The following is a 57,671-nucleotide window of genomic DNA, read 5'->3' as shown; positions in this document are numbered from 1 at the left end:
CACTGGCTCGATGCCCATCAGCTGAAGCCGTTGGTCTTCGTGCCCTTTGAGCGCGATCCGGCCCTGCACCATGGGCGACACCGGCCAGCCTGCACGACGCAATTGAATGAACAGGTCCTGTGAGAACACCTTGCCGTCGGCCGCTTCGATGGAGGACTGCGGTTGGCCGCCAATCAACTGGCTGGCCTGCTGATAGCTTTCCCGTGCCTGACTGTTCAGCGCCTGCACGCCGGTCAGCAGTGCCGTCGCCAGCCACAGCCCGGTCAGCACGCTGAAGAACTGCACGGGGTGGCGTCGCCAGTGACTGAGCAGGGCGCGCAAGGTCCAGTAAAACACCCGCATGTCAGCGCTCGCCTTCGTTCGCCAGGCGGCCCAGATGCAGCACCTGTGTGCGCGCCAGTCGTGCCGCAACGCGCGGGCTGTGAGTGACCATCAGGAGGGTGGTTGCGCTGTCGTCGAGCAGGTCCAGCAACAATTGCAGCACTTCGCCACTGGTGGTTTCGTCGAGGTTTCCAGTGGGTTCGTCCGCCAATAGCAGACTCGGCCGGGAGGCAAGGGCGCGGCCAATGGCGACACGTTGCTGCTGGCCGCCGGACAACTGCTCGGGGTAACGGTCCAGCAGCGCATCCAGGCCCAGGCGCTCGACCAGCCGTGCCTGCCAAACCGGGTCGTAGCGCCCGGCCAGACGCGCCTGAAATGCCAGATTATCGGCAACCTTGAGGCTGCCGATCAGGTTGAATTGCTGGAACACCAGACCGATTTCCGTACGCCGCCAGTTTGCCAGCTGGCTTTCGTTCATCAGGTCCAGACGTTGCCCGGCGATTTCGATGGTGCCTGAGTCTGCATGATCAAGCCCGGCGACCAGGTGCAGCAGCGTGCTCTTGCCACTGCCCGATTCGCCCATCAACGCCAGGCTTTCACCTTGCGCCATTTGCAGATCGACACCCCGCAAAACTGCCAATGACCCCTGGGCCGTGGTGTAATTCTTGAATACGTCTCGCACTTGCAACATGAGGGGCTCGACTGGCTGTACTGACAATAAGGATAGCGGCTGAGCGAGTGTGCGTCGCTGAGTGACTTAGTACTGATTGCGCTGAGGGCATCGCGTTCCGCTTAACACTCGCGTAAGGCCGGGAATGTGACGCAGAGCCTTACGGGCTGCATGCTTATCGCTCTGCACTCATCGTTATACACAAGTCTTGCTGCAACCAACGGACTGTGGGAGGCGGCTTGCCGGCGATGCATTTTCCGAAGCAACACATCAGCGACTGAGCTGACGCCATCGCCGGCAAGCCGCCTCCCACGGGTACGCATTCAGTCAGAGACTTTATGCTCGCCCCGAATCAATCCGCGCAAGGCAAACCGGTTCGGGTGACAGGCTTCGGCGACGCTGCGAGGCAGTGGCAGCGGTTCGTTGTCGAGCCAGGCGGCGAGCAGCTCGGCGCATAACGGGGCGGTGATCAATCCGCGTGAGCCGTGGCCGCTATTGACGTAAAAACCGTCCAGCCAGGGACAGGCGACGTTCGGCACCTGACGCGCATCCTTACCCAGCGCGGCGAAGGCGTCGAGAAAAGCTTCCCGGTTCGCCAGCGGGCCGACGATGGGCAGGTAATCCGGGCTGGTGCAGCGAAACGCGGCGCGGCCTTGCAGGTGCTCGGGTGGCAAGTCTGCCGCTTCCAGACGCTCTACAAGATCGTGGGAAATCTCTTCCAGCATCTGCAGATTGCCCAGATGATCGGCCAGATTGGGCGTCAGATCGACGCTGTTGAAGTCAAAGCTCGCCCCCAGCGTATGCTCACCCAGCCGCGCGGGCGCGACGTAACCTTCGGCGCAGACCACCGTGCTCAATGCCGTGCTGGCCTCGGTCTCTGGCAGGCGAGTGATCTGCCCGCGAATGCGCTTGAGCGGCAGGTCGGCGCTTTGCGGAAACTGTTTGATGTCGGCGGCACCGGCCAGCACCACGACTGGCGCGCTGTCGATCAAGCGCTCGTTATCCCACGCCTGCCACTGCCCACCGACCTGACGCAGTTCCAGCGCCTCGTGATGAGCGATCAACCGAATGTTCGGGTGAGTGGCCTGCCTGTCGCAGAGGGCAGGCGGATGAACCCAGCCACCTTCCGGGTAAAACAGCCCGCCGCTGGCCAGCCGGATACCGCTGCGTGCTTGGGCCGCAGACTGGTCCAGCAGGTGCAGAAGCGATTCGGGAAAGGCCTCGGCCAGTTGTGCCTGACGTTTGCCTTCCTTGTCGTCGAAGGTCAGTTGCAGCACACCGCAACCGTCCCAGTTCACACCGCGCTGCAAGCGTTCGAGCAGGCGCCGGGTATGCCCGAACCCGCTGAGAATCAATTGGGACAACGCCGTGCCGTGCGCCGACAGCTTGAGGTACAGCACGCCCTGCGGATTGCCCGAGGCTTCCAGCGCGGGCGCGGCATGACGCTCCAGCAGGCTAACCTGCCAGCCTCTATTCGCCAGGCTCTCGGCCGTGGCGCAACCGGCCAGCCCGGCGCCGATCACCAATGCCTTGCGCTCATTGTGCAGCGCAGGCGGGCGGGCGAACCAGGGTTTGGCGGCGGGCACAGGGATGGCCTCTTCAGGCCACGCGATGAACGTACCGCGCAGCACTTCCCATTTATGACCGATCCCCGGCACGCGCTTCATCTTGAAACCCGCAGCATTCAGTGCGCGGCGTACCCAGCCGGTGCTGGTGAAGGTGCCGATGGTCGTCGCTGTCGTCGACAGTCGCGCCAGCTCGGCAAACAGCTCCGGTGTCCACATCTCGGGATTTTTCGCGGGCGCGAAACCATCGAGAAACCAGGCATCGATCTGGCCGTCCAGTTGCGGCAGCATGTCCAGCGCATCGCCGATCAGCAGAGTCAGCGTGATCCGGCCCTGATCGAACACCATGCGCTGAAAACCCTCATGCACGGCCACGTACTGATCAAGCAAAGGATCTGCGAACGCCGCCAGCTCCGGCCACAAGGCCAGCGCCCGTTGCAGGTCGTCACGGCTCAACGGGTATTTTTCGACGCTGACGAACTGCAGCCTTGTACCGGGGCGGGCGCATTCTTCGAACAACTGCCAGGCGCAGAGAAAATTGAGCCCGGTGCCGAAACCGGTTTCGCCGATGATCAGCCGTCCGTCTTCCGGCAATTCCGTAAAGCGTCGGCGCAGGTCGTTCTGCACCAGAAACACATGGCGCGTCTCTTCAAGACCGGATTCGGTGGAAAAGTACACATCGGAAAACGTACGCGAATGCGGATTGCCTTGTTCGTCCCAGTCGATCTGGGCGTGGCGGGTAATGGTCATGTTCGGCTCAGCGGTGGCAATGGCCGCATTTTAGCCGTGTGTGCGGATAAAAGCGGTATTGCTGTTGCACCGATTGACCCATGTGGGCATTCGGTGGTCACTATATGCATCTGGCCATCATCCCCGGCCCCGATCATGAAGGGAACAGTGCATGTTTGAATCCGCTGAAATCGGTCACGCCATCGACGACGAAACCTACGAGGCCGCCGTGCCAGCCTTGCGCGAAGCGTTGCTCGAAGCCCAGTACGATCTGCATGAGCAGGCCGGACGTCAGGTTATTGTGCTGATCAATGGCATCGAAGGTGCGGGCAAGGGCGAGACCGTCAAGCTGCTCAACGAGTGGATGGACCCGCGTTATATCGAAGTGCGCACCTTCGATCAGCAGACTGACGAAGAACTGGCCCATCCACCGGTCTGGCGCTACTGGCGGCAACTGCCCGCGAAGGGGCGCATGGGGATTTTCTTCGGCAACTGGTACAGCCAGATGCTGCAGGGGCGGGTGCACGGTCGTTTCAAGGATGCGGTGCTGGATCAGGCCATCAGCGGTGCCGAACGTCTGGAAAAGATGCTCTGCGATGAAGGTGCGGTGATCTTCAAGTTCTGGTTTCACCTGTCCAAGAAGCAGATGAAGTTGCGCCTCAAGACGCTGAAGGACGACCCGTTGCACAGTTGGCGCATCAGCCCGCTGGACTGGCAGCAGTCCCGGACCTACGACAAGTTCGTGCGCTTCGGTGAACGTGTGTTGCGCCGCACCAGCCGCGAATACGCGCCGTGGCATGTCATTGAAGGCGTGGACGCCAATTATCGCAGCCTCACCGTCGGGCGCTTGCTGCTCGAAGGCATGCAAGCGGCACTGAACAAGGTCGAACCTGAGGTCAAGTCGCAGAGCGCAGGACCGCAGGCGAGCCACGACGAAGAGCTGACCCTGCTGGACAGCCTCGACCTGAGCCGCAGTCTGGAAAAGGATGATTACAAGGAAGCGCTGATCACCGAGCAGGCGCGCCTGTCCGGCAACCTGCGCGACAAGCGGATGAAGCGTCATGCGCTGGTGGCGGTGTTCGAAGGCAACGATGCGGCCGGCAAGGGCGGGGCGATCCGTCGTGTTGCGGCGGCACTGGACCCGCGACAATACGCCATCGTGCCGATTGCCGCACCGACCCAGGACGAGCGCGCTCAGCCGTATCTGTGGCGATTCTGGCGACAGATTCCGGCACGCGGCAAGTTCACCATTTTCGACCGTTCCTGGTACGGGCGCGTGCTGGTGGAGCGGGTCGAAGGTTTCTGCAGTGAATCCGACTGGATGCGCGCCTATTCCGAAATCAACGACTTCGAAGAACAGCTCACTGATTTCGGCATCGTGGTCGTGAAGTTCTGGCTGGCGATTGATGAACAGACTCAACTGGAGCGCTTCGAGGAACGTGAGCAGATCCCGTTCAAGCGTTACAAGATCACCGAGGACGATTGGCGCAACCGCAAGAGGTGGCCGCAATACCGTCAGGCCGTCGGTGAAATGGTCGACCGCACCAGCACCGAAATCGCACCCTGGACGCTGGTCGAAGCCAACGACAAGCGCTGGGCGAGGGTCAAGGTGCTGCGCACCCTCAACGAAGCGCTAGAGGCTGCGTTCGCGAAAGACAAGAAAAAATAACAACAACCGGTGGGAGGCGGCTTGCCGACGATGAACGATGACGCAATTTTCCTGACATATCGCGTCCGCTGCATCGCCGGCAAGCCGCCTCCCACATAATCGCGTTTCTTCAGTGGCTTACAGGTTTCAGCAAGCGTTGCACGACTCACCGCTCACGCAACGCTTCGGCCCGGGCCTTGAGTACCGGCTTGAGCAGGTAATCCAGCACGCTTTTTTCCCCGGTGATGATGTCCACGGTGGCGATCATGCCGGGGATGATCAGCAGCGGCCTGCTGTCGCTGCCCAGGTGATTGCTGTCGGTGCGCACCTGTATCAGGTAGAAGCTGTTGTCCTTGTCGTCAGTGATGGTGTCGGCGCCGATCAGTTCCAGGCGCGCAGGCAGGCCGCCATAAAGGGTGTAGTCGTACGCGCTGAACTTGACCATGGCCTTCTGGCCAGGGTGCAGGAACGCGACGTCCTGTGGGCGCACTTTCGCTTCGATCAGCAGGTTGTCTTCCAGTGGCACGATTTCCAGCAGGTCGCTGCCGGGCTGAACCACGCCGCCGATGGTGTTGACCTTGAGGGTCTTGACGATGCCGCGCACCGGCGACACCACTGTCGTACGGCTCATTCGGTCGTCGATGGCGATACGGCTGGCGCTGATCCGGGCCAGGTCGTTGCGCTTTTCGTTGAGTTCGCGGGCAGCGTCAGCGCGAAACGCGAGTTCCGATTCCTGCACCCGGCTTTTGATCTCACTGATGGCCGCCTCGGCCCTCGGGATCGCCAGGGTGTTGGCGTTCATCGAGCCGCGAAGCTCCACCGCGTTACGCTTGAGGCGCAGGATTTCCACCGGTGAAACCGCGCCCGAGCTGACCAGTGGCGCCGACATGTCCAGCTCCTGCTGAACCAGCGCCAGGCTGCTGCGAAACTGCTCCTGTTTGGAACGGAACTCGGCCAGCTCCTGGGTCTTCTGACGCAATTGCTCGTTGAGCGTGCGTTGCTCGCTGGCCAGTCGCCGCTGCCGGGATTCATACAGCGCCTGCTCGTCGGCAGCCACTTGCGGGGCGCTGGACGTCACTTCAGCAGGCAACGTCAGCGAACGACCTTCGGCCTCGGCGGCCAGCCGCTCCACTTGCGCGGTCAGGGTCAGACGGTCAACTTCGCTTTCGCTGCGGCTGGACATGAATCGCGTGTCATCGAGGCGCAGCAGGGTGTCGCCTTTATCCACTACCTGGCCTTCACGCACGAATATATCGCTCACGATCCCGCCTTCCAGGTTCTGGATGACCTGCACCTTGCTCGACGGAATGGCCTTGCCTTCGCCGGTGGTGACTTCTTCCAGCACCGCGAATCCGGCCCAGAGCAAAGCGCCAAGCAACAGTGCGGCGGCAATCCACACTGTCAGGCTCATGGCGCGTGATGAGGGATCGGCCAGCGCGGCAGACCGATAGGGCAGGAACCTGTGCTCGACGTGACGGCTGCCGGACGTGGTCATGAACAATCCTCCTTCAAAACGGCGCCGGGCCGATCTGGCCCTTGCGCAGTGCTTCGATGACAGCGTCCTTCGGGCCGTCTGCAACCAGCTTGCCTTGGTCGAGCACCAGTATGCGGTCGACCAGGGTCAGCATCGACAGACGATGGGTGATCAACAGCAGGGTCTTGCCGGGAATCAGGCGATGCAGGTGTTGGCGCAGATGTTCTTCGCTGGCGTTGTCCATGTGGCTGGTAGGCTCGTCGAGCAACAGAATAGGCGGGTCCAGCAGCAGGGCGCGCGCCAGCAAAACGCTTTGTCGCTGCCCGCCGGAGAGCAACTGGCCGCGCTCGCCGACGGGCCGGTCGAAGCCTCGCGGATGACGCAGCGCCAGCTCATCGACGCCGGTGATGCGCGCCACTTCCAGCATGCGCGTGTCGCTCACCTGGCGAGCGCCCAGTAACAGGTTGTCGCGCAGACTGCCTGCCAGCAGCGGCAAATCATGGGCGACGTACCCGATCTGTTGGCGCAGTTCGCTGATATCCAACTGCTGCAGGTCCAGGTTGTCGAGCAGCACCTGACCTTCGTCCGGCGTGTGAAACCCCATCAGCAGACGAGCCAGTGTGCTTTTGCCCGAGCCGCTGCGGCCAATGATGCCGACGCGCTCTCCGGGTTCCAGTCTGAAACGAACCCCGTTCAGCGCCGTTGCACCCTTGGGTTCATAGGCAAAACGCAGGTTGCTGATGCTCACCGCGCCCTTGAGCGGGGGTGTTTGCAACGGGCGTTTTTCCTGCGCCTGTTCCTGAGGCAATGCCATCAACGCGTCGGTGCTTTTCATCGTCAGTTGCGCCTGCTGGTAGCGGGTGATCAGCCCCGCGACTTGCCCGAGCGGCGCCAGCACCCGGCTCCCCAACATGTAAGTCGCCACCAGCGCACCGACGCTCAGGTGCCCGCCGACGATGCTGTAGACCCCGGCGACGAGCGTGGCCATGCCGCAGAACTGCTGCACGAACAGTGTGCCGTTGCTGGCGATTGCGGCGAGGTGACGGGCGTGGCTGTCCAGTCGGGTCAGGGCACCGTGGGTGCTTTCCCACTGATGCTGACGTTCATTCTGGGCGTTGCAGGCCTTGAGCGTTTCCAGGCCGCCGAGGGTTTCGATCAGCAAGGCCTGACGCGCGGCACCCAGACTCAGGCTTTTCTGCACCGTGTCGCGCAGACGAATCTGAATCGCCCAGGCAAAGGCGACCGTCAGTGGAAAGGCCAGCAGTGGAATCAACACCAGCCAGCCGCCCAGCAGACCGATGACCGCCAGCATCAGGATCGCGAAGGGCAGGTCAATCAGGCTTGTCAGGGTCACGGCGGTCAGGAACTCGCGCAGTCCCTGAAAGTCATGAATGCTCTGGGCGAAGCCGCCGACCGTGGCCGGGCGCGCCTTGAGGTTCATGCCGACGATGCGCTCGAACAGCGTCGCGGAAAGGATCAGGTCCGTCTTGCTGCCCGCCTGATCCAGCAGCCGGGCGCGGATCAGGCGCAGTCCCATTTCGAACAGCGTGCCGATCAGCAGACCGATGGCCAGCACCCAAAGGGTCGCGGTGGCCTGATTGGGCACCACGCGGTCGTAGGTCTGCATGACGAACAGGGGGACCATCAGGCCGAGCACATTGATCAGCAGGCTGGCGAGAATCGCGTCGCCATACAGTCTTCGGGACAGTCTTGCGGTGTCGCGAAACCAGGAGGTCACTCTGGGCAGCAGAGGCGAGCGCAGTTGTTCCAGTTCATGGTGCGGGCTGGCGAACAGCGCCTGACCAGTGTAGCGCTGCGCCAGTTGTTCAGGCGCGACCCACTGCTCGCCGCCCTGGTTTTCCGAGGGCAGGATCAGCAATCGGCCTGATTCGTCACGACGCACCAGCACCGCGCAATGCTGGTCCTTCAGCAACAGCAGCACGGGCAGGTTCAGCGCGTCGATCTGTTCCAGATCGCGACGCAGCCAGCGCGCCTGCAGACCGGCGCGGGCAGCGGCTCGTGGCATTAGCGAAGGCTCCAGCCGCTGATTGCTCATCGGCAGGCCGGTACACAGGCTGGTGCGACTGTGGGCGCGGCCATGCAATCGGCAGAGCAGCACCAGGCCGTCGAGCAACGGGTCCTCGACCTCGGTGAACGATGCTTCATGCGTATCGGCGTCAGGGATTTTCAGACTGTTCAAGAGCATGCTCCCGTTCTCGGCTTATTTGAGTTCGGGCAGGCGGGCTTCGGTCTGCACCTCGTTCAGCGCCACTGCTTCGGCAGGCAGTACCACACGCTGTTTGCGCAGCAGCTCACCTTCGCTGGCCAGCACCCGGTACATGGCCAGCTCCTCGGTGTAACGCACTTCGGTGTAGCGACGGCTGGCGTTGTAAAGCTCGTTTTCGCTGTCCAGCAGATCCAGCAGGCTGCGCTGGCCCAGCCCGAACTGATCCTGATAAGCCGTGCGCACGCGGGTCGTCGATTCGACGTATTCACGGGCAATCGGTGTCTGCTGACGGGCGTTGCTCATGGCATTCCAGGCCAGCGACATGTTCTCGTTGAGCATGCGCAACGCGTTGTTGCGAATGTCCATTGCCTGACCGGTCTTGTGCGCGTTGGAGCGCATGCGCGCCTTGTCGCGGTTGCCGTTGAACAGGTTGTAATTCATCACCACGGCGGCGCGCCATTCGTTGTCGTGGCCGCGTTCGCCCTGCAAATTGTCGTTGGCCCCGACCGCCAGCTCCGCGTCGAAGCGCGGGTAGAAAGGGGCCTTGGCGATTTCGTACTGTTTTTCGGCCGCCTGGACATCGGCCTGCGCCGACTTCAGATAAGGGTTGTTGAGCAACATGCTTTGCTGCGCAGCACTCAGGCTCAGCGGTACTTCGCCCCTGATCGAGGGTGGCGATTCCAGTTCGTCCGGCAGGCGACCCACGGCGCTCTCGAAGTTGGCTTCAGCGTCCGCCAAGTCCACTTGAGCGGTGTGAAAGTTATTCTGCGCCAGGGCGCGACGTGCCAGCGACTGATCTCGGTCGGCCAGGCTGCCGACGCCTCGCTCGCTGCGCAGATTGATCTGGTCATTGATGCGCAAGTGGGCTTGCAGGTTGTTTTTCGCCAGCGTCAGCAGCTCGCGGCGCTTGAGCACTTCCAGGTACACCTCGACAGCGCGCAACGCCAGGCTCTGCGACGTCCCTTGTACGTAGTAGGCCCGCGAGTTGACCACCGCTTGTGTACGTCCGACTTCGTTCGGCGTGTTGAAACCGTCGAACAACAACTGGCGCAGGCGCAGTTCCGACTGGGTGTAGGTCAGCGCCTCGGTGTTATGCCCATAGAGCGCGCGCGTGCTCGGGCTGTCGTTCTTCTGTCTACCGTAGGCGGCGATGGCATCAACCACTGGCAGATAACCACCCTTGGCCACATTCAGCTCTTCGTCCGCTGACAGGCGTTCATGTTTGCCTGCCTGTACTTCAGGGTGATTGTCGAGCGTGCTTTGAATCGCTTCGGTCAGCGAAATGGCTTGCGCTTGCGCACAGGCCACTGCCAGGACAACAGCACTGTAAAGCGGAGTTAAATCGCGCATGGAGGACTTCTCCGTAAGATGGTTCCTGATCGCCAAAAAAGTGACGATTCGTGTGGTGTCAGCCGTATCAGGCGTGTAACAACACAGCTAAGAACAACTTTGAGAAAACCTCAGACGTTTTTTTCATAGGGGTTATGCCAAAAAAAACTTATGCGGTTTTTCCATTTCGAGCGATGGTTGTTCGCTCGAAAATAGATATTTCAAGCATTTATGGGCGTCAATAGAGGGTTGTCGTCGCACTGACGAAATATTGTCAGGCGTCTATGTGGACAGTTTTCAGCCCTGAGAGCCTCAAGCGCGAGGGATGTCGATATTTTGGCGATTATTATTTTTCAGCACCGAGGCGTTACACGCGTACCGAAGTCGAACGTGTTGCCAGGCAGTGACAGCGCTGATCATTACGACAGTGGAGAAGCCTATGGTGAGCGTCATCGGAACAGTGTGGAGAGTCTCGGGCGATGTGTTTGCAGTGGCGGGCAACGGTTCGAAGAGGCTACTGGTCGTCGGCGATAGGGTGTTCATCGGCGAACAGGTGCAGGCCGGGTCTGACGGGGGTGTCGCTATCCGGCTGGAGAACGGTCGAGAGCTGACCCTGGGTCGTGACAGTCGCGTGCTGCTTGATGCGGCCGTGCTCGACGATCAGGCGCCGCACGTCGAGACCCTAGACCCGCTGACCCCGACACTCGGCATCGTGACCGCCGATGATCACGGGTCTTCGAGTGAGTCTGAAGCCAATGCAGGCGGTGGAGGGCACACGGTCGTCATGCTCAGCGAAACCGGAGGCGAGGTTCTGCCGGTGGTCGGCTTTTACACCGAGGGGTTGGTGATGACACCGATCTTTCCTGAAGGGCGAGACGTCTTTGCACGTGGCGGTGGGGATGCCCCAGCCCTGCCTGATGACGTAATTGCACCTGCTCCTGAGCCGCCCTTCGTCGAGCCGCCGGTCACCGAGCCACCCGTTATAGAACAGCCTGTTACAGAGCCACCTGTTACAGAACCGCCTATCACTGAACCGCCTGTAATCGAACCCCCGTTGCCGCCCACAGAGCCGCCCATAGAGCCACCGGTCGAACCGCCCGTTGAGCCCCCGGTCGATCACTGCGTCAGCGTATCGGGCAGCGAACTGACGCTTCACGAAGCCAACCTATGCGGCGGCTCGGCGCCTGATCCGGCGGCGCTGACCCAGACCGGCAGCTTCATCGTCAGGGCGCCTGACGGTCTGCAGAGTCTGGTGGTCGGCGGCGTAGAGATCGTCAGGGCGGGCGTTGTCATGGACTTCTCCCAGCCTGTGCTGACTGCGCTGGGCAACAGCCTGAGCATCACGGGCTACGACCCGGTCAGTTACCAGGTCAGTTACAGCTATACCTTGCTCAACCCTCTGGCACATCCGGACGGCGAGGGTGCCAATACGCTGGGTGAGACCATTGAGGTAGTGGCCGTCGATCACGATGGAGACGTGGGCACTGGACAGCTGGACATCGTCATTGTCGATGACCAGCCGCTCGCCACCGACATTGCACTGACGGTAACGCCCGTGCCGCAAGACTCGAACCTGCTGCTGATCATCGACAACTCCGACAGCATGAAGGGCGCGAGCGGCGTCGATGGCCTGTCACGGCTGGACCTGGCCAAACAGGCAATCAACCAGTTGCTCGATCAGTACGCCGCCATGGGCGAGGTTCGGGTGCAGATTGTGACTTTCAACAGCCAGGCCGACCTGCCCGGTTCAGTCTGGGTCGACGTGGCGACTGCCCGGGACATCATCAATGCACTGGAGGCTGGCAACGGGACCAACTACGACGCAGCACTGGCGGCTGCACAGCATGGGTTTCTCAGCGCTGGCAGTCTGACGGGCGCGCAGAATCTGGCGTACTTTCTGTCGGACGGCAACCCTACGCTGTCCCCCGAACATTCCGAACCCAACCACCAGCCCGACCCGAGCCAGGGCGACGGCATCGATGCCGGGGAACAGGCGATCTGGACGGCCTTTCTCGATGCTCACGGCATCAAGTCGTTCGCCATCGGTATCGGCAACGACGTCAGCCAGACGTACCTGGACCCTATCGCACACGATGGACAGTCCGGCACCGACATGCGCTCGGTCATCGTTCTGGAGCCGCGTGAACTGAACGCCGTGCTCAGTGGCACGGTTCAGGGCAGCACAGAGGGCAGCCTGCTTGCGGGCGGCACATTCGGTGCCGACGGTGGCTTCGTCAAGGTACTGATGGTCGATGGGCTGGCCTACACCTATGACCGAAGCGGGCAGGGCAGTATGAGCGGTAGTGCGGGGCAGGCCCACTTCGACAGCGCCGTCCGCACGCTGACCCTGACCACCCAGGCGGGCGGCACCCTGGTGGTGAACATGGAGAGCGGTGCGTTCAGTTACACGCCGGGCAGTTCGCGGACGCCTGTTACGGAAAACATCGGTTACGTGCTCAGTGACCATGACGGGGATCTGGCGGGCGCAACGTTGTCGATTCATGTGCGGCCCTGCGCACCGACGTCAGCGCCCGAAGCCGTTGCCGATCACATCATTACCAACATCCTAGCCCCGAGCATCGACGTGCCCGCCGCTGCGTTGCTGGCCAACGATCATTCGCCCAGCGGTGATCCACTGAGCTCGACGCCCACCGTGTTCCACACGGGCTGGCGGGATGCCACTTCAGACTTCTCTTCGCCACGGCTGGCCACGATCCGGTTCTGCGGACAGGAAGATGTACTGGAAAACCGGATCAAGGACCTGCAGCGCTCCGACTTTCACGTCACTCATGCAGCGACGGCCACCGTACTGCTCAGCGGCTATCTGGGTGCCTGGCAGGGTGACACCTTCAATCATCAGGACCTGTACAGCGTTGAGCTGAAGGCGGGTGAAAAGCTGACGGTCGATACCCGGCAGCTTTCCGATCAGGTCGGACTGGCATGGCAGATGGACGATGGCGAATTCCACAGTCTGGCGGCGGACGGTTCGTTCACTGCCAGTGAGGACAGCGTCTATCGGCTGATTCTGATCCACCAGCCCGATCCGGGCGTGCCCAATGAGGGGATGGATTACCAATTGGGCCTGAGCATCGACTACAGTCAGGTTAATACCACCCCAGGTTATCAGGGCAGCTACTCCATCCAGGACGCGCATGGCGGTCAGGACGCTGCGGCGGTCAGCATTGATTACCAACATGGCCCTTTGTTGCTCGGCGCGGATGGCGACGACGTGCTGCTTGCAGCGGGAGGTCATGATTGCCTGAACGGCGGCAACGGCAACGATGTGCTGATCGGCGGGCCGGGCGACGACGTGCTGACAGGCGGTGAAGGGCAGGATCGGTTCATGTGGCTGGCGGGCGACACAGGCCATGATCGGGTGACTGATTTCAACGTCGGTATTGATAGCCTCGACCTGTCACATCTATTGCAGGGCATGGGTGCGAAGGCTGAAACACTGGAGGATTTCCTGCATGTCCGGGTCGACGGTGTCGGCACACAACCGGTTTCGACCCTTGAAGTGGGCATGGATGCGGGTCATCCGAGCCAGAGCATCGAGCTTGAAGGCGTCGACCTCGCCGCGCAATTCGGAGTCACCCCGGGAGCCGGTGGCTGGATTGCCGGAGGTGCAGACACTGCAACCATCATCAACGGCATGCTGGGGGATCATTCGTTGAAGGTGGATGTGGTTTAGCGACTGCCTATGGCAAACACCTGACTGTGGGGGCACTACGTTTTCGATATATTGCTGCCGCGCAGCAAACTTCGTGGGAGCGGACTTGTCCGCGAAAAGGGCTGCACATCCAACGAATATTTATCGGCTGAACCACAGTATTCGCGGACAAGTCCCCCACGTCCAGTGTTTGCTGCGTGACAGCGCGACGTTGAAGGCATGGTGGGTCTTCCACACAATCACCACAGGACTTCAATGCCTGCGCAATGTCTTCTGCCTGAGGATATAAACCGTCACCAGCACTGCACTGACCAGCATGAAGCCACGAGCCCACGGCAGGGGAACGAGGTAGCAGGACAGGCTGATGCTGGCCCACATCGTGCCAATCGCGTAGACCTTGCCCTTGAGAGGAATGCCGCGGCCTTCAAGGTAGTCCTTGATCCACGGGCCGAGCCGCTTGTGATTGACCAGCCAGTGATAGAAACGAGGGGAGCTGCGAGCGAAACACGCGGCAGCCAATAGCAGAAAAGGCGTTGTGGGCAGCACTGGAAGCACAATCCCGACAACGCCCAGCGCAACGCTCAGCCAGCCGATGGCCAGCAGAATATAGCGCACCGGCCGGTGACGGCTGGTGCGCGCTGACTCCTGCGCCATAGGCGCGGACTCAGTGGTGACGGGGTTTGAGAATTGCCGGTTTCTCGTCCGGAGCCTGGCACAGCAGGTACAGCGCCGTGAGGGCTTCCGGAATCTGCACGATCATGTCGTCCATCAGGTTGGCGTCCTGAGCGATATCGGAGAACTCCGGTTGCTCGTCGAACAGACCCGAACCGACCATGATCGGCAGCAGCATTTCGCTGACTTCGTCTTCGGCGCTTTCGAACCACGCATTTTCACGCAGGAACACGCCTTCCATGAAGCCGATGCACCAGCCGCGCAGATCCGAATCATCCGGGTCGTCGCCCAGATCCAGATCGCACGGCAGTTCGAACTCTTCGTCCGACGCCAGCTGGCGGGCGATATGGGCCTGCAATGCAATCAGAGTGGCTTCGATCTCTACCTGCTGAGCGTCGCTTGCGTAGTGTGGCGGCTCGGAGAACAGAGCATCGATCCACTCGCGCTCCGGCACTTGTTCGGAACAGATAGAAAGGGCGGTCAGGTAGCCATGAGCGGCCACGTAGTCCAGTGCTTCTTCGTGCAGTTCATCTGCATCGAGGAAGACTTGCAGGCGGGTTAGTTGCTCAGCGAAGGACATGGACGCACTACCTTGGAAATAAACGATGCTGAATTCTAGGCCCTGAGCGCCTGTGGCGCCAGCGCGGCGGCCCATTGCAGTTAATTTCGACCACTCATGTCCCAGTCATCCATTGCCTGTGAGCGCTCGGGTATACTCCCCCGTTTTGCAGTGCAGCAGGACAATCTGGGGTTTTTATGCTCGAACAGGCACAACGCGTACTTAAAGACATCTTCGGCTATGACAGCTTCCGTGGTCGCCAGGGTGCCATTATCGAACGTGTAGCCAACGGCGGCGATGCACTGGTGCTGATGCCGACCGGCGGCGGCAAGTCCCTGTGTTTCCAGGTTCCCGGCTTGTTGCGAGACGGCCTGTGTGTGGTGGTTTCGCCGCTTATCGCACTGATGGACGATCAGGTGGCGACCCTCGAAGAACTGGGTGTTTCTGCCGCTGCGCTCAACTCCACACTCAGTGCCGAACAGCAGCGCGACCTGGCCAACCGGATTCGTCAGGGCGAAGTCAAAATGCTTTACCTGGCACCGGAGCGCCTCGTTCAACCGCGCATGCTGTCCTTTCTGCAAAACCTCGATATCGCACTGTTCGCCATCGATGAAGCGCACTGTGTTTCTCAATGGGGACATGACTTCCGCCCGGAATACCTGCAACTGGGTCAACTGGCCGAACTGTTTCCCAATGTGCCGCGCATCGCCCTGACGGCCACCGCCGACAAGCGGACACGTGAAGAAATCGTCACGCGTCTGCACCTGCAGAATGCCGAACGGTTTCTGTCCAGTTTCGACCGCCCCAACATCTTCTATCGCATCGTGCCCAAGGAATCGCCACGCAAGCAATTGCTGGCGTTTCTGTCCGAGCGTCGCAGCGATGCAGGGATCGTCTATTGCCTGTCACGCAAGAAAGTCGACGAGGTCGCGGTGTTCCTCAGCGACAACGGCTACCCGGCGCTGCCGTATCACGCAGGGCTGCCTTCCGAAACCCGTGCCGCCAATCAGAAGCGCTTCCTTAATGAAGAAGGCCTGATTATGGTCGCGACCATCGCGTTCGGCATGGGAATCGACAAGCCCAACGTCCGTTTCGTCGCACACATGGACCTGCCCAAGTCGCTGGAAGCCTACTACCAGGAAACCGGCCGGGCAGGGCGTGACGGTCTGCCTGCGGATGCCTGGATGGCCTACGGTCTGCAGGACGTGCTGATGCTCAAGCAGATGCTGCAGAACTCCGAAGGTGATGAGCGACACAAGCGGCTCGAACACCACAAGCTCGATGCGATGCTGGCGCTGTGCGAAGAAACCCGCTGCCGTCGCCAGACGTTGCTCGCCTATTTCGATGAAGACATGCCCAACCCCTGCGGCCATTGCGACAACTGTGTCGATGGCGTGCAGACCTGGGACGCTACCGAGCCTGCGCGTCAGGCGCTTTCGGCCATTTATCGCACCGGCCAGCGCTATGGCGTGGGGCACCTGGTGGACGTCCTGCTCGGCAAGTCCAATGACAAGGTCGAAAGCTTCGGCCATCAGCACCTGTCGGTGTTCGGCATCGGCAAGGCACGCTCCGAGGGTGAATGGCGCTCGTTGTTCCGGCAACTGGTCGCGCGGGGTCTGGCGGACATCGATCTGGAAGGCTATGGCGGACTGCGTCTGAGTGACACCTGCCGTCCGCTGCTGCGCGGCGAAGTCACGCTGGAACTGCGTCGTGATCTCAAGCCGCAGACCACCGCCAAGAGCCATTCCGGCAGCCCGGCCAGTCAACTGGTGCGAGGCGAGGAGCGCGAGCAGTGGGAGGCCCTGCGCACGCTGCGCCGCAAGCTGGCCGAAGAGCACGCGGTACCGCCTTACGTCATCTTCCCGGATTCGACCCTGCTGGAAATGCTGCGCAGCAAACCCGGTTCTATGGCTGAAATGGCCAAGGTCGGTGGCGTCGGCGCGCGCAAGCTGGAGCGCTACGGCGAGGCGTTTCTGGAAGTGCTCAGCGGCAAGGCCGAAGCGCCACGGGTGGTCACCGACCTGCGTCATGAACTGATCAGTCTGGCGCACGCTGGCATGACACCGGCGCAGATTGCCGGCCAGTTGCAGTGCTCGGAAAAGAATGTCTACACCCTGCTGGCCGAAGCCATCGGCAAACAGCAATTGTCCGTCGAACAGGCACTGGATCTGCCCGAAGACTTGCTGGGCGAGATTCAGGATGCGTTCCTGGATGGGGAAGGTGAACTGCCTCCGGTTTCTTCAGTGATCGAACAATTCACTGGGCGTGTTCCCGAAGGTGTGCTGTATTGCGTGCGCGCCGCCCTGCAATCCGAATTCGAGATGTAGGAACCTGCGACGAGACGCCACGGTGGGGTGCTTGCCTGATTGCAAGGAGCATGCTTAGCTCGCTAATAGTTAGTTTTGATCACGAGTGCTCTATGCCATTGACTGATGAACATCGTTTCGGGATGCAACTCGCACAGATTTCCCGTGGCTGGCGGGCCGAACTGGATCGTCGTCTGGCCGGTATGGGCCTTTCTCAGGCTCGCTGGCTGGTGCTCCTGCACCTTGCCCGCTTCGGTGAGGCGCCCACCCAGCGTGAGCTGGCCCAGAGTGTTGGCGTCGAAGGGCCGACCCTTGCGCGATTGCTCGACAGCCTTGAAGGCCAGGGACTGGTGCAGCGTCAGGCAGTGCTTGAGGACCGTCGGGCCAAGAAAATCGTGCTGTGCGACACTGCTCTGCCATTGATCGAACAGATCGAAACCATTGCCAATGTTTTACGGATCGAACTCTTCGAGGGTGTGGATGACGAAGACCTGCGGGTGTGCGTACGCGTGCACTCGCGAATTCTGGCCAATCTCGAAAGATCCTGAGACGAGTCTGCGAGTTCTCCCCCATACTCTTGCCACGGATAGTGAAGTTCATCGGGATAGGTGAGAAGCCTGCTGTGGTTTCCATAAGGGTTAGCATGCTGAAGAGTTCTCAGGCGAGTACGGGTCGCACCGTCGGTCATGGTTTTTACGCGCGCCTGATGGCGGCGTCTGTCGTAGCGTCGACGCTGGTTTATTCGTCGCTGGCGTCCGCGTTGGGGCTGGGTGAAATAACCCTGCACTCGGCGCTCAATCAGCCGTTGAATGCCGAAATTGCGCTATTGGAAACCGATGGCCTGAGCTCTGACGATGTGGTGGCCAGGCTGGCCTCGCCGGAGGCATTCGCCAAGGCAGGCGTCGAGCGCGTGTTCTTCCTGAACGATCTGCGTTTCACCCCTGTTCTGAACGGTGGGCGCGGCGTGATCCGGGTGGTTTCGCACAAACCGGTCACTGAACCTTACTTGAGTTTTCTGGTGCAGCTGTCCCGCCCCAATGGCGATCTGCTGCACGAATACACCGTCCTGCTCGATCCTGCCACGTCGCCCGAAGGCGTCGCGGCAACCCGCAGTCGCAATACGCAGCGCACAGCACAGTCGGCGGCTCCCGAGTCGCGCATGCCGGTCGCGCCGCCTGCCGCTGTCAAAGGCAAACACTACAAGGTGGTCAGCGGCGATACCCTGAATGCCATTGCCGCCCGTGTTCAGGGCCAGGGCAGCAAGGTCTCGACCACCCAGATGGCCGATGGCATACGGCTGCTCAATCCTCAGGTATTCGCCCAAGGGGCAGGCCTCAAGCCTGGGCAGGACTTGTTACTGCCTGATTCGGCGGTGCTGCCCACAACCAGCCCTTCGGCAGCCAGTCCTGCAGCGCCATCCGTTCAACCTGCCGAAGTCCGGGAGGCGGCCGAGCAGATGGCGACGGCCGCCATCGAAACCCAGCAACTGACCAAAGCGCTTGAAGAACTCAAGGCGCAGACCGCCGATCTGCAGGACCAGCTGGTTGGCAAGGACAAGCAGATCACCGCGCTTCGAACCGATCTCGTGCAGGCTCAGTCCGGCGCCAGCAAGGTGTCGACACCGCCACCGGCGGTCGTGCCTGTTCAACAGCCTGTCGTGGCGTCGGCTCCCAGCGAACCGTTCCTCAGCATTCCAGTGCTGTTGGCCGGTCTGTTGATCATCCTGCTGCTCCTGGCATTTGCCTATAACAGAAGACGGCAGCAACGCACTCCGAGCGTGACCCCGGCCGTTACGCCTGACGAGCCGCTGATCAAACCTGCTCAGGCCGCGGTTCTCCCGGTCTTCGAAGTGCCTGCGGTCGCGCCACAGCCGGTGGTCGCACCTGTCGCCGCACCCGCGGTCAAGGCCTCGTCTTCACAACGCATGGCGGGCGCTGCCCCCGATGCGCTGGACGGCGTCAGCATCTACATTGCCTACGGGCGCTTCAGCGAAGCGATCGGCATCCTGCGCAATGCGCTTGAAAAACAGCCGGAACGTGAAGACATTCGTATCAGGCTGCTCGAATTGCTGGCCGAGCAGGGCGACAGTACCGGTTTTGCTGCCGAGGAACAGTCGGCGTTGAACCACGGCGTGACCCCGCAAGCCATTCAGGACATTCGTGAGCGTTATCCGCAGCTCAAGACGCGTGAGGCACTCGCTGCCTCCACAGCGTTGACGGCCGCTGCTGTCGGGGCTGTTTCGCTGGCCAAGAGCGGGCCTGAGTTCAACGCTGCGGCTGCGCCCGATCCTGTTTCAGAACAGGAGCAGCCTGCCATCACGCAGTTGGATGAAACCACGGCAGCAGCGCTGAATCCCGAGCCGTCAGACGAATTCCAGCTGAATCTGGACGAGTTGTCGATGGACGCTGACTGGGATCTGGTTGATCCGTTCGACGCACCGCCTGCCCGCACCAAACCCGCCGATCGGCCTGAAGTAGATCCGGGGTTTTCATCAGATCTGAATCAATTGCCGGAAGTATTCGAGCTGTCTGACGAGCAATTCCTCAGCGACTTCTCGGATTCGGATGCCGTAGAACCCATCGAAGTGATTGCGCCGTCCGCTGCAGACGATTTGAGTGATGACTTCCTCGACAGCTTCATGAGTGACGATTCGGACTTCGACCTGCTGGATCTGGAGGAGCCACCGTTGAGCCAGATCAATCAGGCTCAAGTGTTGATCGACGACGGGGATATCGAGTCGGCCCGTGAAATCCTGTTGCAGGTAATTGCCGAGTCTGACGAAGAGCATCAGCGTCTGGCGCGAGAACTGTTGGCGGGGATCAGTTGAGAGACTGTGTCGCGCTTTGCGCACGACGCTCACACTGATCGTGCACAACACTGATGATCGTGCCCATCGCTCCGCGTGGGCATGCCTCCCGTGACGCTCCGCGTCACAAATGGCACAGATTGTGGATTCAGTTAGCCGAGCGCATGGCTCAAGTCACCTTTTCGCCCCTCGGCGACGTACTTTGACGGGGCAAAGTACGCAAACCCCCGTGCTCCGGTTCCGGCCCCGGCTTCGCCGGGGTTCCTTCGTCCTGACACTGATTCGGGGGTCGCTGCAAATGGGCCATCCATGGCCCAGTGCAGCTCAATCGGCATCCATGCCGATTGCCCCCCGAATCAGCGCCAGGACTCAGCCTTCACCCACGTCGCGATCTGCGGTGTCCATGCCATCGCGGCTACAAAAACACGTCAGTGCCGCTGTCTCTCCGGATAGCCAGATGGCTTGTGCATAACGATGAGCGCTCCAGCGTGGGCATGCCGCGCGTGACGCTCTGCGTCACAAATGGCGCAGACTGCGGATTCGCGATTGGCGGTGTTTACCATCGCGTTGGAAAAGCATGTTAGTGCTTGCTGCCCTGGGTCGACATCGCCAGCAGCTGTTTCTCCTGATTCCAGTCGAACGGTTCGTCATTCTGCTCGGCTTCGTACCGGCGCTCTTCGAGGGCCTGATACAGGTCGATTTCATCGTCGGGCATGAAGTGCAGGCAGTCACCGGCAAAGAACCACAGCAGGTCGCGCGGCACCAGATGGGCGATCTGCGGGTAGCGCTGGATGACCTGACACAGAATGTCCTGGCCCAGGTACTGGCTTTCGATAGGGTCCTGCGGCAATTGCTCGACCAGTTCGTCGAAGCGCTCCATGAACAGTGCATGGCTTTCTTCTGGAACCTGCTCGGCCTCGCCCAGCGCGACCAGAATACTGCGCAGGTGCGCAAGCAGACCGAGATGGTGGTCGAGAGTGGCGTCGGCCATGATGTAATCCTCAAATGCAAAAACAGGCGCGAGAGTATAAAGCTCTGCGCGCCTGTTTTGTGGATCAACTGACCTGCGAGGGTCAGGTCGGGTCAATCAGCGGATCTTGCCCGGTGTGTGCGTCAGCTCTTCCTTGTCGAAATCATCTACGTCTATCACCTTGCGACGCGCCGCTTCAGCGTTTTTCAGCGTCTGCGCCTCATCAGCCTGCAGCACCCCGAGACGCAACGCGGCGTCGATGAGCGGCTCGCCGGCTTCTGGCAGAACCTGCCCGCCCTTGACGGCAACCTGCAGCTTCTTGTGCAGCGGATACGCGGCACTCAGCAGGTCGCTGGCATGTTGCAGCGCGCCGACCGGATCTTCGGCCGATTGCGGGCGGTAGCAGCCTGCAAGCAGCTCTTCCAGCGTCGGATCGCCCTTGGCACGACCCAGTACCTGAGCCACTTCGGCGTCGAGCCTGTCCGAAGGGCCTTTGTGGCGACGGCCGAACGGGAAGACGATGACCCGCAGCAGACCACCCAGGATGCGGTTCGGGAAGTTGCTCAGGATCTCGTCCATCGCGCGTTCCGAATGTCCCAGGCTTTCTTCCATGGCCCAGCGGAACAACGGGCTCATATGGTCCGGCGAACCCAGATCGTGGTAACGCTTGAGGGACGCGGAAGCCAGATACAGATGGCTGAGCACATCGCCCAGGCGGGCCGACAGGCGCTCGCGGCGTTTCAGCTCGCCACCCAGCAGCATCATGCTCAAGTCCGCCAACATGGCGAAGGCTGCGGCCTGACGGTTCAGCGCTCTGAAATAGCCTTGGCTCAGGCTGTCGCCCGGCGCACGCTCGAAGTGTCCGAAGCCCAGATTGAGAATCAACGTACTGGCCGCATTGCTGACCGCAAAGCCGATGTGCTTGAGCAACAGGGTGTCGAACTCGGCCAGTGCATTGTCGTGGTCGGTGCGCCCGGCCAATGCCATTTCCTTGAGCACGAACGGATGGCAGCGAATCGCGCCCTGACCGAAGATCATCAGGTTGCGCGAGAGAATGTTGGCTCCCTCGACGGTGATGAAGATCGGCGCACCTTGCCAGTTGCGACCCAGATAGTTGTTCGGGCCCATGATGATGCCCTTGCCGCCATGCACGTCCATGGCGTGGCCGATGCACTCGCGGCCGCGCTCGGTCAGGTGGTATTTGAGGATCGCCGACAGGACCGACGGTTTTTCGCCCAGATCCACGGCATTGGCGGTGAGCATCCGCGCACTGTCCATCAGCCAGGCGTTGCCACCGATGCGCGCCAGCGCTTCCTGAATACCTTCGAATGCCGACAGAGGTACGTTGAACTGCTCTCGCACCTTGGCGTACTGACCGGTCACCAGACTGGTGTATTTGGCCGCGCCAGTGCCGACTGCGGGCAGCGAGATCGAGCGACCCACCGACAGGCAGTTCATCAGCATCATCCAGCCCTTGCCCAGCATGGGCTGACCGCCTATCAGGTAGCTCAACGGGATGAACACATCCTTGCCGGAATTGGGGCCGTTCATGAACGCGGCACCCAGTGGCACGTGACGACGACCGATCTCGACGCCCGGTGTGTCGGTCGGAATCAGCGCCAGACTGATGCCCAGGTCTTCTTCCTCGCCCAACAGGTGCTCGGGGTCGTAGGCCTTGAACGCCAGGCCGAGCAGGGTCGCGACCGGACCCAGTGTGATGTAGCGCTTTTCCCAGGTCAGGCGCAGACCAATGACTTCTTCGCCTTGCCAGTCACCCTTGCAGATAATGCCGGTGTCCGGCATCGCGCCCGCATCGGAACCTGCCAGCGGGCCGGTCAGGGCGAAGCAGGGGATGTCATCGCCACGCGCCAGGCGGGGCAGGTAGTGATTGCGCTGTTCGTCGGTGCCGTAATGGAGCAACAGTTCGGCAGGGCCGAGGGAATTGGGGACCATCACGGTCGAAGCCAGGTCGCCGCTGCGGGTCGCCAGTTTCATGGCGATCTGCGAATGGGCGTAGGCCGAGAAGCCTTTGCCGCCGAATTCTTTCGGGATGATCAGCGCAAAGAAGCCGTGCTGCTTGATGTGCTCCCAGGCTTGCGGCGGCAGGTCCATGGCCTGACCGATTTCCCAGTCGCTGACCATCGCGCACAATTCTTCGGTCGGGCCGTCGATGAACGCCTGCTCTTCTTCAGTCAGCTGGACTTTCGGATAAGCGAGCAATTTGTCCCAGTCGGGACGGCCGCTGAACAGTTCGCCATCCCACCAGACCGTACCCGCGTCGATGGCGTCACGCTCGGTTTCGGACATCGGTGGCAGGACTTTCCTGAACCAGCTGAACATTGGCGCGGTGAAGTGTTTGCGGCGCAGGTCGGGCAGGATCATCGGTATGAAGATCGCCAGCCACAGTATCCAGAAAATCGTCAACAGCCAGCCTGGAGCGTGGCTGAAAATGCCCATCGCCAGCAGGTAGACCGCCACTACGCCCAGCGCGGGCAGCGGGTCGGTACGTCGGTGCGCCAGCCAGGCAATGCCCACGACCAGCACAACAATCCACAACAGCAGCATACGTATTCCTCCGTGATGAACGCTGCGTTCGCAACGCTCAAGAACTGGTCGCCAGGCAGTGGTGGGGCGACATCGATAGTGACCCTGTCCTGACAAGGAAGTTGCCAGCGGATCGGGTAGACTGAGCAGTCAGTTTTTCACAGCCACTGCGAGGGGAACGCAATGCTCAAGATATGGGGTCGGAAGAATTCAAGCAACGTGCGCAAGGCACTCTGGATTGCCGAAGAAGTCGGCGTGCCGTACGAGACCCAGGACGCCGGTGGCGCGTTCGGACTGGTCAATGAAGCGGCGTACCGCAGCAAGAACCCCAACGGCCGTATACCCATGATCGAAGACGGCGATTTCGTGCTCTGGGAATCCAACGCTATCGTGCGTTACCTGGCCGCCCGTCATGCTCCGGATTCCGATCTTTACCCCGCAGATCTGCAGGCCAGGGCCCTGGCAGACAAATGGATGGACTGGACCACTTCGACCATCGCTGCGCCATTTAGTCCGGTATTCTGGGGCGTAGTGCGCACGCCGGCTGACAAGCAGGACTGGAACGCCATCAACAAAGGCATCACTCATCTTCACAGCCTGCTGCTGGTCGCAGACGAAACCTTGTCCCGCCAGCCCTACCTGTCGGGTCAGGCGTTCGGCATGGGCGACATCCCGCTGGGCTGCTTCGCCTACGCCTGGTTTGAAATGCCGATTGAACGTCCGCCGCTGCCTCACCTCAAAGCCTGGTATGAACGCCTCAAGACGCGTCCGGCGTACCGCAAGGCCGTCATGAGTCCGTTGACCTGATTGTCAGCTTTTCGCCGCAAGCCTTCTGGCACTTCGATATTTACTATTAACAAATGTGTCTGTACTTGAATGGCCCGGCCAAGCACCATTGCGTGATCGGGCTGAAGTGACGCATTCAGTTGCTTTCAGCCCACCCCTTTCTTTCTATTCTGATTTGGTACCTTTTCCGATATGTCTTCTGCTCTGTCCATCCGGCAGCTAACCAAAACCTACGGCAACGGTTTCCAGGCCCTGAGTGGTATCGACCTGGACGTCGCCGAAGGTGATTTCTTCGCCTTGCTCGGCCCCAACGGCGCTGGCAAATCCACCACCATCGGCATCATCTCGACGCTGGTCAACAAGACCAGCGGCACGGTGAACATCTTCGGCCATGACCTGGACCGCGAGCCTGCTGCGCTCAAACGCTGCATCGGTGTCGTGCCGCAGGAATTCAATTTCAACCAGTTCGAGAAAACCTTCGACATCGTCGTGACCCAGGCTGGCTACTACGGCATTCCGGCGAAGATCGCCAAGGAACGCGCCGAGCAGTACCTGACCCAGCTGGGTCTGTGGGACAAGCGCGACGTGCCTTCGCGTTCGCTGTCCGGCGGCATGAAGCGTCGTCTGATGATAGCCCGTGCGCTGATTCACGAGCCGCGCCTGCTGATCCTCGACGAGCCGACTGCCGGTGTGGACATCGAATTGCGCCGCTCCATGTGGACGTTCCTGACCGAACTGAACCGCAAGGGCATCACCATCATCCTGACCACGCACTATCTGGAAGAGGCCGAGCAGCTGTGCCGCAACATCGGCATCATCGACCACGGCACGATTGTGCAGAACACCAGCATGAAGCAACTGCTCAGCACCCTGACCGTCGAGACGTTCCTGCTCGACCTCAAGGCGACCTGGCAGACCGCGCCACAGTTGCCGGGCTTCCCCAGCCGTCTGCTCGACAGCCATACGCTGGAAGTGCAGGTCGACAAGAACGTGGGCATCACCGCGCTGTTCAGCCAACTGGCTGCACAGAACATTGAAGTGCTGAGCCTGCGCAATAAATCCAATCGCCTTGAGGAGTTGTTCGTGTCTCTGGTGGAAAAAAACCTGGCGAAGGTGGCGCTATGACTGCTCAGACCGGCGAGCTGCGCCCCAATCTGGTTGCCCTGAAAACCATCGTGTTCCGTGAAGTACACCGTTTCATGCGGATCTGGCCGCAGACCCTGCTGCCGCCTGCGATCACCATGGTCCTGTACTTCGTCATCTTCGGTAACCTGATCGGTCGCCAGATCGGTGACATGGGCGGCTTCACCTACATGCAGTACATCGTGCCGGGGCTGATCATGATGTCGGTGATCACCAACTCCTACGGCAACGTGGTCTCGAGCTTCTTCGGTGCCAAGTTCCAGCACTCGATCGAAGAACTGATGGTGTCGCCGGTATCACCGCACACCATTCTGGTCGGTTACACGTTGGGCGGCGTGCTGCGCGGTCTTATGGTGGGTTTCATCGTGACCATGCTGTCGATGTTCTTCACCGACCTGCAGGTTCACCACCTCGGCGTGACCATCGTGGTGGTCGTACTGACCGCAACCATCTTCTCGCTGCTGGGCTTCATCAACGCTGTCTTCGCACGCAACTTCGACGACATCTCGATCATCCCGACCTTCGTGCTGACGCCGTTGACCTACCTCGGTGGCGTGTTTTACTCAATCAACCTGCTGCCGCCGTTCTGGCAGACCGTGTCGCTGGCCAACCCTGTCCTGCACATGGTCAACGCCTTCCGTTACGGCATCCTCGGTGTTTCCGACATCAAGATCAGCATCGCCCTGGCGTTCATGATCGTCGCCACCTTCGTGCTGTACTTCGGTTGCGCACGGTTGCTGGTGAGCGGGCGTGGTATGCGTCAGTAGGTGCTTTAGTGTTGACCCGCGACGCCTGGCGTCGCGGATTATTTATCAACCCGACTTCAGATCATGTATCGCCAATGCCGCTTCCAAATCAGGGGAGCGCTTTGCCCATCGTTCAGGTGGTAGCGGTCTGGACCAGTCGATGATATCGGGATGTATCAGATCGGGCGCAGGACAAAGCTTCATATTCTGCAGCTTTTCGGCCAGATAAGTGCCCAGTATGGAGATGAAAAACACGCCGTGCATGACATCCAGCAAATCGCCCTTGCGCAAACTGGTCATGATTGAGCCGATTTGTGTTTCCTCATAGGGCGCTGATCCAACACGACATGCTGGAATGGCATCTGGCCCGATTTCCATATAACCGCGAACGCACTCCCAAAGCGCCATGGCGGTTTCACCTCCGCCGCAATTGAAGCCCATGGTGAAATACCTGTCCTTTTCTTCCACCTGCGATTCAGGATTTTCAAACCCGATAAATAGTAGGCCTTGAGAGACGCGGCCCCCCTGACTGATGCTTGAGTGCTGAGTGGCAGCGGCGATCACTGATTCCCATGGCACTATCCAGTAGTGGTTATCATCGCGAGGCACACAGACTTCTCGGCGCTGACGATTGAAGCGGACGGGAGGAGGAGTAGGGCGCAGCAGACCGTGGAGTAGCATCAGGGTGGGGATGCCAATGATGATTCCGCCTAGCCAGAGCAAGTCTGAATCTTTTAAACCGTAGGCGAGACTTAGGAACATGAGGGTCATGGGCCATATCACCATCACTGCCGACCCCACGTTGTAACAACCGATATCCAGAAAGACTTCATTTTTTTGCCAGATGATGTTGAGCGAGTCGACCGGCGTTCTACCTGTTGGCAAGGGCAGTGGTGCTAAATAATCGTTTTTCGAGAATGGTTTTTTTTGGGAAGTGCCGTGAGGGCGAGGGTTCATTGTTTTGCTCCGCGCAAAAAATATAGAGTGCTCTTGTTCTCTCGTTTTATTTGCTGAGCAACGGATTACCTATCGGATAGCTGCTGTTGCTTCAACCTGACTTCGTATGTGTTCAATATGATGCCCCAAATTTCTAGCCGTATTTCGGTTGCACATGGTTGCGAGTGAACGGAAGTGGTATGCACCAGTAGGTACTGCAGTGTTGAACCTCGACGCTTGGCGTCGCGGATTATTTATCAACCCGGCTTCAGATCATGTATCGCCAATGCCGCTTCCAGATCAGGGGAGCGCTTTGCCCACTGTTCAGGTGGTAGCGGTCTGGACCATTCGATAATATCGGGATGTATCAGATCGGGCGCAGGACAAAGCTTCATATCCTGCAGCTTTTCGGCCAGATAAGTGCCCAGTATGGCGATGAAAAACACGCCGTGCATGACATCCAGCAAATCGCCCTTGCGTAAACTGGTCATGATTGAGCCGATTTGTGTTTCCTCATAGGGCGCTGATCCAACACGACATGCTGGAATGGCATCTGGCCCGATTTCCATATAACTGCGAACGCACTCCCAAAGCGCCATGGCGGTTTCACCTCCGCCGCAATTGAAGCCCATGGTGAAATACCTGTCCTTTTCTTCCACCTGCGATTCAGGATTTTCAAACCCGATAAATAGTAGGCCTTGAGAGACGCGGCCCCCCTGACTGATGCTTGAGTGCTGAGTGGCAGCGGCGATCACTGATTCCCATGGCACTATCCAGTAGTGGTTATCATCGCGAGGCACACATACCTCTCGGCGCTGGCGATTGAAGCGGATGGGGGGAGGAGTAGGGCGCAGCAGACCGTGGAGTAGCATCAGGGTGGGGATGCCAATGATGAGACTTGCGCAAAATATGAATATAGGCCACTCATCGTCATTCCATGAGTAATAGCCCATAATGGTAAACATTATCAGCATTGGCCATATCACCATTACTGCCGACCCCACGTTGTAACAACCGATATCCAGAAAGGCTTCATTTTTTTGCCAGATAATGTTTGGCGAGTCGACTGGTGTTTTACCTGTGGGCAATGGCAATGGTGCCAAATAATCGTTTTTTGAAAACAGTTTTTTTCTCCGGTGTGCCAGCAATATTAGGGCTCATTGTGTTGCTCCGCGCAAAAAATCACAGAACGTTCTTGCTCGCTTGACGCTATGTGATGAGTTTATGCTGAGCAGCGGATTATTTTTCAATCAGCAGGGGAGCGCTTTGTCTTTTATTCAGGTGTCAGCGGTCTGGGCCATACGATAAATCTGTCCGTGGATACCTAGTCCGCGATCACCGAAAGCCAGGAATGCCTGCCTATTCAGCAGATTATCCAGGTTGATGTTGGCCTGTTCACTGACCAGTTCCACGGTGAAAGTTTAGGGTTTGCTAATACCCTCCACACCATCGAAAGCAAGAACTTGGAATGTGGCCGGTGAATCCTTGATGGTTAGGCTGAAACGATAATCAGGCGAAGGCATCCATGTATTCCGATCTGCAGTTGGACTTGGTGATTGGATGCACGCTAACAGGCCGTAGATAAGAAAAATGCAGGACATTTCCGAATTTACGGCAGGACTTGAGACTGCTCGCACGTTCAGCTTCATTCTCAGCAGTTAGCTGCTCAGTTTTAAACTTCGCAATACTCAATTCCAGCATCTTTCTAAAACCGACTGCATCCTTGAGGTTTCACCCCTTAAGGAGCTCCCATGCGCACAGGGATGATCGCGCTCGCGCTCGGCCTTTTGGCCCTGCGCTTCCTGCCTGCCTTGCCCGATACCTGGCTGTTGCTGCTGATGCCCGCCGTGGCGTTGATGCTGCTGCCGTTTCGCACTTATCCGCTGGCCTTCTTTCTGTTCGGCTTGACGTGGGCTTGCGTCTCGGCGCAATCGGCGCTGGATGATCGATTGCTGTCCCGGCTCGATGGTCAGACGTTGTGGCTGCAAGGCAAGGTGGTCGGGTTGCCGAGTGCGGCTGAAGGTGTGATGCGTTTCGAGCTCGCGGATGGTGTATCACGACGGGCGAAATTACCCCGGCTGATGCGCATTGCCTGGTATGGCGGTCCTGAAGTGCGCAGCGGTGAGCGATGGCGGTTGGCGGTAAAGCTCAAGCGGCCGGGCGGGCTGGTCAATCCCGAAGCGTTCGATTACGAGGCCTGGTTACTGGCCCAGCGTATCGGCGCGACCGGCACCGTGGTGGACGGTCAGTTGCTGGCACCGGCGCGTGCCGCCTGGCGCGATGCCATTCGCCAACGGCTGCTGGCCGTCGACGCGCAGGGGCGCGAAGGCGGTCTGGCGGCGCTGGTGCTGGGGGATGGCTCGGGCTTGTCGACCACTGACTGGCAAGTGCTGCAGGACACCGGCACTGTGCATTTGCTGGTGATCTCCGGACAGCACATCAGCCTCTTGGCTGGCGTGATTTATGCGCTGGTGGGCCTGCTGGCGCGCTGGGGACTGTGGCCGCGGACTCTGCCGTGGCTGCCCTGGGCGTGCGGTCTGGCGTTCGCGTCGGCGCTGGGTTATGGGTTGCTGGCCGGGTTCGACGTGCCGGTGCGCCGTGCCTGTGTGATGGTGGGGCTGGTTCTGCTCTGGCGTTTGCGCTTTCGGCATCTGGGCATGACTTGGCCTTTATTGCTGTCGCTCAACGCCGTCCTGGTGTTCGAGCCGCTGGTGAGTCTGCAGCCGGGGTTCTGGCTGTCGTTCTCGGCAGTCGGGATTCTGATCCTGATCTTTAGCGGCCGCCTCGGTGCCTGGAGCTGGGTGCAGAGCTGGACGAGAGCCCAGTGGCTGATTGCCGTCGGCCTGCTGCCGATCCTGATGATGTTGAACCTGCCGATCAGTATCAGCGGTCCGCTCGCCAATCTGCTGGCTGTGCCCTGGGTCAGCGTGATCGTTCTGCCTGCCGCATTGATTGGCACGCTGTTATTGCCCGTTCCGATCGTGGGCGAGGGTCTGTTGTGGCTGGCCGGTGGAGCGCTGGAAGGGCTGTTCGTGTTTCTGGGCTGGATGGCGGACCTCGTGCCTGCCTGGCTGCCCAGTACCACGCCGGCCTGGACTCTGGTCCTGAGTCTGCTGGGCGCGTTGCTGCTCCTGCTGCCCAGAGGTGTGCCGATGCGGCCTCTGGGCTGGCCGCTGCTGTTGCTGTGCGTGTTTCCACCACTCAAGTCGGTGCCTGCCGGACAGGTTGACGTTCTGCAACTGGATGTCGGGCAGGGGCTGTCAATTCTGCTGCGCACCCGGCACCACACGCTGCTGTATGACGCCGGGCCACGTTTCGGTGAGTTCGATATCGGTCAGCGGGTGGTCGTGCCGGCCATTCGCAAGAGTGGGGTACGGCATCTGGACGTGATGCTGCTCAGTCACGCCGATTCCGATCATGCCGGAGGTGCACCGGCAGTCCACAAGGCGTTTACGGTCGGGCGTGTGCTGGGCGGAGATATCGAGCGCCTTCCGCCTGCACTCGGGGCACTTCGTTGTGAAAACGGTGAGCAGTGGGAATGGGATGGCGTGGTGTTTTCGACCTGGATCTGGGAGCAGGCACCCGAAGGCAATGCAGGGTCCTGCATGCTGAGTGTCGACGCCGGTGGCGAGCGATTGTTGCTGACCGGCGATGTCGATGCCGAGGCCGAACAGGCGGCCATCGACAGTGGATTCGACCTGCGCGCCCAGTGGCTTCAGGCACCTCATCACGGCAGTCGGTCCTCGTCCTCTAAACCGTTTCTGAGAGCGGTCATGCCGAAAGGTGTGCTGATTTCCCGCGGACGCAATAATGCGTTCGGCCACCCACACCCGCTGGTCATGGCGCGTTATAAATGGAACGGTATCGCCAGCTACGACAGTGCCGAGCTGGGTGCCATCCGTTTGCAACTGGGTACTTACGGCAGCCCTGAGGCACAGCGCGCGCAGCGACGTTTCTGGCGTGACTGAATCCACGGATATCGACGGCACCCGGCGACCCTATGATAGAGTGGCGCCAATTTTTCAAGGGAGTGGTCACTGTGTGGGAACTGGTCAAATCTGGCGGCTGGATGATGTTGCCGATCATTTTGAGTTCCATCGCCGCTGCCGGCATCATCATCGAACGGCTCTGGACGCTGCGCGCCAGCCGTATCACACCGCCGCACTTGCTGGGTCAGGTCTGGCAGTGGATTCAGGATCAGAAACTCGATAAAGAGAAGCTCAAGCAACTGCGCGCCGATTCGCCTCTGGGGGAAATCCTTGCGGCAGGCCTGGCCAACTCCAGGCATGGTCGCGAGATCATGAAAGAATGCATCGAGGAAGCCGCAGCGCGGGTCATTCATGACCTGGAGCGTTACCTGAGTGCGCTGGGTTCGATTGCTGCGATGGCGCCGTTGCTGGGTTTGTTGGGCACCGTGCTGGGCATGATCGATATCTTCGGATCTTTCAACAGCTCTGGAGCCACGGCCAACGCCGGTGTTCTCGCGGGCGGTATTTCCAAGGCGCTGATCTGTACCGCGTCGGGCCTGATCGTGGCCATTCCGGCCATCTTTTTTCACCGTTTTCTGCAAAGCCGTGTCGATGAGCTGGTGGTCGGCATGGAGCAGCAGGCCATTCGTCTGGTTGAGGTGGTGCAGGGCGACCGTGACGTCGATCTGATCGACGCCAAGGTCGACCTCAAGTCCCTGGCCAAGGCAGGCGGGAGCAAGAAGAAGTGAAGTTTCGTCGCCGCAGACCGCGGGAGAACATCGACATCAACCTCGTTTCGTTGATCGATGTGGTGTTCATCCTGCTGCTGTTCTTTATCGTGACCACCACCTTTACCCGTGAAACCCAGTTGCGGGTCGATCTGCCGCAGGCGGTCACCGGCACACCTGAGGTCGACGCAAGTGCCAAACATCTGGACATTGCTATCAACGCCGATGGGATCTTTTCCCTGAACAACCAGTTGTTGCCAAAAAACGATCTGGCCACCCTGATCGAGGCGCTGCAACGTGAGTCGGCTGGCGACACCAGTCTGCCGCTGTCCATCAGCGCCGATGGCAAGACCCCTCATCAGTCGGTCATCACTGCGATGGATGCTGCCGGTAAGCTGGGTTTCAGTCACCTGCGCATGACCACAGTCGAGGCCACACAGGCTAACTGATGGCATTCACCGACCGTTTGCTTGACGCCTGGTACAACGGCCATCCTGCGCTGGCGCTGCTGCGTCCTCTCGAAAGCCTCTATCGCCGGGTAGTGGACGGCAAGCGTGCGCGCTTTGTCGCGGGCGAGGGCGATATCTATCGCGCGCCGGTGCCGGTCATTGTGGTTGGAAACATTACGGTCGGCGGCACTGGCAAGACGCCGCTCATTCTCTGGATGATCAGGCATTGTCAGCAGCGTGGTCTGCGGGTCGGCGTGGTCAGTCGGGGGTACGGTGCCAAACCGCCGAGCCTGCCTTGGCGAGTCCTGCCCGAGCACACCGCCAGTGAAGTCGGCGACGAGCCGCTGCTGATCGTTCAGCGTTGCGGCGTGCCGCTGATGATCGACCCAGACCGCAGTCGCGCCGTCCAGGCGTTGCTGGCTGCTGAGCCGCTGGATCTGATTCTTTCCGACGATGGTCTGCAGCACTACCGGCTGGCCCGTGATCTGGAGCTGGTATTGATCGATGCCGCGCGCGGTCTGGGTAATCGGCGCTGTCTGCCGGCCGGGCCATTGCGCGAGCCTGCCGAACGGCTGAACAGTGTCGATGCGGTGCTTTATAACGGTGCCCGGTCAGATCGCGAGGATGGCTATGCCTTCACGCTCAAGCCTGCCGCACTGATCAACCTGCGCAGTGGCGAACGTCGGCCAGTTGACCATTTTCCACCCGGCCAGGCTGTGCACGCGGTCGCCGGAATCGGCAATCCGCAACGTTTCTTCAATACCCTCGAAGGATTACACTGGCAGCCTGTGCAGCACCCTTTCGCTGACCACGCTGTCTATAGCGCACAGGCGCTGACCTTCACGCCATCCCTGCCGCTTGTGATGACCGAGAAAGATGCGGTGAAATGCCGTGCTTTCGCGGCAGATGACTGGTGGTATCTGGCGGTGGATGCGGTGCCTTCCGACGCGTTTGTCAGTTGGTTCGATGAACAGCTGTCACGTCTTTCCCCATGATTGCTTCAGGATCTCCTATGGACACCAAATTACTCGATATCCTTGCCTGCCCGATCTGCAAAGGTCCGTTGAAGCTCAGCGCGGACAAGACCGAGCTGATCAGCAAGGGCGCAGGTCTGGCCTATCCGGTTCGTGACGGCATCCCGGTGATGCTTGAAAGCGAAGCGCGCACACTGACTGCCGATGAGCGTCTGGAAAAATGACCACCGATTTCACCGTCGTAATTCCTGCGCGTTACGGATCCAGCCGTTTTCCGGGCAAGCCGCTGAAAGTCATTGCGGGCAAGCCGATGGTCCAGCTCGTCTGGGAGCAGGCCCGCAAGAGCAGCGCACAGCGCGTGGTGGTTGCTACCGACGACGTGCGAATCTTCGAAGCCTGTCAGGCGTTCGGCGCTGAAGTGCTGATGACCCGCGATGACCATAATTCCGGCACTGACCGCCTGGCTGAAGTTGCTGCGCAACTGGGTCTGACGGCGGATGCGATCGTGGTCAACGTCCAGGGCGACGAGCCTATGATTCCGCCAGCGGTAATCGATCAGGTGGCCAGCAATCTGGCTGCACATCCTGAAGCCGGTATTTCGACGCTGGCCGAGCCGATCGACGATGTGGCAGCGTTGTTCAATCCGAACGTGGTCAAGGTGTCTTCGGACATCAATGGCCTGGCGCTGACGTTCAGTCGCGCTCCGTTGCCGTGGGCGCGCGATGCACTGGCCGCCAACCGCGACGAGTTGCCCGCGGGCGTGCCTTTCCGCCGTCATATCGGTATCTACGCCTATCGCGCCGGCTTCCTGCATGACTTCGTCAACTGGGGGCCGTGCATGCTCGAGAACACTGAGAACCTTGAGCAACTGCGTGCGCTGTGGAATGGTGTGCGCATCCATGTCGCCGATGCCCGCGAGGCGCCGCCTGCCGGTGTTGACACCCCCGAAGACCTTGAGCGCGTCAGACGCCTGCTGGAGGTTTGATGTCGGTTCTCCAGTCGTTCGGGAAAGCGGTCCAATGACCCTGCAAGTGCAGTCAGCCGTTTCGCTCAAGCCCTTCAACACCTTTGGCGTTGATGTTCAGGCAAAACTCTTTGCCGAGGCGCACAGCGACGATGATGTACGGGAGGCCCTTGCCTATTCGGCCGAGCACGACGTGCCGCTGCTGGTCGTTGGTGGTGGCAGTAACCTGCTGCTCAGCGGTGACATTCCTGCATTGGTATTGCGCATGGCCAGTCGCGGCATTCGTATCGTGCGTGAGGACTGCGCTGAAGCCATTGTCGAGGCGGAGGCGGGCGAACCGTGGCATCCCTTCGTCCAGGCCAGTTTGAAGATGGGGCTTTCCGGGCTTGAAAATCTGAGTCTGATTCCGGGTACGGTTGGCGCAGCGCCGATGCAGAACATCGGAGCCTACGGCGTCGAGATCAAGGACGTGTTTCATGGTCTGACTGCGCTGGACCGGGAAACTGGCGAGCTACGTGAGTTCTCGCTGGAAGACTGTGCATTCGATTATCGCGACAGCGTGTTCAAGCATGAAGTAGGTCGCTGGCTGATCCTGCGTGTGCGCTTCAGGCTCACGTGGGAATCGAAACTGCATCTGGAATACGGTCCGGTTCGTCAACGTCTGGACGAGATGGGTGTGAAGCAGCCGACGCCTTTTGATGTCAGCCGGGCGATCTGTTCGATTCGCAGTGAAAAACTGCCGGACCCTGCGGTGTTAGGCAACGCAGGCAGTTTCTTCAAGAACCCGGTTGTGTCCGCCGAATCCTTCGCTGCGATCAGGCATGAGCATCCGGGCGTGGTCGGTTACCCACAGGCCGATACCCGAGTGAAGCTGGCAGCCGGCTGGTTGATCGAGCAGGCAGGGTGGAAGGGCTTTCGTGACGGCGATGCGGGCGTGCATGCGCTTCAGTCGCTGGTGCTGGTCAATTACGGACAGGCAACTGGTCTGCAGCTGTTGAGTCTGGCACGTCGCATTCAGGCTGACATTGCAGAGCGGTTCAATGTCGAGCTGGAGATGGAGCCGAATCTGTACTGAGCTTCGTTCCTGAAGTCAGCAGGTGATCAGGCCCGTCGTTAATCCACTCAAATCGCAGGCGTAAAAAAGCCCTGCCTGTTTACACAGGCAGGGCTTTTTCATGGGCCGGGTTTAAACGAGCGGTTTAGGCTCGGTTTCTTTCTCGGCATGTTGCTGCTCGGCATGTTCCTCGGTGTTCAGCGCAGGCTGGACCGATTCTGCTTCAGCGACAACAGGTGCAGGCTCTGAGGCAACCGGTGCAGCAGAAGCAGCCTGTTCGGCTTCCTTCTGACGGCGGGCTTCTTCTTCGCGCTTGCGGCGACGAACTTCACGAGGATCGTTCGGCGCACGACCCGTGCTGCTGACCGGCAGGGCCGGTGCTTCAACCGCTGCTGGTTCCTGAGCTTCCTGCACGGCCGGTGCTTCTTCAACAGCCGGTGCCTGTGGTGCGAAGTAAGGGGCAGGCTCTTCCTTCACGAACGCAGGCTCTGCAACAGGAGCGGGTGCAGGTGTAGGTAGCTCCGAGGATTCAGTGGCTGGCACTTCTTCCTGGGCCTTGGCTTCGACCGGAGCTTGTGGCTCTGGTGTTGGCTCAGGCGTTGGCGTGAACGGTACGACGCGCTCTGCATGAGGGGCTTCGAACAGTTCGGTCTGCGCAGCGATGGCTGGCACTTCGGTCACTGTCGGTTGAACCTCGACTTCAGGCGCTGCTTCGGCCTTCGGTGTTTCGTCGGCAACTGGCGCTTCAACAGCAGGCTGCTCAACGGTCGGCTCTGCGGCTACCGGCGCTTGCTCGGTCGGGGCTTCAACAGCGGTTGTTTCTACAGTTGTCGTTTCAGCAATTGTCGTTTCGACAGCAGGTGCTGGCTCTGCAGCGTCAGCCACAGGTGCCTCAACAGTGCTGTTGGCACGTTCGGCCTGCTCGTGGGCCTGAGCCTCGGCAGGAGCGCTCATCACCGTGCCTGCAACGGCAGCAGCAGTAACGGCCAGGTCGGCAGCGGCATCGGAGCCTTGCTCTTCTTCGTTGCCGTTCTCTTCCGAGCCTTCGATCACATTGCCGTTGGCATCACGCTGACGCTCACGACGGTTGCTGCGGCGACGCTGACCACGGGAGCGGCGACGAGGGCGTTCGCCTTCGTTGCTGTCCTGGCTGTCATCGTGAGCCTGTTCTTCGTTCAGCAGCACTTCTTCTTCGCTGGCCTCGACAACGGCCTGCTCGGTACGTGGCTGACGCTCTTCACGCGGTGCACGAGGCTGGCGTTCTTCACGTGGGGCGCGTTCAGGGCGCTCTTCACGGGCTATGTTGACGGCCGGTGCCGCATCCAGCGGCTCACGCAGTTCGCGGACCGGACGCTCTTCACGACCTTCACGAGGCTTGCGCTCACGGGAGGTGCGGGCCGGACGCTCTTCGCGGGCGGTCGTAGTCGGTGCTGCGTCATCACGGGCTTCGCGTGGGGCGCGCTCTTCACGAGGTGCGCGTTCTTCGCGTGGGGCACGTTCTTCGCGTGGGGCACGTTCTTCACGAGGAGCACGCTCTTCGCGAGGGGCGCGTTCTGCGCGCTCTTCACGTGGAGCGCGTTCTTCACGAGGCTTGCGCTCTTCGTCGCGACGATTGTTGCGGCCACGGCTCTGCTGACGGCCGTTACGACGCTCTTCGTTGCGGGCAGGGCGCTCGGTTGCAGCCGGTTTTTCGACCACTACCGGTGCGGCTGGCTCTTCCTTGGTTGCGAACAGGCTGACCAGAGATTTCACCAGACCCTTGAACAGGCTTGGCTCTGGAAGGGCAGGCGCTGGCGCTGCGGCAACGGCTTCCACAGGAACCGGGGCGTTGGCCCGGGCTGGAGCGGTCTTGACGGCTGCTTCCTGGCGAACCAGGGTGCGGGTCGCGGCAGCCAGCGGAGCGATTTCTTCCACTTCGGCAGCGGCAGCAGCGATCTCGTAGCTGGACTGGTTGTTGTGGGCTTCCGGGCTGTCATCACGCAGACGCTGAACTTCGAAGTGCGGCGTTTCGAGGTGATCGTTCGGCAGAATGATGATGCGGGCGCGGGTACGCAGTTCGATCTTGGTGATCGAGTTGCGCTTCTCGTTGAGCAGGAACGCTGCGACCGGGATCGGCACCTGGGCGCGTACTTCGGCAGTACGGTCTTTCAGGGCTTCTTCTTCGATCAGGCGCAGGATGGCCAGCGACAGCGACTCGACATCACGGATGATGCCGGTGCCGTTGCAGCGCGGGCAGACGATGCCGCTGCTTTCGCCAAGCGATGGACGCAGGCGCTGACGGGACATTTCCAACAGGCCGAAACGCGAGATACGACCGACCTGAACGCGGGCACGGTCGGCTTCCAGGCTTTCACGGACCTTCTCTTCCACGGCGCGCTGGTTCTTGGCCGGGGTCATGTCGATGAAGTCGATGACGATCAGGCCGCCGATGTCACGCAGGCGCAACTGACGGGCGATTTCTTCAGCCGCTTCGAGGTTGGTCTGCAGCGCGGTTTCTTCGATGTCGCTGCCTTTGGTGGCGCGCGCCGAGTTGATGTCGATGGACACCAGGGCTTCGGTCGGATCGATGACGATGGAGCCGCCGGAAGGCAGTTCGACGACGCGCTGGAAAGCGGTCTCGATCTGGCTTTCGATCTGGAAACGGTTGAACAGCGGAACGCTGTCTTCGTACAGCTTGATCTTGCTGGCGTACTGCGGCATCACCTGACGGATGAAGGTCAGGGCTTCTTCCTGGGCTTCGACGCTGTCGATGAGGACTTCACCGATGTCCTGGCGCAGGTAGTCGCGGATGGCGCGGATGATGACGTTGCTTTCCTGATAGATCAGGAACGGCGCGGAGCGATCCAGGGACGCTTCCTTGATGGCGGTCCACAACTGCAACAGGTAGTCGAGGTCCCACTGCATCTCTTCGCTGCTGCGACCCAGACCTGCGGTACGAACGATCAGGCCCATGTCGGCAGGAGCGATCAGACCGTTGAGTGCTTCACGCAGTTCGTTGCGCTCTTCGCCTTCGATACGGCGCGAAATGCCACCGGCACGCGGGTTGTTCGGCATCAGGACCAGATAACGGCCCGCCAGGCTGATGAAGGTGGTCAGGGCTGCGCCCTTGTTGCCACGCTCTTCTTTCTCGACCTGAACGATGACTTCCTGGCCTTCGCTCAGGACGTCCTTGATGTTGACGCGGCCTTCAGGGGCTTTCTTGAAGTACTCGCGGGAGATTTCCTTGAGGGGCAGGAAGCCGTGGCGCTCAGAGCCGAAATCGACAAAGGCAGCCTCGAGGCTGGGTTCGATACGAGTGATCCGGCCTTTATAGATGTTGGCCTTCTTCTGCTCGCGTGCACCTGACTCGATGTCCAGGTCGTAGAGGCGCTGGCCGTCTACCAGTGCAACACGCAACTCTTCGGGTTGAGTCGCGTTAATCAGCATTCTTTTCATGTAGTACCGTCGGTTTCCGGGCTGCCGGAAACGGCGTTCGGCACACACGACTTCTCACGGTCGGTGTCAGGGCACGTCAAGAGTGGTTGGACACTCCAGTGTCTAGCGATTTTCCTGCCCGGAATGGGGCGGGGCGTCGCGACGACGTTTCCTGCTTGCTGTGGTGACCTAGGACACCCTTTCAGCAAAAGCTTTGTCAGGAGGAGGAATCGACCATCGGTAGCGGACGAGATGAAGCGTCTAGAACAAGCCTTTTGCTACACAGTCCGATGGTTGTGCGTCTCCACCCTACACGTATCCCTGATAATTCGGGTGCTGCCGCGCGCAGAATCCGCAGCGGGTTGGCATTTACCGCGATCTTCGATAGGGAAGGTCGCGCATCATGGCTTTAGGCGTTGTTCCCGAAGCATTCGCTCGTAGCGTCTGGAAGCGACTGCACCTTGTGAACTGGCCGTGAATTATTCGCACTGAAGGCGAGCTGTCTGCTCAGCGATCTGGCGTGTTTCCGGCCTCATGTCACCCGCGCTTGTTACGTTTCCAGCATGCTGCGTTGTCACCGAAAGCCCCGTAGGACGGCCTCACGTCCTCTTGAATTGCGTTGGTCAGGGTCGGCTGTCAACCGTTTGTCCGCTGTCCGGCCGCTTTTGGCGGCGTTCGCGACTATAGCAGCAATCATTAAGTGCTTCAAATCCATAAAAAATTGTTATGATTTGCGCCATGACAAATATTGCCCCTCCAACCCCCGGCGTTCAGCTGGTAGAGGTTGCGCCGGAACTTGCCGGTCAACGCATCGATAATTTTCTGATCACTTATCTCAAGGGTGTGCCCAAGACCTTGATTTACCGCATTTTGCGCAAAGGCGAAGTGCGTGTGAACAAGGGGCGGATCAAGCCCGAGTACAAGTTGCAGGCAGGAGATATCGTCCGCATTCCCCCCGTGCGCGTGCCTGAGCGCGACGAGCCCGTGCCTGTTGCGCAGGCGTTGTTGCAGCGTCTGGAAGCGGCCATTGTCTACGAAGACAAGGCGCTCATCGTGCTCAACAAGCCGGCCGGTATTGCCGTGCATGGCGGCAGTGGTCTGAGCTTCGGTGTCATCGAAGCGTTCCGCCAGTTGCGTCCGGACGCCAAGGAGCTTGAGCTGGTCCACCGTCTGGATCGCGACACCTCCGGTCTGCTGATGATCGCCAAGAAGCGCAGCATGTTGCGTCACCTGCACGAGGCTCTGCGCGGCGACGGCGTGGACAAGCGCTACATGGCGCTGGTGCGTGGTAACTGGGCAACGTCCATCAAGCAGGTCCGTGCACCGTTGCTCAAGAGCAATCTGCGTTCCGGCGAGCGGATGGTCGAGGTCAACGAAGAAGGCAAGGAGGCGCTGACGATTTTCAAGGTGCTGCGTCGCTTTGGTGATTTCGCCACGATGGTCGAGGCCAAGCCGGTAACCGGCCGTACCCACCAGATTCGTGTTCACACGCTGCATGCCGGGCATGCGATTGCCGGTGATACCAAGTACGGCGACGAGGATTTTAGCCGTGAAATCCGTGATCTGGGTGGCAAGCGTCTGTTTCTGCACGCTTACATGCTGACCGTGCCGATGCCGGACGGCGACAAGCTTACCTTGCAGGCGCCGGTAGACGAGATGTGGGCCAAGACAGTGGAGCGTTTGAGTGCGCCACTATGATCTGCTGATTTTCGACTGGGATGGCACGCTGGCAGATTCAATTGGACGCATTGTTGAGTCCATGCGGACTGCCGCGATCGGTGGCGGCATGGAAGGGCGCGATGATGAGTCGATCAAGGGCATCATCGGTCTGGGTTTGCCCGAGGCAATCCGTACGCTCTATCCGTCGATCACGGCAAACGACCTGATCGACTTCCGCCAACGCTACGCCGACTGTTATATGGCAATGGATAACGTGCCGTCTCGATTGTTCGAGGGTGTGTCGGAGTCCATTCAGGCGTTTCGCGGCGAGGGTTACCGTCTCGCGGTTGCCACGGGCAAGGCGCGTCGCGGGCTGGATCGCGTATTGAAGGCCAATGCCTGGCTGGATTTTTTCGATATCACCCGGGCTGCCGACGAAACGGCAAGCAAGCCCGATCCGTTGATGCTGCACGAGATCATGGCGCATTGTGATGTTGCGCCCGAGCGCTCGCTGATGATCGGGGATTCGTCCTTCGATCTGCAGATGGCGCGTAACGCGGGTATGGATTCGGTGGCCGTGGGGTATGGCGCGCAATCGCTCGACTCCCTGCTTGCGTATGAGCCTCGTCTGGCCATCGAGCATTTTTCCGAACTGCGCCCCTGGTTGAATCGGCGCAGCGTTTAATCATCGTTCCGGAGCAAGTTGAGCATGTCTGACGAATGGAAAGCGCCTGCCTCCCAGAGGGCGGATGGGCCTGTTGAAGACAGGGAAGAGGCGAAAAGCTGGAAGTTGCTGGAAAAAACCTTGCTGGCCAGTGTCCAGGAGCAGCGGCGTGCGCGTCGCTGGGGGATCTTTTTCAAGCTGCTGACCTTTGTGGTGCTGTTTACAGTGCTGATCGTTCCGATGCTGGACCTGAGTGGTGGTGCATCACGGCGCGCCAGTCACACGGCTGTGGTCGATGTGCAGGGCATGATCGCCGACAAGGAGCCTGCCAGCGCCGACAACATCATTACCGGGTTGCGTGCTGCGTTCGAGGATGCCAAGACCAAGGGTGTCATCCTGAATATCAACAGCCCCGGCGGCAGTCCGGTGCAGTCCGGTTATGTGTACGACGAGATTCGTCGCCTGCGCGCGCAGAAGCCTGACATCAAGGTCTATGCCGTGATCAGTGATCTGGGTGCCTCGGGTGCCTATTACATCGCCAGTGCTGCCGATCAGATCTACGCCGACAAGGCCAGTCTTGTGGGTTCCATTGGTGTCACGGCAGCCGGTTTCGGCTTCGTAGGCGTGATGGAAAAGCTGGGTGTCGATCGTCGGACCTACACGTCCGGCGAGCACAAGGCCTTCCTTGATCCGTTCCAGCCGCAGAAAGCGGACGAAACGCAGTTCTGGCAGGGCGTGCTGGATACGACGCACCGGCAGTTCATTGCCAGCGTCAAGCAGGGTCGTGGCGAGCGCCTGAAGGACAAGGATCACCCGGAGTTGTTCTCCGGGCTGGTCTGGACCGGCGAGCAGGCGGTTCCGCTGGGTCTGGTGGACGGTCTGGGCAGCGCGGCTTATGTGGCGCGTGAGGTGATCGGCGAGAAGGATATGGTCGATTACACCGTTGAAGAGTCGCCTTTTGACCGTTTCTCCAAAAAGCTTGGCACCAGCATTGCCGAGCGGCTTGCGATGCTGGCGGGCTTCAATGGTCCGACACTGCGTTGAGCGCACGCCGGATATGAAAAGACCCGACAGCTGTCGGGTTTTTTCATGGTGGGTCAGGGGATGGAGATCCCTTCCTTTATTAGCATGTCCACCAGACGGATCAGCGGCAGGCCGATCAGGCTGGTGGCGTCAGTGCCTTCGGTGCTGCGGAACAGGCTCACGCCCAGGCCCTCGGCCTTGAAGCTGCCTGCGCAATCGAAAGGCTGCTCTGCGTGCAGGTAGCGCTCGATGCTTGCGGTGTCGAGGTCGCGCATGTGCACGGTAAAGGGAACGCAGTCCACCTGGCAGACGCCGGTCCGGCTGTTGAGCAGGGCCAGGCCGGTCAGGAAGGTCACGCGTTTGCCGCTGGCCGCCGACAGTTGTTCCAGCGCGCCTTCGAACGTGTGGGGCTTGCCGAGTATCCGGTCGCCGAGCACGGCTACCTGATCCGAACCTATGATCAGATGGTCGCAATGTTCGCTGGCAAGCGCCTGCGCCTTCTTCTGTGCAAGGCGCAGTACGAGCTCCAGACCGGGTTCGCCGGGGCGTCTGCTTTCGTCGACATCGGGTGATTTGCAGGTGAACGGCAGGCGCAGTCGGGCCAGCAGTTCGCGACGGTAGACCGAGCTGGAAGCTAGAAGCAGGGAAGGCATGCGATTCTCCTTGAACTGAGCGCAGATTCTAATGATCCATAAGAGATGCGAACAGACCTGAATTTCCTTTGACATGCCAGGGGGGCATCCCTAGAATGCTGCGCCTATGTTGAATGACCCGATTCCACCTCACGTTGACCCGCGCAAATTGGCTGATCGCGGCACTACCCTTCAGGGTGAAGTGCTGCTGGCCGATTTGGAGAGACTCTGCGACCCGCTTGCCGACAATGTCGGTACGGTGCAGGCCAAATTCATTTTCGAGCGTGACGAACGCCGTTCGGTGGTTATCCACAGTGCGATAGACGTCTCGGTCAAGATGGTTTGCCAGCGTTGTCTTGAGCTGGTCACCCTGCCGATCCACAGCGAGTGCAGTTACGCTGTGGTGAAGGAGGGTGCGAATACCCAGTCGTTACCGAAAGGTTATGACGTGCTGGAACTGGGCGAAGATCCTTTGGATCTGCTGGCACTGATCGAGGAGGAGCTTTTGCTCGCCTTGCCCATCGTGCCTGCTCATCATCCGGAAGAATGCCAGCAACCGGCGGGTCTCGATGAGCCCGAACCGAGCGTGGACGAGGTGACACGGTCCAACCCGTTCAGTGTATTGGCGCAGTTAAAGCGTGACCCAAACGTTTAGGAGTTAATCAATTATGGCTGTTCAGCAGAACAAAAAATCCCGCTCTGCCCGTGACATGCGTCGTTCGCACGACGCTCTTGAGGCAAGCACTCTGTCGGTAGAAAAGACCACTGGTGAAATTCACCTGCGTCACCACGTATCGCCAGAAGGCGTATACCGTGGTCGTAAAGTGATCGACAAGGGCGCTGACGAGTAATTTCTTGTCCGCTCCGATCATTGCGATCGACGCAATGGGCGGGGACTTCGGTCCCCGCAACATTGTTCAGGCAAGCCTCGCGTGCCTGACTGCTTCGCCCTCGCTTCATCTGGCCCTTGTCGGCCAAACACCCCTTATTGAAGAACTGATTGCCCGCCATTCCGGTGTAGATCGCTCGCGCCTGCAAATCGTCAATGCCAGCGAAGTCGTTGCGATGGACGAGCGTCCGTCACAGGCACTGCGTGGCAAACCTGACTCGTCGATGCGTGTTGCGCTTGAGCTGGTCGCCAGTGGCAAGGCCCAGGCATGCGTCAGTGCGGGCAATACGGGAGCCCTGATGGCGCTGTCACGTTTCGTGCTCAAGACGTTGCCGGGTATTGACCGCCCGGCGATGATTGCCGCCATCCCGACACGCACAGGCTATTGTCAGTTGCTGGATCTGGGCGCCAACGTCGATTGCAGTGCCGAGGCGCTGTATCAGTTCGCGGTCATGGGCTCCGTGATGGCCGAGACGCTGGGGGTCGCAAGACCGAAAGTGGCGTTGCTGAATGTCGGCACCGAAGACATCAAGGGCAATCAGCAGGTCAAGCAGGCGGCAGCCCTGCTGCAGGCGGCGCCGGGTCTCAATTACATCGGCTATGTGGAAGGTGACGGCTTGTACCGGGGCGAGGCTGATGTGGTGGTGTGCGACGGTTTTGTCGGAAATGTCCTGCTCAAGTCCAGCGAAGGCCTGGCGGCAATGATCGCCGCCCGGATCGAGATGCTGTTCAAGCGCAATCTGTTGACCCGTGCGGTAGGCGGTCTGGCGTTGCCGATGTTGAAGCGTCTGCAGGCTGATCTGGCACCGGCCCGCCATAATGGCGCCAGTCTGCTGGGTCTGCAGGGTATCGTTGTGAAAAGTCACGGCTCGGCAAGCGTTCAAGGCTTCCAGAGTGCGATTCAGCGCGCGTTGATCGAGACTCGGGAGAATCAGCCGGAGCGCCTACGCGGGCGGCTCGAAGCGATGCTGCAGAACGGCCAGTCGTGAAAATGTGACGCATCCGACTGCTCGGTCATCCAAACCGGCAGTCGGGTAAATTTGAACACCCATGTTTGAATACACGTGTTCGGTTCGTCCGAATGCCTATTTCAGCTACAGCACTTCAGAGGCTTGTTAAATGTCTGCATCCCTCGCATTCGTATTTCCGGGTCAAGGATCGCAATCGCTGGGCATGCTTGCCGAGCAGGCTGCTGAGCATCCGTTGATCCTCGATACTTTTGAACAGGCGTCCGAGGCGCTGGGCTATGACCTGTGGGCGCTGACCCAGAGCGGTCCTGCCGAATTTCTCAATCAGACTGACAAGACCCAGCCTGCCATCCTGACCGCCTCGGTTGCGCTGTGGCATGTCTGGCTGGCTGAAGGCGGCGCTGTTCCTGCATTTGTTGCAGGTCACAGCCTGGGTGAATACAGCGCTCTGGTCGCTGCGCAGAGCCTGAGCCTGGAAGACGCGGTCAGACTCGTCGAGCGCCGTGGTCAGTTGATGCAGGAAGCCGTTCCGGCCGGTCAGGGCGGCATGGCCGCAATTCTGGGTCTGGACGACGCCGATGTCATCGCTGCCTGTGCCGAAGCGGCTCAGGGTGAAGTGGTCAGCGCAGTGAACTTCAACTCGCCGGGTCAGGTGGTCATCGCCGGTTCTGCCGAGGCCGTCAAGCGTGCGATGGAGCTGTGCAAGGCGCGGGGTGCCAAGCGCGCTCTGCCATTGCCGGTCAGCGTTCCTTCGCACTGCGAGCTGATGCGCCCGGCTGCCGAGCGTTTCGCCGAATCCGTTGAAGCCATCGAGTGGCAGGCGCCGGAAATCGCTCTGGTGCAGAATGTCAGCGCCAGCGCAGTCAGTGATCTGGCGACGCTCAAGCGCGACCTGCTCGAACAGTTGTACAAGCCTGTGCGCTGGGTGGAATCCATCCAGTGTCTGGCAAGCCGTGGGGCTACCCAGCTGGTGGAATGTGGGCCGGGCAAGGTGCTTGCCGGTCTGAACAAGCGTTGCGCCGAGGGCGTGACTACTTACAACCTGGATACCCCAGACACCTTTGCCGCCGCGCGTGCGGCACTGGTCTGATTAGGAGAAGCCTGCATGAGCCTGCAAGGTAAAGTTGCACTGGTGACCGGTGCCAGTCGTGGTATTGGTCAAGCTATCGCCCTGGAATTGGGCCGCAATGGTGCTGTGGTCGTGGGTACCGCGACGTCCGAGTCCGGTGCCGAGCGTATCAGCGCGGCATTCAAGGAAGCCGGCATCGAAGGTTTCGGCCTGATGCTGGATGTGTGCAGCGCCGAATCCGTCGATTCCGTGCTGTCGACCATTCAGGCGCGCGTTGGCGCACCGTTGATCCTCGTCAATAACGCTGGCATCACACGTGACAATCTGATGATGCGCATGAAAGATGACGAATGGTACGACGTGGTCAATACCAACCTGAACAGCCTGTTCCGGCTTTCCAAGGGTGTTTTGCGCGGTATGACCAAGGCTCGCTGGGGCCGTATCATCAGCATCGGCTCCGTAGTGGGTGCCATGGGCAACGCCGGTCAAGTAAACTATGCTTCCGCGAAGGCAGGGCTGGAAGGTTTCAGCCGTGCTCTTGCCCGTGAAGTGGGTTCGCGTGCAGTGACCGTGAACTCGGTGGCGCCAGGTTTCATTGATACCGACATGACGCGTGAATTGCCTGAAGCACAGCGTGAAGCGTTGCTGACCCAGATTCCTCTGGGCCGTCTGGGACAGGCGCAGGAAATCGCCAATGTGGTGTCTTTCCTCGCTTCCGAGGGCGCAGGCTACGTGACCGGGGCGACAATCCCGGTCAACGGCGGCATGTACATGAGCTGAATGTGACGATCTGTTTCAAAAAAATGTCATAAGATCTGTCTAAAATCCGTTATAAAGCTGCAATCTATAAATGGGCAGAAGGGCGATGGGGCAAAGGCGGAGAGCGTTACGCTTGAAAAACGTAAAACCTCTTCTATACACTTACCCTCTGGCCAGATGCCTGAATATTTCCACTAGGAGTTAAAACTAGGTATGAGCACCATCGAAGAGCGCGTCAAGAAAATCGTTGCCGAGCAACTTGGCGTCAAGGAAGAAGAGGTTGTCAACACTGCTTCTTTCGTTGAAGACCTGGGCGCTGACTCCCTGGACACCGTTGAGCTGGTAATGGCTCTGGAAGAGGAATTCGAGACCGAAATCCCTGACGAAGAAGCGGAAAAGATCACTACCGTTCAAGCTGCTATCGATTACGTCAACAGCCACCAGGCTTAAGATTCGTAATCGCTGCTTGCTGCACGGGAAAACCGCACTGCTTTAAACGGCGTGCGGTTTTTTCTTTAAAAAACGTTGTGATGTTCCGTTAACAAGAGAGAAGGAGAGTCCTGTGTCGCGTAGACGCGTCGTGGTCACCGGGATGGGCATGCTCACGCCACTGGGTAATGATGTGCCCAGCAGTTGGCAAGGCATTCTGGCGGGCCGCAGTGGCATTGGCCTTATCGAGCACACGGATCTGTCTGCCTTCACCACCCGTTTCGGCGGTTCGGTCAAGGGATTCAACGTGGAAGAATACCTGGCACCCAAAGAGGCGCGCCGGCTCGATCTCTTCATTCAGTACGGACTTGCGGCCAGCTTTCAGGCTGTGCGCAATGCGGGTCTTGAAGTCACCGACGCAAATCGCGAGCGCATCGGCGTTGCCATGGGTTCGGGGATCGGTGGTCTGACCAACATCGAGAACAGCAGTCGTCTGCTGCACGATCAGGGGCCGGGGCGGATTTCCCCGTTTTTTGTACCGGGCTCGATCATCAACATGATTTCCGGTTTCCTGTCCATCCATCTGGGCGCACAGGGACCCAATTACGCCATCGCGACCGCCTGCACCACGGCGACTCACTGCATTGGCATGGCGGCACGCAACATTGCCTACGACGAAGCTGACGTCATGATTGCAGGTGGCGCCGAAATGGCAGCCTGTGGTCTTGGTCTGGGCGGCTTCGGTGCGGCGCGTGCGCTGTCGACCCGCAATGACGATCCGGCCCGTGCCAGTCGTCCGTGGGACAAGGGCCGTGATGGCTTCGTTCTGTCCGACGGTGCCGGTGCGATGGTTCTCGAAGAGCTCGAGCACGCCAAGGCACGTGGCGCAACCATCTACGCCGAGCTGGTCGGTTTCGGCATGAGCGGTGATGCGTTCCACATGACTTCACCGCCGGACGACGGCGCCGGTGCTGCACGCTGCGTGGTCAATGCCTTGCGCGACGCCAAGGTCAACCCCGAGCAAGTGCAGTACATCAACGCCCATGGTACCTCGACGCCTGCTGGTGACCTGGCCGAAGCGTCTGCGATCAAGAGTGTGTTCGGCGACCATGCCTACAAGCTTGCGGTCAGCTCCACCAAGTCGATGACAGGCCACCTTCTGGGTGCTGCCGGTGCTGTCGAAGCCATCTTCAGTGTGCTGGCGCTGGTTGATCAGGTCGCGCCGCCGACCATCAACCTGGACGAGCCGAGCGAAGGCTGTGATCTGGACTTCGTGCCTCATGAAGCACGTCGGATGCCGATCGACGTCGTTCTGTCGAACTCCTTCGGGTTTGGCGGCACCAATGGCTCGCTGGTGTTCCGCCGGTTCACCGAGTAATGCTCAGCTGGATCGACGGCTGCCTGGCCGACTCTGTGTCCCTCAAGGACAGGGGGCTGGCCTACGGCGACGGGGTTTTTGAAACCGTCGCAGTGAAATCAGGGCAACCGCTGCTGTTCGAACGCCATTTGCAGCGCCTTGAAACAGCTTGTCAGCGCCTGTCGATTCCGATCGATCAGGCGCTGGTTCGTTCCGAGATGACCCGCTTCGCTGCCCAGCTTGGCGAGGGCGTAATGAAGCTCATCCTGACCCGTGGCGACAGCCAGCGCGGGTATGGTCCCGCTCCGGACTCTCGCTCGCGTCGAATCCTGCAGGGTGGTCCTTCACCCTTGTACCCGGCATCCCATGCCGAGCAGGGCGTACGCCTGTTTCCCTGCAAGACCCGTCTGGCTGAACAGCCGTTGTTGGCGGGTCTCAAGCACCTGAATCGTCTGGAGCAGGTACTCGCACGTTCGGAGTGGCAGGACAGCGAGCATGCCGAAGGGTTGATGTGCGATACCTCGGGTCGTTTGATCGAAGGCGTGTACAGCAATGTGTTTCTGGTTTCGAAGGGACGCCTGTTGACTGCGGACCTGACCCGGTGCGGCGTGGCCGGCGTGATGCGTGCCGAATTACTGGATCAGGCACCAATGCTGGGTATCGATGTCGATATCCGGGATCTGAGCGCATCCGATCTTGCGCAGGCGGACGAAGTCTTTCTGTGCAACAGCGTCTATGGCATCTGGCCGGTCCGCGCCTTTGAACACCTTGGCTGGCCGGTTGGCCCGCTCACCCGTAAACTGCAAGGCATCGCTTGCAGCCTTCTGGATATCTGATACGTGATCCGAAAAATATTGGTGTTGCTTGAAACCGCACTCGTCCTGGCAGGCCTGGCGCTGGGTTTCGCGTTCTGGCAGCAGTATCAGGCGCTGCACCAGCCTCTTGAGATTACTCAGGAACAACTGTTGGACGTGCCGGCCGGTTCGACACCCACCGGCGTTCTCAATCGCCTGCAGACCGAGGGCGTCATCAAGGATGCCTTCTGGCTGCGTTTGTACTGGCGCCTCAATCTGTCCGGTCAGGCGCTGCACAGTGGCGAATACCGCATGGTGCCGGGGATGGACGTCGATGCATTGTTCGGCGTCTGGAAGCGCAAGGAAGTGGTGCAATACAGCCTGACGCTGGTCGAAGGCTGGAATTTCCGGCAGGTCCGCGCGGCGCTGGCCAAACAGGCCAAGCTTGATCAGACGCTGGCGGGCCTCAGCGATGCCGAACTGATGACGAAAATCGGCCATCCGGACGTATTTCCCGAAGGGCGCTTCTTTCCGGACACCTACCGCTATGTTCGCGGCATGACCGATGCCGAAGTGCTCAAGCAGGCCTATGCCCGTCTGGAAGAGGTACTGGACGAGGAATGGGCAGCGAGAGCGGCCGACGCGCCCTATGCCGATCCGTATCAGGCGCTGATCATGGCGTCGCTGGTCGAGAAGGAAACCGGTGTGCCTCAGGAGCGCGGGCAGATTGCCGGCGTATTCGTACGCCGCCTGAAGCTGGGCATGCAGTTGCAGACCGATCCGACCGTGATCTACGGCATGGGCGAGCGTTACAACGGCAAACTGACCCGGGCCGACCTCAAGCAGGCCACGCCCTACAATACCTACGTGATTGCCGGGATGCCGCCAACGCCCATTTCGCTGGTAGGGCGCGAAGCGATTCATGCCGCGCTCAATCCGGTATCAGGCGACAGCCTGTACTTCGTGGCCAAGGGTGACGGCAGCCATGTATTTTCCAATGATCTGGATGCTCACAACGCCGCGGTGCGTGAATACCAGATCAAACGACGCGCGGATTATCGATCCAGCCCTGCACCGGTGTCGGCGCCAGCCCCCAGCGCCTCGCCCGAGCCTGATTCGAACGCTTCCGAGCCTGTATCCGGGGATGGCCCGGACGCCCCGCAGGGCGAGCCTGCTTCGCAATGAATATGACTAAGGATTGCCTGTGACCGGCCTGTTCATCACCCTCGAAGGCCCTGAAGGGGCTGGCAAAAGTACCAATCGTGAATACTTGGCAGCGCAGCTTCGCGCTCAGGGCGTCCAGGTACTGTTGACCCGCGAGCCCGGCGGCACGCCGCTGGCCGAGCGTATTCGTGAGCTATTACTTGCACCCAGTGACGAAGCCATGTGTGCTGATACCGAGCTGCTGCTGGTGTTCGCAGCTCGTGCGCAACACCTGGCCGAAGTGATTCGTCCGGCGCTGGCGCGCGGTGAAGTGGTTCTGTGTGATCGATTCACCGATGCGACCTATGCCTATCAGGGCGGCGGGCGAGGCTTGTCCCATGAGCGTATCGCGGCGCTGGAGCAGTTCGTTCAGGGTGATCTGCGTCCGGATCTGACGCTGGTGTTCGACCTGCCGGTGGAAGTCGGCCTGTCGCGTGCCGCAGCGCGGGGCCGTCTGGATCGCTTCGAGCAGGAAGGCCGTGCGTTTTTCGATGCCGTGCGCAGCACCTATCTGGCCCGTGCCGCCGCCGAGCCTTCGCGTTACCGGCTGGTGGATGCCGCGCAGACACTGACCGACGTGCAGCGCTCTCTGGATGCCTTGTTGCCGCAACTGCTGGAGTTGCAACGTGGCTGAAGCCTATCCGTGGCAGCAGGCACTGTGGCAGCAGATGGCGGGGCGCGCTCAGCATGCGCATGCCTACCTGCTGCATGGTCCTGCCGGTATCGGCAAGCGGGCGCTCGCCGAGCGTTTGATGGCCAGTCTGCTGTGTCAGCGGCTGGACGGACTCAATGCCTGCGGAACCTGCAAATCCTGTCTGCTGCTGGCTGCTGGCAGCCATCCCGACAACTACGTGCTGGAGCCTGAAGAGGCCGACAAGCCGATCAAGGTGGATCAGGTTCGCGATCTGGTCAGCTTCGTTGTGCAGACCTCGCAGATGGGCGGCCGCAAGGTCGTGCTCATCGAGCCGGTCGAGGCAATGAACATCAATGCTGCCAACGCCCTGTTGAAAAGCCTTGAGGAGCCGTCCGGCAATACCGTGCTGCTGTTGGTCAGTCACCAGTCCAGCCGCCTGTTGCCAACGGTCAAGAGTCGCTGCGTGCAGCAGGCCTGTCCGTTGCCGGATGAGCAGACCAGTCTGGCATGGTTGAGCAACGCGTTGCCTGACAGCTCCGAACAGGAGCGTCTGGAGTTGCTGACCCTGGCCGCCGGCTCGCCGCTGGCTGCTGTCACGCTCCAGGCCCAGGGCGTTCGCGAACAACGCGCACTGGTGGTGGACGGCGTCAAGAAGCTGCTCAAGCAACAGCAATCGCCGACCCAATTGGCCGAAGGCTGGAAAGACATACCGTTATTGCTGCTGTTCGACTGGTTCTGTGACTGGTCGCATCTGATTCTGCGCTACCAGCTGACTCAGGATGAAGAAGGTCTGGGGCTGGGCGACATGCGAAAGGTGGTGCAATACCTGGCGCAGAAATCGCCGCGTGGCAAAGTGCTGGACATTCAGGACTGGGTGCTGGCGCAGCGGCAGAAAGTCATGTCCAAGGCCAACCTCAATCGCGTGCTGTTGCTCGAAGCATTGCTGGTCCAGTGGGCAGGCCTGCCTGGACAGGCGTAGACTGCGCTCATCAACCGTTGAGGTATTGTCATGAACCTGCCGCCCAACACAGGCCCGCGTAACGGCATTCTGTCCCTGACCATCAAGGACAAGGCCGTTCTCTATGCCGCCTACATGCCATTCATCAGGAACGGCGGTCTGTTCATTCCGACCGGCAAAAGCTACAAGCTGGGTGATGAAGTGTTCATGCTGCTCAATCTGATGGATCAGGCGGAGAAGGTGCCGGTCACTGGCCGTGTTGCCTGGATCACGCCCAAGGGCGCACAGGGCAATCGCGCAGCCGGTGTCGGCGTGCAGTTCAATGACGGCGACAATACCGCCCGCAACCTGATCGAAACCTATCTGGTCGGTGCTCTGAAGTCCGACCGTCCCACCCATACGATGTAGTTGTCCTCTTGCCCATGCTTGTAGATTCCCATTGCCACCTTGATCGCCTTGACCTGACCCAGCACGAGGGTTCGCTCGACGCAGCCCTGGCGGCTGCGCGGGGCAGGGGCGTCGGCCACTTTCTGTGTATCGGGGTCAGTGCCGAGAATGCCGGTGCCGTAAAGGCGCTGGCTGAGCGCTACGACGATGTCGACTGCTCGGTCGGTATCCATCCGCTCGACCTCAAGCCGGGCGAGGCGCCCGCGCTGGACTGGCTGCTGAGCGAGCTGGACCACCCTCGCGTGGTAGCGATCGGCGAAACCGGTCTCGATTACCACTACGAACCCGAAGCGGCCGAACTGCAGCAGGCATCGTTCCGTCTGCATCTTCAGGCGGCGGCCACGACCGGCAAGCCTGTCATTGTGCACACCCGAGGCGCGCGCGCCGACACGCTCGACCTGCTGCGCGAGGCTGCATTGCCGCAGGCTGGTGTGCTGCATTGCTTCACCGAAGACTGGGACATGGCCAAGGCCGCGCTGGACCTGGGTTTCTACATTTCGCTGTCCGGCATCGTGACGTTCCGCAATGCGGATGCTCTGCGTGACGTGGCGCGTCAGGTGCCTGCCGACCGCCTGCTGGTCGAGACCGATTCGCCCTATCTGGCGCCGATTCCTTACCGGGGCAAGCCGAACCTGCCGCAGTATGTGCGAGAAGTGGCTGAATTTCTGGCGATGCTGCGGGGCGAGTCCTACGAGCGTTTCGCCGAGCAGACCACTGAAAACTTCACCCGTCTGTTTCCGCTGGCGCACGTGTCCCGCTGAATCGTCTGCTCCGGATCGACGGGTAAATCGCAGGCAAAAAAAACCCGGATTCTGGGGGGGTGAAGCCGGGTTAAGACCATTAGGAGTAAAACAAAGGCACGCTGTCCTTTGGCGCCTTTACTGGCGGGTCACTTGGGGGATATGACGCGCCAACGGTTTAATTATTGACCAGTATCGCGGCGCGTCCAGCTTGAATTGGTCGTTTTTTAAACAGTTTTGGAATACCAAACCGGTTCTTGAGCACTCAAAAACCACTCAGCCCCCTCCGTCAGTACCAAACCCCCGCAGGGTGGGAGTCAAACGTCTCCGGCACCGATCACCAAATGCCCGATGAAGGCATGGATTCGCTCATATACGGCGATATGGTCGGATGATCCGTGCAATTTGTCGGCAATTGGGCATAATACGCGGCTTCGATTTCGATCCCAATCAGACCTTCCTATGCAGAAAGAACCTCGTAAGGTCCGTGAGTTTCGCCGCCGTGAGCAGGAAATTCTCGACACCGCGCTAAAACTGTTCCTTGAGCAGGGCGAAGACAGCGTCACGGTCGAGATGATCGCGGACGCCGTCGGCATCGGCAAAGGCACGATCTACAAGCATTTCAAATCCAAGGCGGAAATCTATCTGCGCCTGATGCTCGATTACGAGCGCGATTTGAACGAGCTGCTGCACTCGGCCGATGTCGACAAGGACAAAGAGGCGCTTTCACGTGCCTACTTTGAGTTCCGCATGCGCGACCCGCAGCGCTATCGCCTGTTCGACCGTCTTGAGGAAAAGGTGGTCAAGGGCAATCAGGTCCCTGAGCTGGTCGAGGAACTGCACAAGATCCGCGCCTCCAACTTCGAACACCTGACGCTGCTGATCAAGGGCCGCATCACCGAAGGCAAGCTGGAAGACGTCCCGCCGTATTACCACTACTGTGCCGCCTGGGCGCTGGTGCATGGCGCCGTCGCGCTGTATCACTCGCCGTTCTGGAGCAACGTGCTGGAAGATCAGGAAGGCTTCTTTCACTTCCTGATGGACATCGGTGTGCGCATGGGCAACAAGCGCAAGCGTGATGGCGATACCCCTCCTGAAACGAAGCCGGATCCGGCTGTCTCCTGATCGCTCTGGCGGCACTTCATGTGCCGCCTTTCAAGACTCTTCACACCTTCTTGCGGACATGGCGCGGAAGCTGCATCCGACGACCATTCGCCGGTTTTCCGTCACCGGTATTTGGAGGGGATGATGCGTAGCCTGGTTTTGCTGCTGACGTTTTTGGCGTTGGGCGGCTGCATGAAAGTCAGTGATATGGGTGAGGGTGTTCGAGAACAGTTCAGCGATGCGGGGCTGCTCGATCACAGCGAGACCCGCCGTATCGCCAACTGGCGCGTGCAGCCCGACTCGTTCATCTATATCGCCCAAGGTGCCTTCGTGCCGCCCGGCCGAGCCTATCCACGCCCCAACGTAGTCGCCGAAGAAGCGTTCAAAGGCTTCGTCGAGTACTTCCCGATGGTTCGTCGCGCCCCTGCGCCGCTGGGTCTGGACGAAGCCATGATCGAGGCACGCAGTGCCGGTGCGCATTATCTGCTCTACACCCGCTTCGCCAAGGCTGACGACCGCATCGGCAACGGTGACCAGTGGTCCGATCAGGAAGCGGTGGATCGCCTGGGCGTCGACTCGGGTGTCATTCAGCTCATGTTGATCGAAACCAGCACCCGTTACCTGATAGACAGCGCGCGGATTCGCAGTCGCGGCGGATTGCTGACGCTTTACGATACAAGTCCCGAAGATTTGCTAGGTCCGCCACTTGAGGACTACGCTCGTACCTTGTTGGGTATCGCGCGTTAGGAGTAAGGCATGACCGATTCAGGCAAGGCGGGCGATCTGTTTGCGCAGATCCCGAAAACCAAGGGGTTGCCGCCTGTGCATCTATGGAATCCGCCGTTCTGTGGCGACATCGATATGCGTATCGCCCGGGATGGCACCTGGTATTACCAGGGCACCCCCATCGGTCGTAAACCGATGGTGCGGTTGTTCTCCACCATCCTGCGCCGTGATGGCGACGATTATGTTCTGGTCACGCCGGTCGAAAGGGTCGGCATCAAGGTCGATGACGCACCGTTCGTTGCGGTCACACTTGCGGTGGTCGGCGAGGGTGTCAGCCAGATATTGCGCTTCGTGACCAACGTCGAGGACGAGGTTGAGGCGAGTGCCGAACATCCCTTGCGCGTTGTCATCGATCCCCTGACTCAGGAGCCCGCACCTTATGTTCACGTGCGGACCAACCTCGAAGCGCTGATTCATCGCAATGTGTTTTACCAGTTGGTAGAGCTGGCAGTCGTCGAAGAGATCGACGGTCAGCGCTGGTTGGGCGTGTGGAGCCATGGCGTGTTCTTCAGGATCGGCCTTGAGCCCTGAGACGGCCCGGTATTCGACAGGCTCAATTGCCTGTCGGCAGTTCGGCGGTTAAAGTGCCGCTCCCCGATTTTCCTGAGGTTTTTGCATGAGTCAGTCCATTGATATCGCCGTTGTAGGCGCGACCGGTACTGTCGGCGAAACCATCGTCCAGATTCTGGAAGAACGCGATTTTCCGGTCGGTGATCTGCACCTGCTGGCCAGCATCGAATCGGCAGGGCACTCAGTGCCTTTCCGCGGCAAAAACGTGCGCGTGCGCGAAGTCGATGAGTTCGACTTCGGCAAGGTCAGGATGGCGTTCTTCGCCGCCGGCCCTGCGGTCAGTCGCAGCCACGCCGAGAAGGCGGTGGCCGCCGGATGCGCCGTCATCGATCTGTCAGGCGTGTTTTCCGCCGCGCAGGCACCCAGTGTTGTCCCTGAAATCAATGGCCAACTGCTGGCGCCTGCCCACGCTGCGCCGCGCCTGATATCAAGCCCGAGCGCTTCGGCCACTGCGGTTGCGCTGGCACTGGCGCCTCTGCGCCAATTGTTCGATCTGCGTCATGTTGCGGTAACAGCCTGTCTGGCTGTCTCCACTCAAGGCCGTGAAGGGGTGACCGAGCTGGCGCGCCAGACCACTGAGCTGTTGAACGTCCGTCCTCTGGAAACGCGATTCTTTGATCGGCAGATGGCGTTCAACGTTCTGGCCCAGGTCGGCAAGCCGGATGAAGCAGGGCACCTCGCGCTGGAACGACGTCTGGTCGCGGAAGTGCGTGAATTGTTGGCGCTGCCTTCGTTGAAAGTGGCTGCCAGTTGCATTCAAATCCCGGTTTTCTTTGGCGACAGCTTTACTGTGTCGATTCAGGCCGCCGCGCCGATCGATCTCGCTGCTGTGAATGCGGCGCTCGAATCTGCCGAAGGCATTGAGTTGGTCGATGCCGGTGATTACCCGACACCCGTTGGCGATGCGGTCGGTCAGGACGTGGTTTACGTAGGACGCGTTCGGACAGGAATAGACGACCCGGAGCAACTTGAGCTGTGGATAACCTCGGACAATGTTCGCAAAGGTGCAGCGCTCAACGCTGTGCAGGTTGGCGAATTGTTGATAAAAGACTATGTGTAAAAGATACTTGGCAACACTTTGAATAATTGTTCTAGCGGCGATACGCCTTACACCCAACGCAGGACTACCTCTCCGGATGCCGGAGAATCTTTAAACAAGGGATGGGCTATGGTTCAGGTTCGTAAACTGGTATTAGCGATCGCTGCGGCTTCGGCGCTGTCATCAGGGATGGCGCAGGCGTTGGGGCTCGGGGAATTGTCTGTCAAGTCGACCCTGAACCAGCCATTGGTAGCCGAGATCGAGTTGACCGATGCGCAGGGCGTCAATGCCGCGCAGGTTGTACCGAGTCTTGCAACGACGGCTGACTTCGCCCAGGCGGGTATCACGCGCCAGGCGTTTCTCAATGATCTGAGTTTTACGCCGGTCATCAATGCCAATGGCAAGAGTGTCCTGCGTATCACGTCCAGCAAGCCGGTCCGGGAGCCCTATGTAAAATTCCTGGTTCAGGTGCTGTGGCCGAACGGACGTTTGCTGCGCGAATACAGCCTGCTGCTGGATCCGCCGAAGTTTTCGCCAGAGGCGGCCGCCGCTGCAGCCGCGCCCGCGCCTGCTGCTCCCGCTGCCCCCGCAGCAGAAACCGGAGCGCCTGCTCAACTGCCAAGCGTTGCGCCATCGGCTGAGGCGACACCTGCCGAGCAGCCTGCACAACCCGCTGCGACGCAGGGCTCGACCCTGCCACCTCCGGCTGCCGACAAGCAGTCCCAGTACGTCACTGCCAACAACGACACCTTGTGGGAAATCGCTGCGAAGGTTCGTACCGGCGGAACCGTGCAACAGACCATGCTCGCGATTCAGGCGCTCAACCCTGATGCATTCATGGGCGGCAACATCAATCGATTGAAGAAAGGTCAGGTCCTGCGTCTGCCGACACCTCAGCAGACCACGGCCTTGCCGCAGCCTCAGGCCGTTGCCGAGGTCTCCCGCCAGTACAGCGCATGGCGTGAAGGCCGCCGCCTCCCGGCCGGGCCGCGTCAGGTGGACGCCACTCGCCGTGATCGCGCCGGTGCAGCACCTTCCAAGGTGGATACCGCCGATAACCTCAGCCTGGTTTCGGCCAGCGGCAAGCCGGCCGCCAAAGGCGCCGCAGGCGACAGCGATCTGAGCAACAAGCTTGCAGTGGCTCAGGAAGCGCTGGACACCACGCGTCGCGACAATGCCGAGCTGAAAAGCCGCATGAACGACCTGCAGAGCCAACTGGACAAGCTGCAGCGTCTGGTTGAACTCAAGAACGGTCAGTTGGCCAAGATGCAGGCCGCCGGTGCAGCCGTGCCGCC

Annotated in this window: 49 protein-coding genes and 1 pseudogene (2 of these 50 only partly in view); 36 read left to right on the top strand and 14 right to left on the bottom strand. The window is 60.1% G+C overall.

Features of this window, described 5'->3' with window-relative positions; translation table 11 throughout:
• The 3 genes from CFBP1590_RS19125 to mnmC all read right to left on the bottom strand — a co-directional run.
• Window positions 1-342, bottom strand: the 5' end (the start) of a protein-coding gene (locus tag CFBP1590_RS19125; protein WP_088235748.1) for an FtsX-like permease family protein. Its footprint begins 2,127 nt before the window's first position; the window shows 342 of its 2,469 coding nt (coding positions 1-342); it begins with the start codon at window positions 340-342; its stop codon lies beyond the left edge, outside the window.
• Window position 343: 1 nt separating this feature from the next.
• Window positions 344-1,012, bottom strand: a complete 669-nt coding sequence (locus CFBP1590_RS19120) for an ABC transporter ATP-binding protein (RefSeq protein ID WP_088235747.1) — start codon at window positions 1,010-1,012, stop codon at window positions 344-346.
• Between the two features lie 302 nt (window positions 1,013-1,314).
• Window positions 1,315-3,306 (bottom strand): bifunctional tRNA (5-methylaminomethyl-2-thiouridine)(34)-methyltransferase MnmC2/FAD-dependent 5-carboxymethylaminomethyl-2-thiouridine(34) oxidoreductase MnmC1, encoded by a 1,992-nt coding sequence (gene mnmC / locus CFBP1590_RS19115; RefSeq protein WP_088235746.1) that lies wholly within the window; start codon window positions 3,304-3,306, stop codon window positions 1,315-1,317.
• Between the two features lie 151 nt (window positions 3,307-3,457).
• Here mnmC and pap point away from each other — a divergent pair, with 151 nt between their 5' ends.
• Window positions 3,458-4,954, top strand: a complete 1,497-nt coding sequence (gene pap / locus CFBP1590_RS19110) for a polyphosphate:AMP phosphotransferase (RefSeq protein ID WP_088235745.1) — start codon at window positions 3,458-3,460, stop codon at window positions 4,952-4,954.
• Window positions 4,955-5,099: 145 nt separating this feature from the next.
• Here the strand turns inward: pap and CFBP1590_RS19105 are convergent, their stop codons facing one another.
• Genes CFBP1590_RS19105 through CFBP1590_RS19095 form a run of 3 tightly spaced genes read right to left on the bottom strand, consistent with a single transcriptional unit; the run spans window position 5,100 to window position 9,984 of the window.
• On the bottom strand, window positions 5,100-6,428 hold the full coding sequence (locus CFBP1590_RS19105; protein ID WP_088235744.1) for an HlyD family type I secretion periplasmic adaptor subunit: 1,329 nt from the start codon (window positions 6,426-6,428) through the stop codon (window positions 5,100-5,102).
• Between the two features lie 13 nt (window positions 6,429-6,441).
• Window positions 6,442-8,598 (bottom strand): type I secretion system permease/ATPase, encoded by a 2,157-nt coding sequence (locus CFBP1590_RS19100; RefSeq protein ID WP_231991876.1) that lies wholly within the window; start codon window positions 8,596-8,598, stop codon window positions 6,442-6,444.
• A gap of 30 nt (window positions 8,599-8,628) precedes the next feature.
• The gene (locus tag CFBP1590_RS19095; protein WP_088235743.1) at window positions 8,629-9,984 is read right to left on the bottom strand and encodes a TolC family outer membrane protein; all 1,356 of its coding nucleotides are present in this window, start codon (window positions 9,982-9,984) and stop codon (window positions 8,629-8,631) included.
• 418 nt (window positions 9,985-10,402) lie between these two features.
• Between CFBP1590_RS19095 and CFBP1590_RS19090 the strand changes: the two genes are divergently transcribed.
• Window positions 10,403-13,654 (top strand): retention module-containing protein, encoded by a 3,252-nt coding sequence (locus CFBP1590_RS19090; protein WP_088235742.1) that lies wholly within the window; start codon window positions 10,403-10,405, stop codon window positions 13,652-13,654.
• A 231-nt stretch (window positions 13,655-13,885) separates the two neighbouring features.
• On the opposite strand, the gene CFBP1590_RS19085 is transcribed toward CFBP1590_RS19090, so the two are convergent.
• Complete coding sequence (locus CFBP1590_RS19085; RefSeq protein WP_029241579.1) at window positions 13,886-14,287, bottom strand: YbaN family protein; 402 nt, start codon at window positions 14,285-14,287, stop codon at window positions 13,886-13,888.
• Between the two features lie 10 nt (window positions 14,288-14,297).
• The gene (locus CFBP1590_RS19080) at window positions 14,298-14,885 is read right to left on the bottom strand and encodes a UPF0149 family protein (protein ID WP_088236438.1); all 588 of its coding nucleotides are present in this window, start codon (window positions 14,883-14,885) and stop codon (window positions 14,298-14,300) included.
• A gap of 176 nt (window positions 14,886-15,061) precedes the next feature.
• On the opposite strand from CFBP1590_RS19080, the gene recQ reads away from it, so the two are divergent.
• The 3 genes from recQ to CFBP1590_RS19065 all read left to right on the top strand — a co-directional run bounded on the left by recQ (window position 15,062) and on the right by CFBP1590_RS19065 (window position 19,997).
• Window positions 15,062-17,191 carry a DNA helicase RecQ gene (recQ, locus tag CFBP1590_RS19075; protein ID WP_088235741.1) on the top strand — a complete coding sequence of 710 codons (2,130 nt, stop codon included), beginning with the start codon at window positions 15,062-15,064 and terminating at the stop codon, window positions 17,189-17,191.
• Between the two features lie 92 nt (window positions 17,192-17,283).
• On the top strand, window positions 17,284-17,718 hold the full coding sequence (locus tag CFBP1590_RS19070; RefSeq protein ID WP_029241577.1) for a MarR family transcriptional regulator: 435 nt from the start codon (window positions 17,284-17,286) through the stop codon (window positions 17,716-17,718).
• A gap of 95 nt (window positions 17,719-17,813) precedes the next feature.
• Complete coding sequence (locus CFBP1590_RS19065) at window positions 17,814-19,997, top strand: motility hub landmark protein FimV (protein ID WP_088235740.1); 2,184 nt, start codon at window positions 17,814-17,816, stop codon at window positions 19,995-19,997.
• 559 nt (window positions 19,998-20,556) lie between these two features.
• Here the strand turns inward: CFBP1590_RS19065 and CFBP1590_RS19060 are convergent.
• Together CFBP1590_RS19060 and CFBP1590_RS19055 are read right to left on the bottom strand one after the other, a co-directional pair.
• A complete protein-coding gene (locus CFBP1590_RS19060) occupies window positions 20,557-20,967 on the bottom strand; it encodes a PA2817 family protein (protein WP_029241573.1) in 411 nt (136 codons plus the stop codon).
• A gap of 96 nt (window positions 20,968-21,063) precedes the next feature.
• On the bottom strand, window positions 21,064-23,511 hold the full coding sequence (locus tag CFBP1590_RS19055; RefSeq protein WP_088235739.1) for an acyl-CoA dehydrogenase: 2,448 nt from the start codon (window positions 23,509-23,511) through the stop codon (window positions 21,064-21,066).
• 162 nt (window positions 23,512-23,673) lie between these two features.
• Between CFBP1590_RS19055 and CFBP1590_RS19050 the strand changes: the two genes are divergently transcribed.
• The 3 genes from CFBP1590_RS19050 (at window position 23,674) to CFBP1590_RS19040 (ending at window position 26,186) form a co-directional block, all read left to right on the top strand.
• Window positions 23,674-24,297 carry a glutathione S-transferase gene (locus CFBP1590_RS19050; protein ID WP_088235738.1) on the top strand — a complete coding sequence of 208 codons (624 nt, stop codon included), beginning with the start codon at window positions 23,674-23,676 and terminating at the stop codon, window positions 24,295-24,297.
• Between the two features lie 171 nt (window positions 24,298-24,468).
• Complete coding sequence (locus tag CFBP1590_RS19045; RefSeq protein ID WP_004884614.1) at window positions 24,469-25,401, top strand: ABC transporter ATP-binding protein; 933 nt, start codon at window positions 24,469-24,471, stop codon at window positions 25,399-25,401.
• Window positions 25,398-26,186, top strand: coding sequence for an ABC transporter permease (locus CFBP1590_RS19040; protein ID WP_004884611.1), 789 nt, complete (start codon window positions 25,398-25,400; stop codon window positions 26,184-26,186). The genes CFBP1590_RS19045 and CFBP1590_RS19040 overlap by 4 nt, the downstream gene beginning before the upstream one ends.
• Window positions 26,187-26,231: 45 nt before the next feature.
• Here the strand turns inward: CFBP1590_RS19040 and CFBP1590_RS19035 are convergent, their stop codons facing one another.
• A complete protein-coding gene (locus CFBP1590_RS19035; protein WP_088235737.1) occupies window positions 26,232-27,122 on the bottom strand; it encodes a DUF6708 domain-containing protein in 891 nt (296 codons plus the stop codon).
• Between the two features lie 236 nt (window positions 27,123-27,358).
• Window positions 27,359-28,262, bottom strand: a pseudogene (locus CFBP1590_RS19030) (DUF6708 domain-containing protein).
• Window positions 28,263-28,852: 590 nt separating this feature from the next.
• Between CFBP1590_RS19030 and CFBP1590_RS19025 the strand changes: the two are divergent.
• The 7 genes from CFBP1590_RS19025 to murB are packed head-to-tail and all read left to right on the top strand — an operon-like array spanning window position 28,853 to window position 35,259.
• Window positions 28,853-31,069, top strand: coding sequence for a DNA internalization-related competence protein ComEC/Rec2 (locus CFBP1590_RS19025; protein WP_088235735.1), 2,217 nt, complete (start codon window positions 28,853-28,855; stop codon window positions 31,067-31,069).
• A gap of 32 nt (window positions 31,070-31,101) precedes the next feature.
• On the top strand, window positions 31,102-31,818 hold the full coding sequence (pocA, locus tag CFBP1590_RS19020; protein ID WP_074454496.1) for a flagellar polar localization protein PocA: 717 nt from the start codon (window positions 31,102-31,104) through the stop codon (window positions 31,816-31,818).
• Window positions 31,815-32,246: a flagellar polar localization protein PocB gene (gene pocB, locus CFBP1590_RS19015; RefSeq protein ID WP_004884601.1), complete on the top strand. Its 432-nt coding sequence runs from the start codon at window positions 31,815-31,817 to the stop codon at window positions 32,244-32,246. The genes pocA and pocB overlap by 4 nt, the downstream gene beginning before the upstream one ends.
• Window positions 32,246-33,241: a tetraacyldisaccharide 4'-kinase gene (lpxK, locus tag CFBP1590_RS19010; RefSeq protein ID WP_088235734.1), complete on the top strand. Its 996-nt coding sequence runs from the start codon at window positions 32,246-32,248 to the stop codon at window positions 33,239-33,241. Before pocB ends, lpxK begins: the two co-directional genes overlap by 1 nt.
• A 17-nt stretch (window positions 33,242-33,258) precedes the next feature.
• Window positions 33,259-33,444 (top strand): Trm112 family protein, encoded by a 186-nt coding sequence (locus CFBP1590_RS19005; protein ID WP_004884599.1) that lies wholly within the window; start codon window positions 33,259-33,261, stop codon window positions 33,442-33,444.
• Window positions 33,441-34,205 carry a 3-deoxy-manno-octulosonate cytidylyltransferase gene (kdsB, locus tag CFBP1590_RS19000; RefSeq protein ID WP_088235733.1) on the top strand — a complete coding sequence of 255 codons (765 nt, stop codon included), beginning with the start codon at window positions 33,441-33,443 and terminating at the stop codon, window positions 34,203-34,205. The genes CFBP1590_RS19005 and kdsB overlap by 4 nt, the downstream gene beginning before the upstream one ends.
• 34 nt (window positions 34,206-34,239) lie before the next feature.
• Complete coding sequence (murB, locus tag CFBP1590_RS18995; protein WP_088235732.1) at window positions 34,240-35,259, top strand: UDP-N-acetylmuramate dehydrogenase; 1,020 nt, start codon at window positions 34,240-34,242, stop codon at window positions 35,257-35,259.
• Window positions 35,260-35,370: 111 nt separating this feature from the next.
• Here the strand turns inward: murB and rne are convergent, their stop codons facing one another.
• The gene (gene rne / locus CFBP1590_RS18990; protein ID WP_191625364.1) at window positions 35,371-38,664 is read right to left on the bottom strand and encodes a ribonuclease E; all 3,294 of its coding nucleotides are present in this window, start codon (window positions 38,662-38,664) and stop codon (window positions 35,371-35,373) included.
• 726 nt (window positions 38,665-39,390) lie between these two features.
• Here rne and rluC point away from each other — a divergent pair.
• The 3 genes from rluC to CFBP1590_RS18970 are packed head-to-tail and all read left to right on the top strand — an operon-like array spanning window position 39,391 to window position 42,019.
• Window positions 39,391-40,350 (top strand): 23S rRNA pseudouridine(955/2504/2580) synthase RluC, encoded by a 960-nt coding sequence (rluC, locus tag CFBP1590_RS18980; protein WP_004884593.1) that lies wholly within the window; start codon window positions 39,391-39,393, stop codon window positions 40,348-40,350.
• A complete protein-coding gene (locus CFBP1590_RS18975; protein WP_088235730.1) occupies window positions 40,337-40,996 on the top strand; it encodes an HAD-IIIA family hydrolase in 660 nt (219 codons plus the stop codon). The genes rluC and CFBP1590_RS18975 overlap by 14 nt, the downstream gene beginning before the upstream one ends.
• Before the next feature lie 24 nt (window positions 40,997-41,020).
• The gene (locus CFBP1590_RS18970) at window positions 41,021-42,019 is read left to right on the top strand and encodes a S49 family peptidase (protein ID WP_025994096.1); all 999 of its coding nucleotides are present in this window, start codon (window positions 41,021-41,023) and stop codon (window positions 42,017-42,019) included.
• 53 nt (window positions 42,020-42,072) lie between these two features.
• On the opposite strand, the gene CFBP1590_RS18965 is transcribed toward CFBP1590_RS18970, so the two are convergent.
• Window positions 42,073-42,651, bottom strand: a complete 579-nt coding sequence (locus CFBP1590_RS18965) for a Maf family protein (protein WP_088235729.1) — start codon at window positions 42,649-42,651, stop codon at window positions 42,073-42,075.
• A gap of 106 nt (window positions 42,652-42,757) precedes the next feature.
• Between CFBP1590_RS18965 and CFBP1590_RS18960 the strand changes: the two genes are divergently transcribed.
• The 18 genes from CFBP1590_RS18960 to CFBP1590_RS18875 all read left to right on the top strand — a co-directional run.
• The gene (locus CFBP1590_RS18960; protein ID WP_004884585.1) at window positions 42,758-43,285 is read left to right on the top strand and encodes a YceD family protein; all 528 of its coding nucleotides are present in this window, start codon (window positions 42,758-42,760) and stop codon (window positions 43,283-43,285) included.
• Between the two features lie 13 nt (window positions 43,286-43,298).
• The gene (rpmF, locus tag CFBP1590_RS18955; RefSeq protein WP_002552688.1) at window positions 43,299-43,481 is read left to right on the top strand and encodes a 50S ribosomal protein L32; all 183 of its coding nucleotides are present in this window, start codon (window positions 43,299-43,301) and stop codon (window positions 43,479-43,481) included.
• 4 nt (window positions 43,482-43,485) lie between these two features.
• Complete coding sequence (plsX, locus tag CFBP1590_RS18950; RefSeq protein WP_029241218.1) at window positions 43,486-44,508, top strand: phosphate acyltransferase PlsX; 1,023 nt, start codon at window positions 43,486-43,488, stop codon at window positions 44,506-44,508.
• Between the two features lie 130 nt (window positions 44,509-44,638).
• On the top strand, window positions 44,639-45,577 hold the full coding sequence (gene fabD / locus CFBP1590_RS18945; protein ID WP_088235728.1) for an ACP S-malonyltransferase: 939 nt from the start codon (window positions 44,639-44,641) through the stop codon (window positions 45,575-45,577).
• Window positions 45,578-45,592: 15 nt separating this feature from the next.
• Complete coding sequence (gene fabG, locus CFBP1590_RS18940; RefSeq protein ID WP_004884579.1) at window positions 45,593-46,336, top strand: 3-oxoacyl-ACP reductase FabG; 744 nt, start codon at window positions 45,593-45,595, stop codon at window positions 46,334-46,336.
• A 192-nt stretch (window positions 46,337-46,528) separates the two neighbouring features.
• Complete coding sequence (gene acpP / locus CFBP1590_RS18935) at window positions 46,529-46,765, top strand: acyl carrier protein (protein ID WP_004884578.1); 237 nt, start codon at window positions 46,529-46,531, stop codon at window positions 46,763-46,765.
• Window positions 46,766-46,877: 112 nt separating this feature from the next.
• Entirely contained in the window at window positions 46,878-48,122 is a 1,245-nt protein-coding gene (gene fabF, locus CFBP1590_RS18930; RefSeq protein ID WP_058431504.1) for a beta-ketoacyl-ACP synthase II, read from the top strand.
• Complete coding sequence (gene pabC / locus CFBP1590_RS18925; protein ID WP_025994101.1) at window positions 48,122-48,937, top strand: aminodeoxychorismate lyase; 816 nt, start codon at window positions 48,122-48,124, stop codon at window positions 48,935-48,937. The genes fabF and pabC overlap by 1 nt, the downstream gene beginning before the upstream one ends.
• A gap of 3 nt (window positions 48,938-48,940) precedes the next feature.
• Window positions 48,941-50,080: an endolytic transglycosylase MltG gene (gene mltG / locus CFBP1590_RS18920; protein ID WP_058431505.1), complete on the top strand. Its 1,140-nt coding sequence runs from the start codon at window positions 48,941-48,943 to the stop codon at window positions 50,078-50,080.
• A gap of 19 nt (window positions 50,081-50,099) precedes the next feature.
• Window positions 50,100-50,732: a dTMP kinase gene (gene tmk, locus CFBP1590_RS18915; RefSeq protein WP_004884572.1), complete on the top strand. Its 633-nt coding sequence runs from the start codon at window positions 50,100-50,102 to the stop codon at window positions 50,730-50,732.
• Window positions 50,725-51,711 (top strand): DNA polymerase III subunit delta', encoded by a 987-nt coding sequence (locus CFBP1590_RS18910; RefSeq protein ID WP_088235727.1) that lies wholly within the window; start codon window positions 50,725-50,727, stop codon window positions 51,709-51,711. Before tmk ends, CFBP1590_RS18910 begins: the two co-directional genes overlap by 8 nt.
• A gap of 30 nt (window positions 51,712-51,741) precedes the next feature.
• Entirely contained in the window at window positions 51,742-52,098 is a 357-nt protein-coding gene (locus CFBP1590_RS18905; protein ID WP_004884570.1) for a PilZ domain-containing protein, read from the top strand.
• Between the two features lie 14 nt (window positions 52,099-52,112).
• Window positions 52,113-52,898 (top strand): TatD family hydrolase, encoded by a 786-nt coding sequence (locus tag CFBP1590_RS18900; protein WP_088235726.1) that lies wholly within the window; start codon window positions 52,113-52,115, stop codon window positions 52,896-52,898.
• A gap of 441 nt (window positions 52,899-53,339) precedes the next feature.
• A complete protein-coding gene (locus CFBP1590_RS18895; protein ID WP_004884565.1) occupies window positions 53,340-54,002 on the top strand; it encodes a TetR/AcrR family transcriptional regulator in 663 nt (220 codons plus the stop codon).
• 123 nt (window positions 54,003-54,125) lie between these two features.
• Entirely contained in the window at window positions 54,126-54,728 is a 603-nt protein-coding gene (locus CFBP1590_RS18890; protein WP_004884561.1) for a DUF4823 domain-containing protein, read from the top strand.
• Window positions 54,729-54,737: 9 nt separating this feature from the next.
• On the top strand, window positions 54,738-55,298 hold the full coding sequence (locus CFBP1590_RS18885; protein WP_004884558.1) for a DUF1285 domain-containing protein: 561 nt from the start codon (window positions 54,738-54,740) through the stop codon (window positions 55,296-55,298).
• 85 nt (window positions 55,299-55,383) lie between these two features.
• A complete protein-coding gene (locus CFBP1590_RS18880; protein ID WP_088235725.1) occupies window positions 55,384-56,397 on the top strand; it encodes an aspartate-semialdehyde dehydrogenase in 1,014 nt (337 codons plus the stop codon).
• Between the two features lie 108 nt (window positions 56,398-56,505).
• Window positions 56,506-57,671, top strand: the 5' portion of a protein-coding gene (locus CFBP1590_RS18875; protein ID WP_088235724.1) for a motility hub landmark protein FimV. It continues 1,687 nt past the right edge of the window; 1,166 of the gene's 2,853 nt are visible here — the first part of the coding sequence; the start codon lies at window positions 56,506-56,508; its stop codon lies beyond the right edge, outside the window.

Source organism: Pseudomonas viridiflava, from assembly GCF_900184295.1.
Classification (GTDB): Bacteria; Pseudomonadota; Gammaproteobacteria; order Pseudomonadales; family Pseudomonadaceae; genus Aquipseudomonas; species Aquipseudomonas viridiflava.
Note: the sequence above shows the minus strand (reverse complement) of the source record. Positions and strands in the feature narration are given on the sequence as shown.

What these genes read in the sequence shown, in the direction of transcription:
- CFBP1590_RS19120 (WP_088235747.1), bottom strand. Translation starts at nt 1,012, where the DNA reads ATGTTGCAAGTGCGAGACGTATTCAAGAATTACACCACGGCCCAGGGG.
- mnmC (WP_088235746.1), bottom strand. Translation starts at nt 3,306, where the DNA reads ATGACCATTACCCGCCACGCCCAGATCGACTGGGACGAACAAGGCAAT.
- pap (WP_088235745.1), top strand. Translation starts at nt 3,458, where the DNA reads ATGTTTGAATCCGCTGAAATCGGTCACGCCATCGACGACGAAACCTAC.
- CFBP1590_RS19105 (WP_088235744.1), bottom strand. Translation starts at nt 6,428, where the DNA reads ATGACCACGTCCGGCAGCCGTCACGTCGAGCACAGGTTCCTGCCCTAT.
- CFBP1590_RS19095 (WP_088235743.1), bottom strand. Translation starts at nt 9,984, where the DNA reads ATGCGCGATTTAACTCCGCTTTACAGTGCTGTTGTCCTGGCAGTGGCC.
- CFBP1590_RS19090 (WP_088235742.1), top strand. Translation starts at nt 10,403, where the DNA reads ATGGTGAGCGTCATCGGAACAGTGTGGAGAGTCTCGGGCGATGTGTTT.
- CFBP1590_RS19085 (WP_029241579.1), bottom strand. Translation starts at nt 14,287, where the DNA reads ATGGCGCAGGAGTCAGCGCGCACCAGCCGTCACCGGCCGGTGCGCTAT.
- CFBP1590_RS19080 (WP_088236438.1), bottom strand. Translation starts at nt 14,885, where the DNA reads ATGTCCTTCGCTGAGCAACTAACCCGCCTGCAAGTCTTCCTCGATGCA.
- recQ (WP_088235741.1), top strand. Translation starts at nt 15,062, where the DNA reads ATGCTCGAACAGGCACAACGCGTACTTAAAGACATCTTCGGCTATGAC.
- CFBP1590_RS19070 (WP_029241577.1), top strand. Translation starts at nt 17,284, where the DNA reads ATGCCATTGACTGATGAACATCGTTTCGGGATGCAACTCGCACAGATT.
- CFBP1590_RS19065 (WP_088235740.1), top strand. Translation starts at nt 17,814, where the DNA reads ATGCTGAAGAGTTCTCAGGCGAGTACGGGTCGCACCGTCGGTCATGGT.
- CFBP1590_RS19060 (WP_029241573.1), bottom strand. Translation starts at nt 20,967, where the DNA reads ATGGCCGACGCCACTCTCGACCACCATCTCGGTCTGCTTGCGCACCTG.
- CFBP1590_RS19055 (WP_088235739.1), bottom strand. Translation starts at nt 23,511, where the DNA reads ATGCTGCTGTTGTGGATTGTTGTGCTGGTCGTGGGCATTGCCTGGCTG.
- CFBP1590_RS19050 (WP_088235738.1), top strand. Translation starts at nt 23,674, where the DNA reads ATGCTCAAGATATGGGGTCGGAAGAATTCAAGCAACGTGCGCAAGGCA.
- CFBP1590_RS19045 (WP_004884614.1), top strand. Translation starts at nt 24,469, where the DNA reads ATGTCTTCTGCTCTGTCCATCCGGCAGCTAACCAAAACCTACGGCAAC.
- CFBP1590_RS19040 (WP_004884611.1), top strand. Translation starts at nt 25,398, where the DNA reads ATGACTGCTCAGACCGGCGAGCTGCGCCCCAATCTGGTTGCCCTGAAA.
- CFBP1590_RS19035 (WP_088235737.1), bottom strand. Translation starts at nt 27,122, where the DNA reads ATGAACCCTCGCCCTCACGGCACTTCCCAAAAAAAACCATTCTCGAAA.
- CFBP1590_RS19025 (WP_088235735.1), top strand. Translation starts at nt 28,853, where the DNA reads ATGCGCACAGGGATGATCGCGCTCGCGCTCGGCCTTTTGGCCCTGCGC.
- pocA (WP_074454496.1), top strand. Translation starts at nt 31,102, where the DNA reads ATGATAGAGTGGCGCCAATTTTTCAAGGGAGTGGTCACTGTGTGGGAA.
- lpxK (WP_088235734.1), top strand. Translation starts at nt 32,246, where the DNA reads ATGGCATTCACCGACCGTTTGCTTGACGCCTGGTACAACGGCCATCCT.
- CFBP1590_RS19005 (WP_004884599.1), top strand. Translation starts at nt 33,259, where the DNA reads ATGGACACCAAATTACTCGATATCCTTGCCTGCCCGATCTGCAAAGGT.
- kdsB (WP_088235733.1), top strand. Translation starts at nt 33,441, where the DNA reads ATGACCACCGATTTCACCGTCGTAATTCCTGCGCGTTACGGATCCAGC.
- murB (WP_088235732.1), top strand. Translation starts at nt 34,240, where the DNA reads ATGACCCTGCAAGTGCAGTCAGCCGTTTCGCTCAAGCCCTTCAACACC.
- rne (WP_191625364.1), bottom strand. Translation starts at nt 38,664, where the DNA reads ATGCTGATTAACGCGACTCAACCCGAAGAGTTGCGTGTTGCACTGGTA.
- rluC (WP_004884593.1), top strand. Translation starts at nt 39,391, where the DNA reads ATGACAAATATTGCCCCTCCAACCCCCGGCGTTCAGCTGGTAGAGGTT.
- CFBP1590_RS18970 (WP_025994096.1), top strand. Translation starts at nt 41,021, where the DNA reads ATGTCTGACGAATGGAAAGCGCCTGCCTCCCAGAGGGCGGATGGGCCT.
- CFBP1590_RS18965 (WP_088235729.1), bottom strand. Translation starts at nt 42,651, where the DNA reads ATGCCTTCCCTGCTTCTAGCTTCCAGCTCGGTCTACCGTCGCGAACTG.
- CFBP1590_RS18960 (WP_004884585.1), top strand. Translation starts at nt 42,758, where the DNA reads ATGTTGAATGACCCGATTCCACCTCACGTTGACCCGCGCAAATTGGCT.
- rpmF (WP_002552688.1), top strand. Translation starts at nt 43,299, where the DNA reads ATGGCTGTTCAGCAGAACAAAAAATCCCGCTCTGCCCGTGACATGCGT.
- fabD (WP_088235728.1), top strand. Translation starts at nt 44,639, where the DNA reads ATGTCTGCATCCCTCGCATTCGTATTTCCGGGTCAAGGATCGCAATCG.
- fabG (WP_004884579.1), top strand. Translation starts at nt 45,593, where the DNA reads ATGAGCCTGCAAGGTAAAGTTGCACTGGTGACCGGTGCCAGTCGTGGT.
- acpP (WP_004884578.1), top strand. Translation starts at nt 46,529, where the DNA reads ATGAGCACCATCGAAGAGCGCGTCAAGAAAATCGTTGCCGAGCAACTT.
- pabC (WP_025994101.1), top strand. Translation starts at nt 48,122, where the DNA reads ATGCTCAGCTGGATCGACGGCTGCCTGGCCGACTCTGTGTCCCTCAAG.
- CFBP1590_RS18905 (WP_004884570.1), top strand. Translation starts at nt 51,742, where the DNA reads ATGAACCTGCCGCCCAACACAGGCCCGCGTAACGGCATTCTGTCCCTG.
- CFBP1590_RS18900 (WP_088235726.1), top strand. Translation starts at nt 52,113, where the DNA reads ATGCTTGTAGATTCCCATTGCCACCTTGATCGCCTTGACCTGACCCAG.
- CFBP1590_RS18895 (WP_004884565.1), top strand. Translation starts at nt 53,340, where the DNA reads ATGCAGAAAGAACCTCGTAAGGTCCGTGAGTTTCGCCGCCGTGAGCAG.
- CFBP1590_RS18890 (WP_004884561.1), top strand. Translation starts at nt 54,126, where the DNA reads ATGCGTAGCCTGGTTTTGCTGCTGACGTTTTTGGCGTTGGGCGGCTGC.
- CFBP1590_RS18885 (WP_004884558.1), top strand. Translation starts at nt 54,738, where the DNA reads ATGACCGATTCAGGCAAGGCGGGCGATCTGTTTGCGCAGATCCCGAAA.
- CFBP1590_RS18880 (WP_088235725.1), top strand. Translation starts at nt 55,384, where the DNA reads ATGAGTCAGTCCATTGATATCGCCGTTGTAGGCGCGACCGGTACTGTC.